The organism is Promicromonospora sp. NPDC052451 (genome assembly GCF_044547525.1).
Classification (GTDB): Bacteria; Actinomycetota; Actinomycetes; order Actinomycetales; family Cellulomonadaceae; genus Promicromonospora.
In genome coordinates, this window is record NZ_JBIUAP010000001.1 from 1 (window position 1) to 57003 (window position 57003).

48 protein-coding genes and 4 tRNA genes (1 of these 52 only partly in view) are annotated in these 57003 nt (G+C 73.2%); 17 read left to right on the top strand and 35 right to left on the bottom strand.

All coding sequences use genetic code 11. The annotated features are described in order from the left end of the window. Positions 1-595 precede the first annotated feature (595 nt). The 3 genes from ACIG47_RS00005 to ACIG47_RS00015 form a co-directional block, all read right to left on the bottom strand. Positions 596-1333, bottom strand: a complete 738-nt coding sequence (locus ACIG47_RS00005; protein WP_397429108.1) for an HAD family hydrolase — start codon at positions 1331-1333, stop codon at positions 596-598. Between the two features lie 93 nt (positions 1334-1426). After that, a tRNA-Arg gene (locus ACIG47_RS00010) sits at positions 1427-1499 on the bottom strand. A 201-nt stretch (positions 1500-1700) separates the two neighbouring features. Next, positions 1701-1792: transfer RNA gene (locus ACIG47_RS00015), tRNA-Ser, on the bottom strand. A gap of 229 nt (positions 1793-2021) precedes the next feature. Here ACIG47_RS00015 and ACIG47_RS00020 point away from each other — a divergent pair. Continuing rightward, complete coding sequence (locus ACIG47_RS00020) at positions 2022-3734, top strand: GMC oxidoreductase (protein WP_397429109.1); 1713 nt, start codon at positions 2022-2024, stop codon at positions 3732-3734. A gap of 100 nt (positions 3735-3834) precedes the next feature. On the opposite strand, the gene ACIG47_RS00025 is transcribed toward ACIG47_RS00020, so the two are convergent. From ACIG47_RS00025 to ACIG47_RS00045, 5 genes are all read right to left on the bottom strand, one after another. Then, positions 3835-3919 (bottom strand) — tRNA-Ser (locus tag ACIG47_RS00025). A 127-nt stretch (positions 3920-4046) separates the two neighbouring features. Continuing rightward, positions 4047-4685: a GTP-binding protein gene (locus tag ACIG47_RS00030; RefSeq protein WP_397429516.1), complete on the bottom strand. Its 639-nt coding sequence runs from the start codon at positions 4683-4685 to the stop codon at positions 4047-4049. A gap of 172 nt (positions 4686-4857) precedes the next feature. Next, positions 4858-5268: a DUF742 domain-containing protein gene (locus ACIG47_RS00035; protein WP_119141442.1), complete on the bottom strand. Its 411-nt coding sequence runs from the start codon at positions 5266-5268 to the stop codon at positions 4858-4860. 10 nt (positions 5269-5278) lie between these two features. Then, a complete protein-coding gene (locus ACIG47_RS00040; RefSeq protein ID WP_020017525.1) occupies positions 5279-5728 on the bottom strand; it encodes a roadblock/LC7 domain-containing protein in 450 nt (149 codons plus the stop codon). 40 nt (positions 5729-5768) lie between these two features. Beyond that, a complete protein-coding gene (locus ACIG47_RS00045; RefSeq protein WP_397429110.1) occupies positions 5769-9866 on the bottom strand; it encodes an ATP-binding protein in 4098 nt (1365 codons plus the stop codon). A 143-nt stretch (positions 9867-10009) separates the two neighbouring features. Between ACIG47_RS00045 and ACIG47_RS00050 the strand changes: the two genes are divergently transcribed. Together ACIG47_RS00050 and ACIG47_RS00055 are read left to right on the top strand one after the other, a co-directional pair. Further along, positions 10010-10987 (top strand): NAD(P)H-quinone oxidoreductase, encoded by a 978-nt coding sequence (locus ACIG47_RS00050; RefSeq protein WP_397411843.1) that lies wholly within the window; start codon positions 10010-10012, stop codon positions 10985-10987. 94 nt (positions 10988-11081) lie between these two features. Continuing rightward, positions 11082-11720: a bacterial proteasome activator family protein gene (locus ACIG47_RS00055; protein WP_397411845.1), complete on the top strand. Its 639-nt coding sequence runs from the start codon at positions 11082-11084 to the stop codon at positions 11718-11720. Positions 11721-11757: 37 nt separating this feature from the next. On the opposite strand, the gene ACIG47_RS00060 is transcribed toward ACIG47_RS00055, so the two are convergent. The 3 genes from ACIG47_RS00060 to ACIG47_RS00070 form a co-directional block, all read right to left on the bottom strand. Next, on the bottom strand, positions 11758-12879 hold the full coding sequence (locus ACIG47_RS00060) for a hypothetical protein (RefSeq protein WP_397429111.1): 1122 nt from the start codon (positions 12877-12879) through the stop codon (positions 11758-11760). Positions 12880-12979: 100 nt separating this feature from the next. After that, positions 12980-13555, bottom strand: coding sequence for a dCTP deaminase (dcd, locus tag ACIG47_RS00065; RefSeq protein ID WP_397411849.1), 576 nt, complete (start codon positions 13553-13555; stop codon positions 12980-12982). Between the two features lie 76 nt (positions 13556-13631). After that, positions 13632-14069, bottom strand: a complete 438-nt coding sequence (locus ACIG47_RS00070) for a TM2 domain-containing protein (protein ID WP_397429112.1) — start codon at positions 14067-14069, stop codon at positions 13632-13634. Between the two features lie 156 nt (positions 14070-14225). Here ACIG47_RS00070 and ACIG47_RS00075 point away from each other — a divergent pair. Beyond that, a tRNA-Gly gene (locus tag ACIG47_RS00075) sits at positions 14226-14299 on the top strand. Positions 14300-14543: 244 nt separating this feature from the next. On the opposite strand, the gene ACIG47_RS00080 is transcribed toward ACIG47_RS00075, so the two are convergent. Further along, the gene (locus ACIG47_RS00080) at positions 14544-14906 is read right to left on the bottom strand and encodes a hypothetical protein (protein ID WP_397411857.1); all 363 of its coding nucleotides are present in this window, start codon (positions 14904-14906) and stop codon (positions 14544-14546) included. Further along, a complete protein-coding gene (locus tag ACIG47_RS00085; protein ID WP_397411859.1) occupies positions 14894-15193 on the bottom strand; it encodes a hypothetical protein in 300 nt (99 codons plus the stop codon). Before ACIG47_RS00085 ends, ACIG47_RS00080 begins: the two co-directional genes overlap by 13 nt. Before the next feature lie 165 nt (positions 15194-15358). Between ACIG47_RS00085 and ACIG47_RS00090 the strand changes: the two genes are divergently transcribed. Continuing rightward, entirely contained in the window at positions 15359-16075 is a 717-nt protein-coding gene (locus ACIG47_RS00090) for a GntR family transcriptional regulator (protein ID WP_397429113.1), read from the top strand. 14 nt (positions 16076-16089) lie between these two features. On the opposite strand, the gene ACIG47_RS00095 is transcribed toward ACIG47_RS00090, so the two are convergent. Both ACIG47_RS00095 and ACIG47_RS00100 read right to left on the bottom strand, forming a co-directional pair. Further along, positions 16090-17124 (bottom strand): pirin family protein, encoded by a 1035-nt coding sequence (locus ACIG47_RS00095; protein WP_397429114.1) that lies wholly within the window; start codon positions 17122-17124, stop codon positions 16090-16092. A 492-nt stretch (positions 17125-17616) separates the two neighbouring features. Beyond that, the gene (locus ACIG47_RS00100) at positions 17617-18627 is read right to left on the bottom strand and encodes a hypothetical protein (protein WP_397429115.1); all 1011 of its coding nucleotides are present in this window, start codon (positions 18625-18627) and stop codon (positions 17617-17619) included. A gap of 269 nt (positions 18628-18896) precedes the next feature. Here ACIG47_RS00100 and ACIG47_RS00105 point away from each other — a divergent pair, with 269 nt between their 5' ends. Next, entirely contained in the window at positions 18897-19508 is a 612-nt protein-coding gene (locus ACIG47_RS00105; protein ID WP_397429116.1) for a TetR/AcrR family transcriptional regulator, read from the top strand. A gap of 99 nt (positions 19509-19607) precedes the next feature. Beyond that, on the top strand, positions 19608-20906 hold the full coding sequence (locus ACIG47_RS00110; protein ID WP_397429117.1) for an MFS transporter: 1299 nt from the start codon (positions 19608-19610) through the stop codon (positions 20904-20906). 19 nt (positions 20907-20925) lie between these two features. Here the strand turns inward: ACIG47_RS00110 and ACIG47_RS00115 are convergent, their stop codons facing one another. From ACIG47_RS00115 to ptsP, 3 genes are all read right to left on the bottom strand, one after another. Further along, positions 20926-22074, bottom strand: coding sequence for a magnesium and cobalt transport protein CorA (locus ACIG47_RS00115; protein ID WP_397429118.1), 1149 nt, complete (start codon positions 22072-22074; stop codon positions 20926-20928). A 306-nt stretch (positions 22075-22380) separates the two neighbouring features. After that, a complete protein-coding gene (locus ACIG47_RS00120) occupies positions 22381-23259 on the bottom strand; it encodes a sugar phosphate isomerase/epimerase family protein (RefSeq protein ID WP_397411873.1) in 879 nt (292 codons plus the stop codon). 58 nt (positions 23260-23317) lie between these two features. Further along, positions 23318-24967: a phosphoenolpyruvate--protein phosphotransferase gene (gene ptsP / locus ACIG47_RS00125; protein WP_397429119.1), complete on the bottom strand. Its 1650-nt coding sequence runs from the start codon at positions 24965-24967 to the stop codon at positions 23318-23320. 164 nt (positions 24968-25131) lie between these two features. Here ptsP and ACIG47_RS00130 point away from each other — a divergent pair, with 164 nt between their 5' ends. Both ACIG47_RS00130 and ACIG47_RS00135 read left to right on the top strand, forming a co-directional pair. Continuing rightward, positions 25132-25653 carry a PTS glucose transporter subunit IIA gene (locus ACIG47_RS00130; protein ID WP_397429120.1) on the top strand — a complete coding sequence of 174 codons (522 nt, stop codon included), beginning with the start codon at positions 25132-25134 and terminating at the stop codon, positions 25651-25653. A 195-nt stretch (positions 25654-25848) separates the two neighbouring features. Next, on the top strand, positions 25849-26493 hold the full coding sequence (locus tag ACIG47_RS00135) for an HAD family hydrolase (RefSeq protein WP_397429121.1): 645 nt from the start codon (positions 25849-25851) through the stop codon (positions 26491-26493). Positions 26494-26558: 65 nt separating this feature from the next. On the opposite strand, the gene ACIG47_RS00140 is transcribed toward ACIG47_RS00135, so the two are convergent. After that, positions 26559-28493, bottom strand: coding sequence for an NHL domain-containing thioredoxin family protein (locus ACIG47_RS00140; RefSeq protein WP_397429122.1), 1935 nt, complete (start codon positions 28491-28493; stop codon positions 26559-26561). A 10-nt stretch (positions 28494-28503) separates the two neighbouring features. Beyond that, on the bottom strand, positions 28504-28719 hold the full coding sequence (locus tag ACIG47_RS00145) for a hypothetical protein (protein WP_397411883.1): 216 nt from the start codon (positions 28717-28719) through the stop codon (positions 28504-28506). Between the two features lie 258 nt (positions 28720-28977). On the opposite strand from ACIG47_RS00145, the gene ACIG47_RS00150 reads away from it, so the two are divergent. Then, positions 28978-30048, top strand: coding sequence for a hypothetical protein (locus ACIG47_RS00150; RefSeq protein WP_397429123.1), 1071 nt, complete (start codon positions 28978-28980; stop codon positions 30046-30048). A gap of 210 nt (positions 30049-30258) precedes the next feature. After that, on the top strand, positions 30259-30594 hold the full coding sequence (locus ACIG47_RS00155; protein ID WP_397429124.1) for a hypothetical protein: 336 nt from the start codon (positions 30259-30261) through the stop codon (positions 30592-30594). A gap of 52 nt (positions 30595-30646) precedes the next feature. On the opposite strand, the gene ACIG47_RS00160 is transcribed toward ACIG47_RS00155, so the two are convergent. Further along, a complete protein-coding gene (locus tag ACIG47_RS00160; RefSeq protein WP_397429125.1) occupies positions 30647-32824 on the bottom strand; it encodes a S9 family peptidase in 2178 nt (725 codons plus the stop codon). 46 nt (positions 32825-32870) lie between these two features. Beyond that, on the bottom strand, positions 32871-34913 hold the full coding sequence (locus ACIG47_RS00165) for a cytochrome c oxidase assembly protein (protein ID WP_397429126.1): 2043 nt from the start codon (positions 34911-34913) through the stop codon (positions 32871-32873). A gap of 167 nt (positions 34914-35080) precedes the next feature. On the opposite strand from ACIG47_RS00165, the gene ACIG47_RS00170 reads away from it, so the two are divergent. Then, positions 35081-35353, top strand: coding sequence for a WhiB family transcriptional regulator (locus ACIG47_RS00170; protein WP_397412677.1), 273 nt, complete (start codon positions 35081-35083; stop codon positions 35351-35353). 213 nt (positions 35354-35566) lie between these two features. Here ACIG47_RS00170 and ACIG47_RS00175 read toward each other — a convergent pair whose 3' ends face one another. From ACIG47_RS00175 to ACIG47_RS00190, 4 genes are all read right to left on the bottom strand, one after another. Further along, the gene (locus ACIG47_RS00175; RefSeq protein ID WP_397429127.1) at positions 35567-37033 is read right to left on the bottom strand and encodes a dihydrolipoamide acetyltransferase family protein; all 1467 of its coding nucleotides are present in this window, start codon (positions 37031-37033) and stop codon (positions 35567-35569) included. 18 nt (positions 37034-37051) lie between these two features. Then, complete coding sequence (locus ACIG47_RS00180) at positions 37052-38080, bottom strand: alpha-ketoacid dehydrogenase subunit beta (protein WP_397411895.1); 1029 nt, start codon at positions 38078-38080, stop codon at positions 37052-37054. Continuing rightward, positions 38077-39243, bottom strand: a complete 1167-nt coding sequence (gene pdhA, locus ACIG47_RS00185; RefSeq protein ID WP_397429128.1) for a pyruvate dehydrogenase (acetyl-transferring) E1 component subunit alpha — start codon at positions 39241-39243, stop codon at positions 38077-38079. Before pdhA ends, ACIG47_RS00180 begins: the two co-directional genes overlap by 4 nt. Before the next feature lie 488 nt (positions 39244-39731). Then, positions 39732-41246 carry an MFS transporter gene (locus ACIG47_RS00190; RefSeq protein WP_397429129.1) on the bottom strand — a complete coding sequence of 505 codons (1515 nt, stop codon included), beginning with the start codon at positions 41244-41246 and terminating at the stop codon, positions 39732-39734. 101 nt (positions 41247-41347) lie between these two features. On the opposite strand from ACIG47_RS00190, the gene ACIG47_RS00195 reads away from it, so the two are divergent. Next, the gene (locus ACIG47_RS00195) at positions 41348-42247 is read left to right on the top strand and encodes a helix-turn-helix transcriptional regulator (protein WP_397429130.1); all 900 of its coding nucleotides are present in this window, start codon (positions 41348-41350) and stop codon (positions 42245-42247) included. A gap of 46 nt (positions 42248-42293) precedes the next feature. Here ACIG47_RS00195 and hisC read toward each other — a convergent pair whose 3' ends face one another. Next, complete coding sequence (gene hisC, locus ACIG47_RS00200; protein ID WP_397429131.1) at positions 42294-43382, bottom strand: histidinol-phosphate transaminase; 1089 nt, start codon at positions 43380-43382, stop codon at positions 42294-42296. Between the two features lie 14 nt (positions 43383-43396). Here hisC and ACIG47_RS00205 point away from each other — a divergent pair, with 14 nt between their 5' ends. After that, positions 43397-43804 carry a phage holin family protein gene (locus tag ACIG47_RS00205; protein ID WP_397411905.1) on the top strand — a complete coding sequence of 136 codons (408 nt, stop codon included), beginning with the start codon at positions 43397-43399 and terminating at the stop codon, positions 43802-43804. A gap of 21 nt (positions 43805-43825) precedes the next feature. On the opposite strand, the gene ACIG47_RS00210 is transcribed toward ACIG47_RS00205, so the two are convergent. The 7 genes from ACIG47_RS00210 to ACIG47_RS00240 all read right to left on the bottom strand — a co-directional run bounded on the left by ACIG47_RS00210 (position 43826) and on the right by ACIG47_RS00240 (position 51041). Further along, complete coding sequence (locus tag ACIG47_RS00210) at positions 43826-45322, bottom strand: hypothetical protein (RefSeq protein WP_397429132.1); 1497 nt, start codon at positions 45320-45322, stop codon at positions 43826-43828. Then, on the bottom strand, positions 45319-45627 hold the full coding sequence (locus ACIG47_RS00215; RefSeq protein WP_397429133.1) for a hypothetical protein: 309 nt from the start codon (positions 45625-45627) through the stop codon (positions 45319-45321). Before ACIG47_RS00215 ends, ACIG47_RS00210 begins: the two co-directional genes overlap by 4 nt. 236 nt (positions 45628-45863) lie before the next feature. Continuing rightward, the gene (locus ACIG47_RS00220) at positions 45864-46667 is read right to left on the bottom strand and encodes an ABC transporter ATP-binding protein (protein ID WP_397429134.1); all 804 of its coding nucleotides are present in this window, start codon (positions 46665-46667) and stop codon (positions 45864-45866) included. 25 nt (positions 46668-46692) lie between these two features. Then, positions 46693-47514 (bottom strand): ABC transporter permease, encoded by an 822-nt coding sequence (locus ACIG47_RS00225; protein WP_397429135.1) that lies wholly within the window; start codon positions 47512-47514, stop codon positions 46693-46695. Beyond that, a complete protein-coding gene (locus tag ACIG47_RS00230; RefSeq protein WP_397429136.1) occupies positions 47511-48473 on the bottom strand; it encodes an ABC transporter substrate-binding protein in 963 nt (320 codons plus the stop codon). Before ACIG47_RS00230 ends, ACIG47_RS00225 begins: the two co-directional genes overlap by 4 nt. A gap of 24 nt (positions 48474-48497) precedes the next feature. Continuing rightward, positions 48498-50237, bottom strand: coding sequence for an allophanate hydrolase (atzF, locus tag ACIG47_RS00235; RefSeq protein ID WP_397429137.1), 1740 nt, complete (start codon positions 50235-50237; stop codon positions 48498-48500). Positions 50238-50318: 81 nt separating this feature from the next. Next, on the bottom strand, positions 50319-51041 hold the full coding sequence (locus tag ACIG47_RS00240; protein WP_397429138.1) for a GntR family transcriptional regulator: 723 nt from the start codon (positions 51039-51041) through the stop codon (positions 50319-50321). Positions 51042-51202: 161 nt separating this feature from the next. Between ACIG47_RS00240 and purB the strand changes: the two genes are divergently transcribed. Further along, the gene (gene purB, locus ACIG47_RS00245; protein ID WP_397429139.1) at positions 51203-52684 is read left to right on the top strand and encodes an adenylosuccinate lyase; all 1482 of its coding nucleotides are present in this window, start codon (positions 51203-51205) and stop codon (positions 52682-52684) included. A 45-nt stretch (positions 52685-52729) separates the two neighbouring features. Here purB and ACIG47_RS00250 read toward each other — a convergent pair whose 3' ends face one another. Continuing rightward, positions 52730-54322 (bottom strand): AbgT family transporter, encoded by a 1593-nt coding sequence (locus tag ACIG47_RS00250; protein ID WP_397429140.1) that lies wholly within the window; start codon positions 54320-54322, stop codon positions 52730-52732. 88 nt (positions 54323-54410) lie between these two features. Between ACIG47_RS00250 and ACIG47_RS00255 the strand changes: the two genes are divergently transcribed. Both ACIG47_RS00255 and ACIG47_RS00260 read left to right on the top strand, forming a co-directional pair. Next, positions 54411-55784: a M20 family metallopeptidase gene (locus tag ACIG47_RS00255; RefSeq protein WP_397429141.1), complete on the top strand. Its 1374-nt coding sequence runs from the start codon at positions 54411-54413 to the stop codon at positions 55782-55784. Positions 55785-56074: 290 nt separating this feature from the next. Then, on the top strand, positions 56075-57003 hold the 5' portion of the coding sequence (locus ACIG47_RS00260) for an acetamidase/formamidase family protein (RefSeq protein ID WP_397429142.1). It continues 436 nt past the right edge of the window; 929 of the gene's 1365 nt are visible here — the first part of the coding sequence; it begins with the start codon at positions 56075-56077; the stop codon falls past the right edge of the window.

The following is a 57003-nucleotide window of genomic DNA, read 5'->3' on the forward strand; positions in this document are numbered from 1 at the left end:
CCATTATGGCGATGCGACCTGAAACAAGAGAGTCAAATAATTGGCATTGACTATCAAGCACACTGTTGAGTTCTCAAACAACCGACGCACACCGTTGCAGTCATCATCCTGTGGATGCTGACCCCATCCGGGGCAACCTCTTCAACTTACCAGGTCCGAATCCTTCTCGCAAACCCGCAGTTCCTGAGGAACTACTCGTTGCAGTAGGACCCGCATCTGATATCCCGCAGAGCAGTGTGAACTGCTCTGCATCAGAGATGGGATCCAGCCCCGGCGCGGCCACTCGGTCCGTTTCCGGCCCCTCGTGTCCGTCGGCCCGTCGGGCTGACATCCAGAACACTACGTCAGCCGCTGGGGTGCGTCAAAGCCAGGGCCCGTGACAGCGGACACAGAGGCGCTGCTCACCGGCTGTTTTTCCAAGAAGCTCTCAGGTCGGGGCGGTCCAGAGGCCTACCGAACCGCCGTCGGCGCGCTCCGGTGCGACTCGTCGGCCTGTGATCGACCAAGAACCCTCTCGCTCGGCCATGTCTTCGTAATCTTTGATTCAGATTTCGCCAGACTCGCCCCTGAACGTCGGCTCGCACCGCAGGGGCACTCACCGGGAGCCCCTGAACACGCCGGCGATGCCTCGGCGATCACCCACCGCTCGCCCTCGCTGCGCCGATCCCCCCGGGACCAGCGCACCGATGTCGTCCGTGACGGCATCGGCACCCGCTCGCCGCAGCTCGATCCCGCGTCGTCGCGTCGTGGCGTAGCCGATGGAGCGGACGCCCGTTGCCCTGGCGACCTCGATGTCGGACACCGAGTCACCGATCAGGACCGCTCGCCGCGCGCCGGCCCCGGCAATCGTCAGCGCGCGCTCGACCGTGTGCGGATGCGGCTTCATCAGGTCCGGCCGCCCGGCAGGCCGGCCGACGACGTCGCGCACCCACGAGGTCAGGCCATGCCGTTCGAGGTAGGCGTGGATCGCCGCCGCGGCGTTGTTGCTGACGACGACCACCGGGACACCGACACCGTCGAGCGCCGCGAGGAGTGCGTTCGCCCCCGACGTCGGTACGCACGTCCGGGCCGAAGCCGTCTCCGCGGTCGCGCACGCATCGTCCACGGCGCCGAGCGCCTCACGCGCGTGCTTCCCTGTCCAGCGGATCACAGCGAGGTGGTCGGACGTCGTCGCGACGGCGGCGGGTACCGCGACACCGCAGGCCTGGAGGGCGCGGCGACCGGCATCGGCGACGTGCAGGTTGACCGGCCTGGGCAGGAGTGCGGTGACCGGGCCGTCGAAGTCGAGCAGGACGGCGGCCGAGTCGTCGAGGAGCTGGGCGGCATCGATCACCGAGACACTGTGTCACCCGCTCGTCCGGCGAACCGTCGGACAACGACGAGGCCCCGGCCAGCGTCTCCGCCGGCCGGGGCCTCGTTCCTGATGTGCGCCCGGAGGGATTCGAACCCCCAACCTTCTGATCCGTAGTCAGATGCTCTATCCGTTGAGCTACGGGCGCCTGCTGTACTGCACGACTGCCGGTTCGCCGCTCGTGCGGCCGACCGACGAGAACACTACCGCCTGTTCGGCGCGGGCCCAAACTCAAACCGCGCTTCCCGGAGAGAACTCCGTCACAGACCGTCCGGAACCACCGCCCGACGAGTCGCACGAGAGTTCCGACAGAAAAGGCCCCGGGCGTCACGCGCGGCCGGGACCTTCCTGGCGGAGACGGAGGGATTTGAACCCTCGAACGGGTTGCCCCGTTACCACCTTAGCAGGGTGGCGCACTAGACCTGACTATGCGACGTCTCCTCGCGACACCCCACGCCCAGACAGGGCGATGCCGCGCGGCCCAGGGTACCTGCCGCACGGCGGCCTGAGCAAAGCGGAGGGCCGATCAGTACTGCTGCGCGCTCTGGAACCGCGTCATCCTGCGGTTCCTCGGCCGCGCGCACGCCGGGGTGACTGACCCACGGAGGCCGTGCGAGAACTCCCACCCGGCATATTTCACCTGGCGTCAATAGCGGGTACATTCGCGGACATGGACTACGACGTCTTGGTCATCGGCTCCGGTTTCGGCGGCAGCGTCGCCGCCCTCCGGCTCACGGAGAAGGGCTACCGCGTCGGCGTGCTCGAGGCCGGCCGCCGGTTCGAGGACCACGAGTTCGCGAAGAACTCCTGGCACCTCAAGCAGTTCCTGTGGGCTCCCGCGCTCGGCTGCTACGGGATCCAGCGGGTCCGCCTGCTGCGCAACGTCCTGTGCCTCACGGGCGCAGGCGTCGGCGGTGGGTCGCTGGTGTACGCCAACACGCTCTACCGGCCCCTGGACCCGTTCTACGCCGACACCGCGTGGTCCCACATCACCGACTGGAAGTCCGAGCTCGCGCCGTACTACGACCAGGCGGAGCGCATGCTCGGCGTGGTGCAGTACCACGGGCGGTCCCCGGCCGACGAGATCGTCCGCGGCGTGGCCGACGACATGGGCGTGGGGCACACCTTCCGGCCCACCCGCGTCGGCGTCTACTTCGGGCCCGGCGGGGCCGAGGCACCGACACCGGGACGCCGGGACCCCGATCCGTTCTTCGGCGGCGTGGGTCCCGAACGGTCCGGCTGCACGGAGTGCGGCGAGTGCATGACCGGCTGCCGCCACGGCGCCAAGAACACCCTGGTGAAGAACTATCTCTATCTCGCGGAACGCGCGGGCGCCACGGTGCATCCGCTGACCACGGCCGACGTCGTGCGGCCGCTGGACGGCGGCGGGTACGAGGTGCGCACGCACCGCACCGGGAGGCGGTGGGCCGGCGGACGGCGGTTCACCGCACGGCAGGTGGTCTTCGCGGCCGGCACGCTCGGGACGCAGCGGCTGCTGCACGCCATGAAGGACGCCGGCACGCTGCCGCGGCTGTCGGCCCGGCTGGGGCATCTCACGCGCACGAACTCCGAGGCACTGCTGGGGGCGATGACGCACAAGGTCGGCTCGACCGACTACTCCCGCGGGGTGGCCATCACGTCGTCGTTCTACCCGAACGAGAGCACGCACATCGAGCCCGTGCGGTACGGGCACGGGTCCAACGTCATGGCGGCCCTCCAGCACATCCTCGTGGACGGCGGACCGCACCGCTTCGTGCGCTGGCTCGGCGAGATGGGCAAGAACCTGAGATGGCTGCCGGTGCTGCTGGACTGGCGCCGCTGGTCGGAGCGGACCGTCATCGCCCTGGTCATGCAGGCCCAGGACAACTCGCTCGTCACCCTGACCAGGCGGTCACCCTTCGGACGTTTCATGACGTCGCGGCAGGGCACCGGGGCGCCGAACCCGAGCTGGATCCCGGAGGGGCACGAGGCGGTACGGCGGATGGCCGACAAGCTGGGTGACGACGGTGTCGAGGGCATCGCGGGCGGCACGATCGGCGACCCGTTCAACATCCCGCTCACCGCGCACATCCTCGGTGGCTGCGCCATCGGGTCGGACGCGGAGAGCGGCGTCGTCGACCCGTACCTGCGGGTGTTCGGGCACGAGGGGCTGCACGTGATGGACGGTTCGGCGGTGACGGCGAACCTCGGGGTGAACCCTTCGCTGACCATCACGGCGCAGGCGGAGCGCGCGTGCGCGCTGTGGCCCAACGCCGGTGAGCCGGACGCCCGGCCCGCACCGGGCGGCGCGTACGTGCCCGTCCGGCCGGTGCGACCGGCGGCGCCCGTGGTGCCCGAGGCGGCACCGGCCGCGCTGCGGCTCCCCATCGTCGGGATCAGCTAGATCGTCGGGACCAGCCCGCAGGAGCGGTCTGGACGACAGAGGGCGCCGGCCTGGAGGCGGGTCCCCCTGGCCGGCGCCCCGTGACGTCGACGTTCCTGAGCGGAGGGCGAGGGATTCGAACCCCCGGTGCGTTGCCGCACAACGGTTTTCAAGACCGTCACATTAGGCCGCTCTGTCAGCCCTCCTCGCGCGCCCGGCGTCCGCCGTGCAGACGACAGGAGCGCGCGGCCACACAGTCTAGCGCCAGCACGGACGGCGACGGCGGGCCGCCTCGGAAGGTGGCCCGCCGTCCGCGAAGTGCTGGAGAGTGACTCAGCCCTGCGCCTGTGCGCCGGACCGGAGCTGACGCATCGCGAGCTGGACCAGCGCGATGAGCGTCTGCTTGGTGGCCGCGCGCGAACGTGCGTCGGTGTACAGCATCGGCACGTGGGAGGGGATCTGGAGCGCCTCGCGCACGTCCTCGAGCCGGTGCTTGGCCACGCCGTCGAAGCAGTTCACGCCCACGACGAACGGGATGTTGCGGGACTCGAAGTAGTCGATCGCCGGGAAGCACTGCTCCAGGCGGTCCGTGTCCACCAGGACGACGGCGCCGATCGCGCCGCGCACCAGGTCGTCCCACATGAACAGGAAGCGGTCCTGACCCGGCGTGCCGAACAGGTACAGCCACAGGTTGCCCGGCAGCTCCACACGCCCGAAGTCCATGGCTACGGTGGTGGTGGTCTTGCGGTCGGTGACACCACCGGCGTCGTCCACGCCGACCGAGTGCTCGGTCATGGCGGCCTCGGTGTTCAGCGGCTCGACGTCGGAGATGGAACCGATGAACGTCGTCTTGCCCACGGCGAAGCCACCGGCGACGACGATCTTGACGACCGTCGGGGCCGTGCGCTCGGACGCGGGCTGCGCGCCGGGAGCGGGCTGCGCGCCCGCGGTGCCGGCAGGTGCCTGCTGCATCACCGGCGGCGCGGGCTGGGTCTGCGCAGGCCGGGATGCCTGCGCGGTGGGCGCCGGGGCGCCGCCGCCGCCACCGAGCACGCTCTGGCGCGCAGGCGTGTTCGAGGAGGCCGTCGCGGTGCCGGCGTTACCCGAGACCGGGGCCCAGTTGGGGCCGCTGCGGGCCCCGCCGTCAGAGGGCGGAAATGCCATTCAGAACACTCTCCAAGACGCTCAGCGACAGGCCCGAGTTCGAGCTGCCGTGGCCTGTGTGGACGTTAACCGGTGTCGAGGTGTGCACGGTGACGTGCCCTTCCTCCTGCATGTCCGCCACCAGGATCCGGACGACCCCCAGGGGCAGCCGCAGGAGGGCCGACAGCTCGGCGATCGACACGTACGTGTGCGCGGCGTGCTGGAGGATCGCGCGCTTCTCGGGCGGCAGGCCGTAGCTGCTGACCGCGCCGGGAAGAACCTCCACGAGGGCCTCGAGCGGCAGGTCGGACAGCTCCGACCGCACCCGGCCTCCGGTGACCGCGTAGGGACGCACGGTGGACGTCTCACGGACGTCCCCCTGCCCCTGGGAACCGAAAGGTGCGTACGTCATGGTCGAGTCCTCATCCCACGCTGGCTGCTCGGGTCTGCCCATCGACCGGGAGGCTGCCCCGCATCTCCGAGATGAGCTGCGGCGTGAGCGTGGCCTCGGTGCGGGACACCAGGAGGGCCATCTCGTAGCCGATGAGGCCGATGTCGCAGGTGGCCTCCGCGACCACGCCGAGCACGGACCCGTTCGAGACGTTCATCAGGAAAAGGAACCCGTTGTCCATCTCGATGATCGCCTGACGGACATTACCGCCGTTGAGCTGCCGGGAAGCTCCACGCGTAAGACTTGACATACCCGAGACGATTGCCGCGAGCTGATCGCCGCTGGTGCGGTCGAGCTGGTCGGACATCGCCATGAGCAGGCCGTCTGCCGATACCACGAGCGTGTGCCGGCTGCCGGGAACGGTACGCACGAAGTTGTCGAGCAGCCACCCGAAATTCGTTGCTTCGGTGCTGAGGGTCACTCTCTGTTCCTCCTAGTCAGAATCCACAGACGCGTCTTGGTCACCGCGACTGCGGCGCTGAGTCAGGGACATGATTCACGGTCGAGGGTGCCCACGTCGAGTCCCCATCGCCGTTCTTGCCGTTCTCGTGCTCCGACTTGCCCTCGTCCACCGACTCCGACCGGCCACGCGCGGTGGCCGACTGGAACGCCGAGAGACGCGAGCGAAGCTGCTCGGGATCACGATCGATGCGAGCTGAGAGGCGCTCGACAGTCGGGTCCGCCCCGGTGCCGGAGGCACCACGCGTACGACGGGTCAGACCGCCGCCCACGCTCTCGGCGCTGACCGATGCCGGGCGGTACGAGTCGTTCTCCTTCACGTCATCTTCCTGGAATGCCCCCCGCCGAAGCAGGCTCGTCATCTCCTCGTAGAGAACCGCCGAGGCCGTCCACTCCGAGCGAGCCTCCACCGAGTCCCGCACGTACTCCGGGTCGAGTGGGTCCTTGCCGTCACCGTCCGTACCGGCGGCACGCTTGGCGAGCGGTGCCGGCGAACCGTACGTCGGGTCGTACACAGCGCCGGTCGGGTACGGCTCGCTGAACTCGCGGACCGGGGACTGGACGGGCTGCTGCGCGGTCGCCATCGGCACGGCCTGGGTGGCCGGCGCCGACGCGAACGAGGTGGGCGCCTGCTGGGGCGCCGGGGCCGGAGCGGCCGCGGCACGCGGGGCCGCGTCGACGAACGGGTTCGTCCCCTGCGCCGGCGCCGCGGTCTGCGCGGTCGGCACGGGCACCGTGCCGCCCGCCGGTGCGCTGGGCACCGACGGCATCGCCGACGTCATCGACTCCTGGACCGCCCGCTGGTAGCCCTCCTGGTAGCCCCGCTGGTAGGTCGGGTCCTCCAGGGGCGGCTGAGGTGCGGCTGGGGTCTGGGCCGGGAAGGCGCCGGTCCTCGGGCCGCTCGCCTGCGGGGCGGGGGTGCCCTGCGGCTGGATCAGCGACTGGAAGTCCTGCGGCTGGTTCGGGACGTAGACGTCCTGCGCCTGGTTCGGGACGTAGAAGTCCTGCTGCTCCGGCGCCTGGAAACCCTGCGCCGGGAAGCTCTGCGTCTCCACGCCCGGGGCGCCGAAGCTCGGCACGCCGGCCACCGGACCGCTCACGGCCTGGACCGGACGCGACGCCGGACGCTCCTGCGGCTGGTAGGCACGCAGCTCGCCGGTGGCGGGCTGACCCGGCCGGCGGCCGAACAGCCCACGCTTCTGGGCGGGCTTGCCGCCCTGCGGGGACGCACCCGTCGAGCGACGGCTCGGGAGGTCCGCCATGAGCTCCTCGAACGCGGGCAGCGCCTCGAAGGACGAGTCGGGCCCTTCCGGAGCCTCGGCCCCGAAGCCCTGCGACAGCCCTCGGTCGCCCTGGTCCTGCCGGCCGAAGCTCTGGGCCGGGGCCGGCGCCTGCGGGCCGTTCGCGGCCGGGAAGCGCATCACGTCGGTGTCGGACATCCCCGGCAGCGCGGCCGGGTCCTGGGTGACCGGGTCGAGCTGCAGCGACTGGGTGCCGCCGCCGTCCGCCGGGTCGATGGTGCTCAGCGAGCGGAAGCTCGAGAAGAGGGCGCTGCGCTGGTCCACGTCCACCGCGGCGGGCGTGGTGTCCTCGAAGACCGGCGCCACCGGCTCCGCCGGCTGCGGCGCACGCTGCCGGCTGGGGAGCGAGCTGCCTTCGGAGACGTTCGACGGCGGGGCCCAGGCGTTGTCGTCACCCTGGTACTCCTGCGGGAGCGACGGCGTCTGGATCTCCGGGAGGACGATCGATCCGGTCGGTGTGGTCTCCGCGACCGGCTGCGCCGCCGTCGAGCTGCGGCGCCGGGCCAGGCCGAGCGCCGTCGTGCCGTCCGTGAGGGACTCGATGTCCACCTGCTGGGCGACGGGTGCCGGCTGGGCCGCGAACGCGGCGGCCGCGATCTGCGACGTGCCGGTCGGGACGGGCAGACCCTGCTGGGGTACGGACGTCGTGGCCGGGCCGGCCGACGTCACGGCGGGCGAGCCGAAGCCGCTCGTCGGCGCCCCCGCGCCACGCATCGCGCCCGTGCCGGGGCCGGTGGCGACCGGGCCGTTGAACTGCGAGGCGGCCTGCTGGGTGTTGGCCTCCAGCGGGTCCGTGGGCATCGGCAGCGGCATGGCGTTGTCCGGCATGAACAGCACCGCCGGGAAACGGACGGTCACCTCGGTGCCGGTACCGCCCTCGCCCGCGCCGAACGCCACCTGGGCGCCGAGACGGTCGGACAGGCGGCCCACCACGTAGAGGCCGAGCCGCTGGGCGCCGACGGCGTCGGACGCGGAGTGGCTGAGCACCTTGCGGTTCGCCTCGGCGATCTCCTCGGGGTTCATCCCGAGGCCGTGGTCGCGGACCACGACGGTGACGTACTGCTCGTCACGCGCCGTGGTGACCTCGACCGGCGTGTGCGGCTCCGAGAACATCGTCGCGTTCTCGAGGAGCTCGGCCAGCAGGTGCGCGGCGTTCAGCGCGTTGTGGCCCAGCATCATCGGGTCGACGACGAGGTTGAGTCGCACGCGGTCGTACAGCTCGATCTCGGAGGACGCGGTACGGATCACGTCGGAGACCGGCATCGGCTGGCGCACGCGACGACCGGAGTCGATGCCGGCGAGGACGAGCAGCGACTCCGCGTTGCGGCGCATCCGGGTCGCGAGGTGGTCGAGGCGGAACAGGTTCGACAGCGTCGACGGGTCCTCCTCCGACCGCTCGAGGTCGTCGAGGAAGGCGAGCTGCCGGTTCAGCAGCACCTGGTCACGGCGGGCCACGTTGACGAACATCTCGGCGATGGAGCCACGCAGGGCGGCCTGCTCGCGGGCGACGTCGATCGTGGTGCGGTTGACGTCGTTGAACGCCGCGGCGAGCTGACCGATCTCGTCCGACGACTCGACGGTGATCGGGTCGAGGTCGATGCTCGGGCCCTGGCCCGGCACCGACACCTGCTCCACCAGGGTGGGGAGGCGGTCACGGACCACGCCGGCGGCCTGCGTGAGGCGGCGCAGCGGGGAGACGAGGCGACGGGCGATGACGAGGGCCATGATGACCGAGAAGCCGAGGGCCGCGATCGCGACGCCACCGGTGAGGTACGCGCGGTTCGCGGCGACGTCGGCGCGCTCCTGGGCGAAGGCCGCCGTGTCCTCACGGACGGCGTCGCGGACGATGCGGCCCTCCTCGACCCACTTGGCGGACTCGTCCTGGAACGCCTGCACCTGGGCCGGCTGGATGGAGGCGAGGTCGCCGCGCGCGACGTACCCGCGCACGGTGCCGTAGACGCCGTCCATCCCCGGCACCTGGTAGTCGCCGGGGATGCGGTCGAAGAGGTCCTGCGTGCTGTCCCACTCGCGGTCACCCAGGTTGACCAGGTCCGCGGCGCGCAGCGCGAGCGAACGGGAGGCGGCCTCGGCCTGGTCGTCGGGGTAGGCGTTGAAGATGCCCAGGGCCAGCGAGACGATCGGCCGCTCGTACGTGTTGGTCAGCATGAGCTGGTCGATCGCGTAGTAGGCCTCGAGGCGGGTACCCAGGTCGCGGTCCTCGGAGGTGTCCGCGATGGCGTCCATCACCTCGAGCGCACCGTCGATGTACGTGCCGTAGGCGTCGGTCGCGACCTGCTCCGTGAGCCGGCCCTCGGCGACCTTCTTCTGCACGTCGGTGATGGCGGCGCGGTCCTCGATGGTCTGCGTGACGGCGTCCTTGACGCGCTGGTCGAGCATCGAGATGTCGATGTCCAGCAGCTCGTCGTCGCGGGCGTCGAGCGCCGTGATCGTCTGGGCCTGGGCCGCCGGGGCGGCCCACACCGGGTTGCCGTCCTTGTCCGTGACCGGCTTGCCGTCCTCCCCGATCTCCGGGGTTCCCTGCAGCAGGGCGAGGCGGGCACCGTCACCGGACTCGGAGTCGTCGATCATCGCGACGATGTTGTACGCGCGCTCCTGCGCGAACGCCGTGCCTGCCTGGTCCTGGTACTCGAGCGCGGCGACGAGATCAGCTGTCTGCTGCGCGCGCATCGCGTCGGCCACCGAGAGGCCGATGATGTACGCCGCTGCGATGACCAGGACGACGGCAGGCGTGACCAGAGTCGCAAGAACTTTCCCGCGCACTCCCAACCTGCGGAACATGCGTACCTCTCTCCATCACTGATCCGGAAGGGTGTGGCGTGCGTGGTGCCCGCCGCGCATCCCTCGGTGCTGCGTACAAGTTACCGGCACCCGGTTCCCGCTGACGACCCTCGTGAGGCCACGCGGAAGTAGGCTTCATCGATGTGCGAGCCGTCACGATATCCGGACCGGGGCCCTCAGGGAAACTCTCCCTCTCCTCGCTGAATCACCCGAATACTGGCCAAAGCGACGTGCTGATCGAGGTCGCCGCTGCTGGCGTCAATCGCGCTGACCTGCTCCAACGGGCCGGATACTACCCCCCTCCGCCGAATGCCCCGGACTGGCCGGGTCTGGAGATATCCGGAACAGTCAAGCGTGTCGGGCGCGGCGTGTCGCGCTGGCGGGTCGGAGACCAGGTGGTCGCGCTCCTCGAAGGGGGCGGGTACGCGGAGCTGGCGGTGGTCCGCGAGACGCAGGTGCTCCCGGTGCCCGACGGCATCGACCTGGTGGACGCCGCGGCTCTCCCCGAGGCGGCCTGCACCGTCTGGAACAACCTCGTGGACGTCGGCCGGCTGCGCGCCGGCGAGTGGGTGCTGGTCCACGGCGGGTCCGGGGGCATCGGCACCATCGCGATCCAGGTCGCCAAGGCACTGGGCGCACACGTGGTCACCACGGCGGGCGGACCCGAGCGCACGGCCCGGTGCGCGGAGCTCGGTGCCGACGTCGTCGTCGACCACCGGACGCAGGACTTCACGCAGGAGGTGCTGCGCGCGACGGACGGGCGCGGCGCCGACGTCGTGCTCGACCTGCTCGGCGGGGGCGCCCTGGACGCCAACGTCCGCACGCTGGCCCGCGGCGGCCGCCTCGTCGTCATCGGGATGCAGCAGGGGCGGCGCGGGGAGCTCGACCTCAGCGCACTGCTGGCCCGGCGCGGCACCGTCACCGGCACGCTGCTGCGCTCGCGCCCGCCCGAGGAGAAGGCCCGCATCGTCGCCGACACCGAACAGCACGTGTGGCCGCTGTTCGCCGACGGACGCGTCCGGCCGGTGGTGCACGCGCGCATCCCGTTCGCCGAGGCGCAGTCGGCCCACGACCTCCTGGAGTCGGGAGAGGCCTTCGGCAAAGTGCTCCTGACTCCGTGATCAACCGATGCCTATATATAGGCATGGCCGGTAATTTCGTTCCGGCGCACAGAATGCCGTGCGGGTGTCAGCCGAATGAGGCAAGACTGGGTCCATGACCGACGAGCGAGCAAACCCCGAGACCGACGAGCGATCTGCCGGCACGCCCGGCCGCCCCGGCGGCCCGACGCCGGTGCACCCCCAGGTGGTGACCCCCGACGGCGCGGCCGTCCCGCCGGACCGTGCGGCCGAGCACGCCGAGGAGGAGAAGGTGGACGAGGCGGAGGCCGTGGTGGGCCAGGTGGAGGAGCCCGCCAAGGTCATGCGGATCGGCGGCATGATCAAGCGGCTCCTCGACGAGGTCCGCGACGCTCCGCTGGACGAGGCGGCACGCACCCGGCTCGCCGAGATCCACGAGCGCTCCATCCACGAGCTGGAGGACGGCCTCTCGCCGGACCTGGTCGACGAGCTGCACCGCATCACGCTGCCGTTCACCGACGACTCCGCGCCGTCGGACGCCGAGCTCCGCGTGGCCCAGGCACAGCTCGTGGGCTGGCTGGAGGGTCTGTTCCACGGCATCCAGACGGCCCTCGTGGCCCAGCAGATGGCCGCCCAGGCACAGCTCTCGCAGATGCGGCGCGCACTGCCGCCCGGTACGGCCGCGTTCGGCCCCGGAGGGCCGGGCGGCCCCACCCTGCCGGGTGCCCAGGACGACGAGGGCGGCGAGCGCCGGACCCCCGGTCAGTACCTCTGAACCCGTACTTCTGGACCGCTACCGCTGGACGGGGCGGTCAGAGGTCGGTGGGGTCGACGAGAAAGCCGTCCTCGTCGGCGATCTCGCCGCCGGCTGCGCCGTGGATCGCCGCGGCCAGCCGGGCCACCAGCTCGGCCGCGCGCTTGCGCGCGACGCGCAGCTCCATGGCGGGGAACTCGCGCTGCGACTCGACGAGGTCGTGCGGTGCCCAGTGCACCCAGTAGCGCACCGCGCCCTGCTCCGCCCACGGCAGGCCGCGCAGCAGGCGCGGCAGCTTCTCCTCGCCGCTGATCTCGATCGACACGATGCCGTCGACGCCGAGCTCCACGACCAGGCCGTACCCGTCGAGCACGCGGGGGCCGGTCAGGGCCTTGATGTCGTAGTCGTCGGCGGCGTCGTGCAGCCGCTTGCGCAGGTCCGGGTCCAGCGGGTCGCCCGGGTACAGCGGCTTGTCGGCGATGCCCTTCGGCGGGCCGCCCCATTCCTGGCCCTCCATGTGGAGGCGGGCCCGCGGGTGCACCTGCTGCAGGATCGTGTGGGCGGCCTGCGGGTCCAGCCAGACGTCGGAGTACACGGTCATGTCGATGGCGGCGCCGGCGTCCGGGGTGAGGACCACGCCCGCGCCGGGCTGCGCCGTCGGGCCGCCCGGGCCGTCCCACAGGCCGCCGACGTCCAGCCGGAGCGAACCGCCCAGCCGACGCGCCACGGCGACGAGCCACTCGACCAGGCGGCGCTCCTCACGTTCGGGCATGCCGCCGGCAAAGGCCCGCCCGACGCCGTCGCGGTCGCCACCGCCCGGGAAGGGAACCTCGCCACGCTCGCGGTGGCAGACGATGTCGAAGGCCATGGCGGCGCCCGGCGGGACGCCGAGGTCGAAGCCGTCGCCGACCGGCTGGTACGGGCCGTTGATCACCGCGTGCCGCGAGACCCGCAGCACGCCGACCTCCTTGCCCTGTGCCCGGCGGCCCTGCGGGGCGCCGGCCACGTTGCCCGGCAGGATGCCGGCCGGGACCACGTCCCAGCGGGTGGCAGAGAACCGGGAGAGCGCGAGGACCTCGATCTCGTCCAGCTCCACGTCACCCGGCACGGTCAGGACGTGCCGTGCCTGGTGTGCCTGCGCGGCCGTGCGCGGCAGGAGCGGGAGCTGGGGAGAGGCCATCGGGGTCCCTTCTGACGTCCGGATCGCCCGGTCCGTGCCGGGCACCCGGAGCCTACCTCCCGGCGCGGGCCTTCCGGACGCCCCGCCCGGCCCGCGGCCGTCACACCGCCGTGCGGTGGAAGTTCTGCGCGGAGCGGGACGCCGTCGGGCCGCGCTGGCCCTGGTAGCGGGACCCGTAGAGGTCCGAACCGTAGGGGTGCTCCGAGGCCGAGGAGAGCCGGAAGAAGCAGAGCTGGCCGATCTTCATCCCGGGCCAGAGCTTGATCGGCAGCGTCGCGACGTTGCTCAGCTCCAGGGTCACGTGCCCGCTGAAGCCGGGGTCGATGAACCCGGCCGTGGAGTGCGTGAGCAGGCCGAGCCGGCCGAGGGACGACTTGCCCTCCAGGCGGGCGGCGACGTCGTCGGGCAGGGTGACCGTCTCGTAGGTGCTGCCCAGCACGAACTCGCCCGGGTGCAGCACGAACGCCTCGCCGTTGTCCGCCTCCACGAGGCGCGTCAGCTCGGGCTGGTCCGCGGCGGGGTCGATGAACGGGTACTTGTGGTTGTCGAAGAGCCGGAAGAACTTGTCGAGGCGCACGTCGATGCTCGACGGCTGCAGCATCGACTCGTCGTACGGGTCGAGGACCACACGGTCGGCCTTGAGCTCGGCGAGGATGTCACGGTCGGAGAGGAGCACCCGGCTACGGTACTGGGCGTCCCCGGGCGGCGCCGCCCCGTCCCGGGGAGGCGCCGCCGGCGTCACCGGGCGCCGGTCACCACTGGAGCGGCCGGTGCTTCGCGTCGACCGACCAGTAGCCCTTGCGCATCACGAGGAACAGGACGCCCTCGATGGCACCCCAGATGGCGGGCACGAACCACGCGTTCCCGAGGGACACGGCGGTGATCAGCAGCATGACCCAGCCCAGTCCCTTGTAGCCCAGGTAGAACCGGTGCGCGCCCACCACGCCGAGCAGGATCCCGAGCAACCCTGCGGTGAGCCGGGACTTGCGCCCCGGGACGTGCGCCGGGGGCGGGGTGGGGCGGTCGTAGTCGTACTGCTGCTGGTAGTTCGCCGGGGGCTTCGAGGGCCGCATGGCACGCGTCTCGCGTGCGGGCCGCGGGGGTTCCGGCGGCTGCGGCGGCCGCGGGGGGAGGGGCTTGGTCTCCTGGTAGATCGGCTCGGTCGGCTTCTCGCTGGGGTGCTCGCTCACTGCTGCTCCGGCTGCTCGGCGACACTCGCACGGGAACCGGTTCGGGCATCCGGGCGAGGTTGGGTATGATCAGGTCGCGCGCCAGGTTCACGGGGCGCTGTTGCGGAACCCTAGCGGGATTCGCAAACAGCAGATACCCGGGCAGAACCGGACGATGCGGGTGTAGTTCAATGGTAGAACTTCAGCTTCCCAAGCTGACAGCGCGGGTTCGATTCCCGTCACCCGCTCCACAGGCTTCGCCCCAGGTCAGGATGCAGATCCGGACCTGGGGCGGAGTTGTTTCCAGAGGGTTCGGACCGAGCGGCGTGCCAACGGGCCGGGTCAGGCGGCCGGTTCCGCTGCCCTCACCGGCGGCACACGCGTACGGCGTCAGCCATCTGTCCCTCACCTCTCGCGGTCGGACGGGGCCCGGACGTCCCGTGGGCCCCCCTCACGACCTCGACCGGTGAGGGATGTCGCGTGTGACAGGCCGCCTCATCCCTGGCGCGGCGCGGTCACGTGCAACGAGACCGGCATCCCGCGGTCCGCCGCCGGGACCCAGCCGCACCAGCACCGCCACGCCGACCCGCCGTCGTGATGCTCCAGGCGCTCGCCCAGGTGCAGCAGGCCGGCCAGCTTCACGGCGTCCGGCACGCGCGCGGCGACGACGTCGACCGTCAGCACCCGCACCATGTCGTCCTCGAGGTCGAGGTGGTCCACGCCGGCCCGGACGTCCAGGGTCCGGATGTCGAAGACGTGCGCGATTAGCGCCGTGACCCCGACGAGCTCCGCGAGGTGCGCCCCCGGCACGACTCCGGTGACGGCGTCGTCGTGCGCGCCGCCCGTCACGTCGGCCATGCCCGGAGCGGGCGTGCGGTTCTGCGGAGCTCGCCGTAGACGAACGTCTCCATCCCCCGCCAGTAGCCGGTCCAGATCGTGAACCCCGGCCGGGTCGCGGGATAGTCGGTCGCCGACGTGATCTCGAGCTGGGCCGCGATGGCCGCTCCCTCGCTCAGCTGCTCCGGGTGCACGACCAGGTGGTCCCGGAACACCTCGACCCACTTGACGCGCGCGTCCCCGATCTCCTCCAGCAGCGCGCTCGCGCCTGCCGCCGACGCGGTCAGGCTGGCTGCGGTCGCCCCCATCTCCCCCACCTCTCTGTGCCTGCCTCTGTACCTGCCTCCGCGCCCTACCTCTAGGCGCATAGACAGCCTCTGGGGCGCCGGAAGACGGCCGCAACCCGTACGCCGAAAAGTTGCGTATACGCACTGGCTGCGGGTTAGGTGGGTTCCGTGTCTAGAGAGGGACGTGTGACTGCCGCAAGCATCGCCAAGGATCTTCGTGCCGCGATCCGCTCCGGGACCTACAAACCGGGCGACCGCCTTCCGAGCGAAGCCGCGCTCATGTCGAACTACGGCGTGGCGCGCATGACCGCGCGCCACGGGCTGTCGATGCTGAAGGACGAGGGGCTCACCGTGACCCGGCACGGCTCCGGCGTCTTCGTACGGTCCTTCGAGCCGATCGTCCGCGACACCACCGGCGCCCCGGCCGACGCGTCCACCGTGACCGCCGAGACGGACGAGACCGGGGCCGGGCTCGTCGTCCGCACGCTCGCGGTCACTGCCGAGGCCGAACCGCCCGAGAAGGTGCGCGCGACGCTCGGGCTCGCCGAGGGCGACAAGGTGACCGTCCGTGAGCGCCTGCACCTGCGGGAGCGCAAGCCGGTCCTGTTCGCCACGTCGTACCTGCCGGCCTCGATCGCCGCGGGGACGCCGATCGCCGCCCAGGAGGTCGGGCCGGGTGGCACGCACGCGCGCCTGAGCGAGGCCGGGTACGCGCCGGTGCGGTTCCGCGAGGACGTGGTGGCCCGCATGCCCTCGATCGAGGAGATCGAGGAGCTGCGGATCGAACCCGGCACCCCGGTGCTGTCGGTCACGCGGACGGCGTTCGCGAAGGACGACACGCCCGTCGAGGTGAGCTACGTGGTGCTCGACGCGGGCGAGTTCATGCTCCGCTACGACATCTAGCCGGCCCGGGCCCGCTAGGCGGGCCGCGTCCGCGGCTTGAGGCGCAGGTCCGGCAGCGCGGGCGCCCGCAGCGGCCCGCTCGGGTAGCCGAGCACCTGACCGAACCGGCGGCCGGCCGCGCCGTCCGCGTACCCGGTCGACCCGTCGTCGAGCTCGGCGACCTGGGCCATCCAGTCGTCGCGGGCGCGGACGACGTCCTCGTGCGTGCGGCCCATGAAGTTCCACCACATGATGACGTCCTCGGCGAACGGCTCCCCGCCGATCAGGACGGCGCGCGCACCCGACCCCGCACCGGCCCGCACCGCGAGCCGGGCGCGGCCCGGAGCCACGTAGCCCAGGGCCGACGGCGGTACCGCACTGCCCTCGAACGTCACCTCGCCGGCGTCCACGAGCAGGGCGTGCTCATGCCCCGGGTCGACGTCGAGCCACACCTCGGCACCCGGCTCCAGGTCGATCTGCGCGCCCACCAGCGGCGTGTACGTCGTCGCGGGCGAGGCCAGCTCCTCGCCCCCCGCCCGGAGCCTCCCGACGAAGACCTGCACGACGACGCCGTCGTGCCGGACCGCGGGAAGGTCGCCGTGGTGCTCGAAGTGCGGGTCGACGCCGAGCGCCGAGCCGGGGAGCGCCGTCCAGAGCTGCACCCCGTGCAGGCGGGGCGGGCGGCCCTCGGCGGGCGACTCCTCGGAGTGCGAGATGCCCGCGCCCGCCGTCATCAGGTTGAGCTCGCCCGGGCGGACCGTCTGGAGCGAGCCCACGGAGTCGCGGTGCAGGATCTCACCCTCGAAGAGCCAGCTCACCGTCTGCAGGCCCGTGTGCGGGTGCGGCGGCACCTGCATGCCCTCGCTGGTGGAGACGTCGTCGGGGCCGTAGTGGTCGCTGAAGCACCAGGCGCCGACGAGCGACCGGGCGCGCTGGGGGATGGTGCGGCGCACGTTCATGGCGCGGGGGCCGCCCAGGGGGACGTCGCGGGGTGTGAGGAGCTCGACGCCGTCGCCCCGCTCGCCCGCGGCGCAGACCTGCTCGGCCGGCCGGGTCTCCAGGTTGCTCATGCCCTGAGCCTAGGGCCCGGGAACGGGCCAGGGCCCCCGGGGCAGGCCGGGGGCCCTGGCATCACCGCGCACCCGTGGACCGCCGGAGCGGGACAGGGCGTCGTGTCGACGTCACGACCCCGAGGTGCCCGTCAGACCCGGGCCGCCGGGTCTGCGTCTGGGTGAGCACCTCGGACGCGGGTGGTCTTCCGGCCCCGTACAGGCACCTGTGGCGTCATCCACAGCCCGCACCGCGGTACGGGACGTCCTGTCGTTCTCCGGTTGACCATGTATCCGATGTTCGGAACCGGTCGGTACTGCTGCAGCGCACCGCGTCGATTCCGAATCGTCGAACCATTGCCACGTTTCTATCCGCGTGTCGTGCACCCGGCAACCGCTCCACGGTTGTAATTTTCACCCTTTTCTTGCCCACAGTTCTGTCCACAGGGAGAAGCCCGAGTTTCCCGCGCCACACACAGGGCTGTGGACAAAATCTGTGGATAACATTGCGGATCAGACCCAGGCCCGTGCGCCCGGTGCACCGCCCGACGTCGGGTCGTTGCGGCCCTCGAGCTCGTCCGGGCCGGCGATGAAGCCGCCGTCGTCCACGATGATTCCCGCGATGCGGCTCTGGAGGCTGACCGCGAGACGCGCCAGCGAGACCCGCATGCGCGCCCGTGCGATGACGTGCAGCCCGGACGGCTGCGCCAGCTCGAGCTCGTACGGGTCCGCGGGCAGCCAGGACATGCGGTAGGCGAACGGTCCGTAGCTGCGCCAGTCGAGCGTGCCCAGCGCGCGCGGCACGCGGTCGACCCGTTCGACGTCGATCACGATCGACCCGTCGTACGCGGTGCTGCCCATGAGCGTGTAGCGGGGCGACCCGTCGGGCGTGGGCTGGTCGGCGGTGACGTCGGCGGTGGCGATGAGCGACCGCAGCATCGGCAGCAGGTCGCCGGGCTGCAGCGGATGCGCGGAGTAGAGGCCCAGGTCGACCGAGGCGGCGGGATCCGGCACCAGGGGCTGCCGGCCGTCGGCGAGCACCCCGCCGCCGGTCTTGCGGGCGGCCGCGACCATCCACTGCACGAGGCGCAGCTCCTCCCCCTGCGGGAGCGCGTGGGCGAAGGCCCGCGCGATGCCGTCCCGGTCGTCGTAGGACGTGGGGGCCGCGCCGCGGACGTCGCGCAGGCCGTCGTCACGCGTGATCGAGTACGCCTCGGCCTTCGCCGCGGGGATCTCCAGCTCGGCGAGGTGGGCCTCGCCCACCTCGAAGGGTCCGGTGGCGACATACCCCGGCCCGAGACGCAGGACACCGGGAACCAGCGAGTCGGGCTGCGCCATGCCGCGGAACCGGGCCCCCGCCATCCGGCGTGCCCCCGCGGCCCGGGAAGGTTCTCGGAGCCACTCGACCTCCGGGAACCACGCGGCGGCGAGCTCGCTGACGGCCACGGGGCCGTGGGTGCTCGGCAGGATCAGAATGTGACCCGAGACGTGTTCCGCTGGAATCACGCCCGCCAGAAATGTCATGCGGGAACTTTACTGCCGGTCACTTTCCACGATGATGCAAGCATGTTACAGATCGGAAACACGCAGGTGACAGTGGGCACACACGGCTGCGCTTTCCGGTCGGCCTGTTTCTTTGCGCACCACAAATGTATGTCTATGGATATTCATGGCGACTGAGTCTCAGCACAAGAGGCGTGAGCCCGACGGCGGATGCCCGCAAAGACGGCGGGCGGCGCGGGTGCCCGATCCCGGGTTCCAGTTACCTGACGGCAAGAGCATATGATGTCAGCATGCCCAAGATCATCGGCAAGAGCCTGCACGAGCACCGCCAGATGACGAGGCACAAGCTGTTCACCGCTCTGTCCACCCTCATGGCGGAGCGCGGGTTCGACACCATCACCCTGGCCGACATCGCCGCGGCGGCGAACGTCGGCCGGACCGCTGTCTACAACCACTTCCACGACAAGGAGGCGCTGCTCCTCGGGTTCATCACCCACGAGACGGAGCAGTACGCCCACACGCTGGAGCGGGCCCTCGACGGTGTGGACGACCCGGTGGAACAGCTCCGTACCTACATCCGCCAGCAGGCCCAGCTCACCCGTGTCTTCCACCTCGCCCCCGGCCCGGACCTGCGCACGGTCCTGTCCCGCGCCACGCAGCAGCGCCTGCGCGAGCACGCCGACATCGTGGAGGCGATCCTGCGCCGGATCCTGACGGCCGGGATCGAGGCCGGGACGTTCCCGCCCCAGGACATCGAACCGACCGTACACCTCGTCAACGCGTGCCTGTCCGGTCGCCTCATCCCCGACGAACCCGTCGCCCGCGAGCGCACCATCCGTGCGGCGGAGGCGTTCGTGCTGCGCGCGGTGGGCGCCCGCGTGCCGGACCCGGTGCCGGTCTGAGCCGAGGCCGGGGCCCGGGCCCCGGCCTGGACCTGGAGCTGGACCTGGACCTGGACGGGGTCTGAAGGACCTCGCCGCCGAGGCGGTAGCCTCGGGCGCGTGTCTTCCGCCGCCGTGAGCCCTGGTTCCGCGCCGCTCGGGCGCGCGTTCGGCCGCGTGGTCGCCGCCAACCTGAGCTCCAGCCTGGGCGACGGCATCGCCCGGGTGGCGGCACCGCTGCTCGCCGCGCAGCTCACGGGCGACCCGCTGCTCGTGTCGCTCGTGGCGGTCGCCGCGCTGCTCCCCTGGTTGCTGTTCGCGATTCCCGCGGGCGTGCTGGTGGACCGCGTCGACCGGCGCGTCGCCCTCTCCCTGGCCGGCGGCGTCCGGGCGCTCGTGGCCGGCGGCCTGCTCGCCCTGCACCTGACGGGTGCGCTCACGATCTGGTGGCTCCTGCTGGTGGTGCTCCTGTACGGCGCGCTGGAGACGGTGTACGACGGCGCCATCCGCGCCGTGGTCCCGTCGATCGTCGGCAAGGGCGACCTGCCGCGGGCGAACTCCCGCATCGAGGCCACGGAGATCGTGGTGCAGCAGTTCCTGTCCCAGCCGCTGACGTCCTGGCTGCTGGCCTTCTCGGCGTTCTGGGCGCTCGGCCTGAACGCGGGGGCCTACGCCGTCGCGGGCGGGCTGGCACTCACCCTGCCAGCCGTCGCGTCGGGCGTCGCCGCGCGGCGTTCCGGCCGGCGGCCTGCCGAACCGGTTCCCACACCGGAGGCCGCCCGCGCGGCAGGACACCGCGCCGAGCTCGCCGCCGGCTTCCACTTCATCTGGTCCAGCCCGATGCTGCGCCCGCTGTGGATCGTCAGCGTGCTGATCGGCATCTGCCACGCCGCGATCACGTCCACGCTGGTGCTGTTCGTGCTGGAGCGGCTCGACGTGCCGGAGGCCTGGTACGGCACCTTCATGCTGGCGGGAGCCGTGGGGGCCCTGACGGCGGCGGCCGTCACGAACCGGCTCAAGACGCGCTTCGGCACGGGGCCCGTCATGGCGGCCGTGAACGCCGCCGGGCTCGGCGCCTGGTTCCTCGCCGGTGCGTTCCCGCTGGTGTGGGTGGGGGCCGTCGCGATCTTCGTGTCGTTCGGCTGCACGACCACCTGGAACGTGCTCGTCATGTCGCTGCGGCAGGCCGCGGTGCCGAACCACCTGCTCGGCCGGGTGCACGGGACGTGGCGCACCGCGCTGTGGGGCGCGATGCCGCTGGGGTCGCTGGCCGGCGGGCTCCTGGCCCGGACCGGCTACAGCACCCCGCTGCTCGTCGGCGCCGTCGCCGGCCTGGTGGTCGCCCTCGTGGGGCACCAGTACATCGCATCGCTGCCCGACCCCGAGACGCTCGACCCGGAGCCCGGCGGCCCCGCCTGACGCGGTGCCGCCACCGGGCTCAGATCCAGCGCTTGAACCGGAAGACGCCGAAGAGCCCCACGCTCACGGCGAGCATCGCGACCAGGGCGGCCGGGTAGCCGTAGGCCCAGTCGAGCTCCGGCATGACCTCGAAGTTCATGCCGTAGACCGTGCCGACGAGGGTCGGGGCGAAGAGGATCGCCGCCCAGCCGGAGATCTTCTTGACCTCCTCGCCCTGCCGGATGCTGACCTCCGACAGGTGCTTCATCTCCTCGTTCTGCCGCTGCGCGACGAGGGTGGCGGCCACCGTCAGGATGTCCCGCAGCGCGGCGCGGAACACCTCGATGCGGTCGGCCGCCTCGGTGAGGTGGTCGGCGACGTCGCGCAGGTAGGCCTGCAGCTCCGGGTCCACGCCGTACTTGTCGGCGCCCTTGGCGAGCGAGGCGCACACTGCCTGCTCGGGGCGAACTGCGCGCTGGAAGTCGATGACCTCACGGGACAGCTCGTAGATGCGCCGGGAGACGTCCGGGGCACCGCCCCAGACGTCGGACTCGATCTCGTCGATGTCGTGATCCAGGCCGGCGACGACGGGCGCGTACCCGTCCACGACGCTGTCGAGGATCGCGTACAGCACGGCCTCCGGGCCACGGGCGAGCATCTCGCGGTCGGCCTCCAGCCGGGTGCGGACCGCGGCCAGGTCGGGCGAGGCACCGTGCCGCACGGTGACGACGAAGTCGGGGCCGACGAAGACGTGGAGCTCGCCGAACTCGACCTCCTCCGCGGCGTCCAGGTAACGGGCGGCGCGCAGCACCACGAACAGCGTGTCGCCGTACCGCTCGATCTTCGGGCGCTGGTGCGCCTGGATCGCGTCCTCGATCGCGAGGGGGTGCAGGTCGAACTCGCGGGCCAGGGACGTCAGCTCGGCCTCCTCCGGCCGCTCCAGCCCGATCCAGGCCATGCCGCCCGGCCGCGAGCGCAGCGCGCTGAAGGTCTCGGCGAGGTTGTCGTAGCCGGCGGTGCGCACGCCGTCGTCGTAGATGGCGGCGGCGACCACGGACGAGCGAGGTTCGGGGGCGGCGACGGGGCGCGGGGCGGCCTCGGGCGCGGGGCCGACGGCGCGCCGCTGGCGCAGGGCACCGAGCAGCGGCCGGACCGGACGAGCGGGACGGGAGGGCAGGAAGGTAGCCATGGGGAAACTCCTGGGGTCGAGCGCAGGGAAAGGACTGCGAACGGACACCGCAGCAGGGACGGCCGACCGACCGGTGGATCTCACGCCCTGGACGACGGGCGGAGCGCACCGGTGCGCGAGAACCCGCGGGCACGCGGGTGGGGAACCGTCAGCTCAGCTGCGGTTCGGACTACTCGGAGGCTCGCTACGGGTCATGCGCGCCACCTCCCTGGTCCGTGCGGCGGATCGCCGCTGCCGTTTCTCGACGGGGTCCAGTCTAGACCCGCCGACGGGGCCGATCGAAACCGTTCGAGACCAGGATCACACTCACCAGGCGTCGTGCGGCCGGTGGTGCGCGCCCGGCGGCGTGTGGAACTCGTGCGGGGCCGGGGACAGGTAGGCCCGCGCGAACTGGAGGGAGGCCGCCAGGTCGTCGTGCCGCTCGGCGGCGGTACGGGCCGCGCGCGTCGAGATCTCCACGCAGACGTCACCGCTCCAGCGCCGGGCGACGAGCTCCTGGAGCACCTTCTCGGCCTGCATGCTGCCGCGCCCGGGCACCAGGTGCTCGTCCCGCGCGCCGTGGTTGCCGTCCGCCAGGTGCACGTGGCGCAGGCGGTCGCCGAAGGTGTGCAGCAGCACCAGTGCGTCCTGCTGCGCCACGCTCGCGTGCGACAGGTCGAGGGTCACGGCGTCGTAGTCGTGCTCCGCCGGGTCCCAGCCGGGCAGGTAGGCCTGGAACTCGCGCCGCCCGCCGCGCCACGGGTACATGTTCTCGACGGCGATGGTCACGCCCGTGGCCTCGCTCAGCGAGCGCACCTGGTCCTGGAACTGGCGCGCGTACTTGTACTGCCAGCGGAACGGCGGGTGCACCACCACGGTGCCCGCGCCGAGCTCGAGGGCCATGTCCGCCGTCCGCTCCAGCTTCGCGACCGGGGACCGGCCCCAGACCCGCTGGCTCACCAGCAGGGTCGGCGCGTGCACCGACCGCACCGGCACGCCGGTGTCGGCGGACAGCTTCGCCAGGGACCGGGGGTTCTGGGTGACCTCCTCGGACCACACCATGACCTCGACGCCGTCGTAACCGAGCTCGGCCGCCGACTCGAACGCGAGCGGCACACGGCGGGGGAAGACCGACGCCGTCGACAGCGTCACCCGCACGTCGGGTGCTGCGGGTTCCTGCGGATCGGTCCGGATCGGTTCGGGCATGCGGGCCACCTTAGAGCGCCGACGTGACTGGGATGTGACTGGTGGGTTCAGATGACGTTCAGGGAAGAAGTCTTTCCCGTGCCACGTCGCGTGCGGCCTGCGCCGTCGGACACCCGAGGACCACGCGTGCCAGCTCCGCGCACTCGTCGCGGGACACGCGCGCCAGGGTGTCTGCGACCTCGGCCAGCGCACGCGGCGTCATGGACAGCGAGGTGACCCCGAGACCCACCAGGACGGGCGCGAGGAGCGGGTCGGCCGCCGCCTCCCCGCACACGCCCACCGGAGCACCATGCACCGCACCACCTTCGCACGCCACCCGGACGAGCTCCAGCACGGCGGGCTGCCAGGGGGTGGACAGGGCTGCCACACCAGCCAGGTCGCGGTCGGCGGCCATCGTGTACTGCGTGAGGTCGTTGGTGCCGAGGCTCGCGAACCTGACCTCGGCCAGCACGTGCCGTGCCTGGAGCGCGGCCGCGGGCGTCTCGATCATCACCCCGGGGTGGTCCAGGCCGTGCGCGGCGCACGCGGCGGCGAAGTCACGGGCCTCGTCGACGGTCGCGACCATCGGAGCCATCACCCACACCTCCGCCGTCTCGGCCGCGGCGGCCCGGGCGATCGCGTCGAGCTGGCGGTCGAGCACGTCCGGGTGCGCGACGGCGGTCCGCAGCCCGCGCACGCCCAGCGCGGGGTTGTCCTCGTGGTCCGGCGTGAGGAACCGCAAGGGCTTGTCGGCGCCGGCGTCGAGCGTGCGGACCACCACCCGGCGTCCCGGGAAGTGGGACAGCACCGCCCGGTAGGCAGTCACCTGCTCCTCCACGCTGGGCTCCTCGCCCCGGCCGAGAAAGCAGAACTCGGTGCGGAACAGACCCACCCCGCGTGCGCCCGCCGCAGCCGCGGCCTCGGCCGCCGCCGGGTCGGCGACGTTCGCCACGAGCTCCACCTCGAACCCGTCGCGCGTCGCGCCGCGGCCGTCGAAGGTGGCGGCGGCGACCCGCCGCCGGGCGCGTTCGACGTCCGCCGGGGTGGGCGAGCGCAGGACGGTGCCGCCCGTCCCGTCCACCACGAGCTCCTCGCCGTCGACGAGGTCGTTCGCCTCGGGCAGCGCGACGACCGCCGGGATGCCGAGGGCGCGCGCCAGGATCGCCATGTGCGACGTCGGCCCGCCGCGGGCCGTGACGACGGCGACGACCACGGCCGGGTCGAGCATCGCGGTGTCCGCCGGGGCGAGGTCGCTCGCGACCAGCACGAACGGATGCCCCGGATCCGGTACGCCGGGCGGGGCGGCACCCGTGAGGGCGGCGACGATACGGTCCCGGACGTCCCGGACGTCCCGGGCGCGCTCCGACATGGGCGGGCCGAGCGACTCGAGCTGGGACGCCACCGAGCCCGCGGCGTCCCACACCGCGCGCTCGGGGGTGAGCCGGTCCTCGCGGACCCGCCGTGCGGCACCGGCGGCGAGCGTCGGGTCGGCGGCCATCGCGGCCGTCACCGCGAGCACGTCGGCGGCAGTGCCCGACGCGCGCCGCGCCCGCTCGGCCAGGTCGGCCTCCACCTGGGCCGCGGCCTCCTCGACGGCGTGGACGGCGGCGTCGGCGTCCCCGGTCAGGCGGCTCGTCCGTGGTTCGGGGACCCGGGCCGGCATCCGCACCACGATCCCGGCCGCCCGCCCCGGGCTCGCCGGGACCCCCGTGAGCCTCTCGCTCGTCATCCGTACGCTCCCCACCGGCTCGTCGTCGAGTGCGCTGGGAACGTTACACGCGAGCGCCTCAGGGGGCGAGACCCCGGGGCGGCGCCCCCTGCCCGCTGCGGGCGGTGCCACCGGACGGGTCGTCCCATCCCGTGGCCCGGCAGGCGGTCTGACAAGATGACGTCATGGCCGAGGCCCTGTTGGTCGGATCGCCCGTGGCGGGACGCGTGGTGGCGATGCGCGACGTGCCCGACCCGGTCTTCGCCGAGAGCATCGTCGGCCCGGGGCTGGCCGTCGACCCCGACCCGGAGACCGGTGGCCGCGTGGTCGCGCCGTGCGCCGGCGTCGTGGTGAAGCTGCACCCGCACGCGTTCGTCCTGCTGGCGCCGTCGGCGCCGGGCGCTCCCGACGGAGCCGCGGGATCGCCCGGTGCACCGGCTCTCGCCACCGGGCGGGGTGTGCTGGTGCACCTCGGCATCGACACGGTCCAGCTCCGGGGCGAAGGGTTCACGCTGCTGGTCGCCGAGGGCGACGCCGTCGAGGCGGGTCAGGAGCTCGTGCTCTGGAGCCCTGCCGCGGTCGCCGACGGCGGTCGCTCGCCCCTGGTGCCGGTCGTCGCGCTGGACCTGAGGCCCGGGGACCTGGTCGAGCTGGCCCGGCCGGGCGACCGGGTGCAGGTCGGTGACGGTCTGCTCAGCCTCCCCTGACGTGACGCGCGGGTCTTGTGCCGTCCAGGCTCGGTCGGATCCCATCAAGTACGGATGCTGTTCGGCCAAGCACGGATGCTGTTCGGTCGCTTGCCTCGAGATCGGTCCGGTGCTGGACCGATCTCGAGGCAAGCGACCGAACCCATCATTTCCTGCGGTGCGATGGACCGAATCTGGAGGCATAGGGTCGGGGCCATGGTGCGCACGGTGGTGTTCGACGTCGGGGAGACGCTGGTCGACGAGTCCCGGATCTGGCTCCGGTGGGCCGAGCGGCTCGGCGTCCCTCCGCTGACGTTCCTGGGTGTGCTCGGCGGTTGTGCGGCCCTCGACCTGTCCCACCGGGAGGCGTTCGAGCTCGTGCGGCCCGGCGTGGACGTCGAGGCGGAGATCGCCCGCTGGGCCGTGGACGACCCCGACGGCCTGCGCAACGGGTTCGACGCCGACGACCTCTACCCCGACGTGCGGCCGGCCCTGGGTGCGCTGCGCGCGGCAGGGTTCGACGTCGTCGTCGCGGGGAACCAGCCGCCCGAGGCGCGCGCCGCGCTGGAGGCGATGGACCTGCCGGTGAGCGCGATCCGCACCTCCGACGAGTGGGGCGTGCAGAAGCCCGAGCCGGAGTTCTTCGCCCGCGTGGCGCAGCTCTCGGGCGTCGCACCCGAGGAGATCGCCTACGTGGGCGACCGGCTGGACAACGACGTGCTCCCCGCCGCCGACGCCGGGATGCGACCGATCCTGCTCCGCCGCGGACCGTGGGGATACCTGCACGCCCGCCGCCCCGAGGCCGCCCGCACCACTGTCATCGACGCGCTGACCGAGCTGCCGGCGGTGCTGGCGGGCTGACCTGTCGGACTCGCGCCAAGGCGTCAGACGCACAGGTCACCAGAGGGGCCTGTGCGTCCGACACGTCAGCCGCGCAGCGGCAGCGTGAGGCCCGCCTCGCCGTCCGGCACCACGCGGACCGGCACGCCCCAGTCCTGCTGCGCCAGGTGGCAGGCCGGGAAGACGTCGGGGTCGGGCTCGCCGTTCGGCAGCAGCGGCACCTCGTCGCACGACGCCGCCTTCGCGGTCACGTGCAGCACGCCCTCGGCCACGTCCGGGTTGATCACCAGGTCGCGGAACAGGTCGGTCCCGGTCCCCGCACCCGACAGCAGCAGCTCCGGCGGGGTGGCACTGACCTGGAGCGACGTCGACGGTCCCCAGCGGTCGTCGAGCTTCTGGCCGGGCGCCGGTGCGAACGGCACGTCGAGGCGCAGCGCGCCGGAGCCCACGTCCGTGGCGGGCCGGGCGACCTTGTGCGCGCCGCCGTCGAGCACCTCGCCCGCGAGGGTGGCCGGGAGCGCCACCCGCGTGAGCCGGTGCGCGGCGGACTCGACCACGAGCAGGTGCACGGCGTCGTCCGCGACCTCGACGAGCACGTCCGACGGTTCCGCGAGGTCCTTGGCCAGGGTGGTCACCTCGCCGGAGGTGGGGTCGTACCGGCGCAGCGCGCCGTTGTAGGTGTCGGCGACGACGACGCTGTCGTCCGGCAGCACGGCGACGCCCAACGGGTGCTGGAGCAGCGCCTGACCGGCGGCGCCGTCCCGGTGCCCGAAGTCGAACAGCCCCTGCCCGACAACCGTCTCGACGGTCACGTCGGTCTCGTCCACCGGCGCGAGGCGGCGCAGCGCCGAGGTCTCGGCGTCGGCGAGCCAGAGCGCGCCGTCGGCCGCCGTGGCCAGGCCGGAGGGCTGGGCGAACCAGGCGCCCGCGCCCGGGCCGTCCTCCAGGCCCTCGTTCATGGTGCCCGCGAGCAGCGAGACCACGGGCAGGTGCGGGCCGGGGTGGAAGTCCCACAGCGTGTGGTTCCCGGCCATCGCCACGACGAAGGCGCCGAGCTCGGCGGACCACTCGACGTCCCACGGCGAGGAGAGCCGCACGCTCAGCGAGTCGTAGGACTCGCCGGCCTCGAACGCGCCGACCGTGCCCGTCACGTTCTCCTGGCCGCCCACCATGAACTGCTCGCCGGTGCCGGCCAGCGTCGTGACCGCGCCGTCCGAGAGCCGCACGCCGCGCAGGGCGTGGTTGACCGTGTCGGCGACCACGACGTCGTACCCGAGGCTCGCCGTCAGGTCGGAGGGCACCAGGCACAGCCCGTTCGGCTCGGAGAACCGCGCCTCGCCCGGCCCGCCGTCGACGAGCCCGCGCTCGCCCGAGCCGATGCGCCGCACCAGCGTCTCGCCGTCCGGCTCCAGCTCCGCCAGGGAGTGGTGCCCGGCGTCCGCGACCAGAAGGTTCCCGTTCGGCAGCGCGAGGGCCTTGGCCGGGAACCGCAGCGTGCCGGAGGCGGGGGCGGGCGGTACGTACGGCCCCGAGCCGCGGTGGAGCGTGCCCTTGGCCCCGTGCTCGGCGATCAGGTCGGACACGAGCGCGGCGATCGCGGAGCCGTGCCCCTCCCCCGCCATCTGCGCCACGATGTAGCCCTCGGGGTCGATGACCACGAGCGTGGGCCAGGCCCGCGCGGTGTACGCGCCCCAGGTCACGAGCTCGGGGTCGTCGAGCACGGGGTGGCGCACCTCGTACCGTTCGACGGCGGCCGCGAGCGCGTCGGGGTCGGCCTCGTGCTCGAACTTGGGCGAGTGCACCCCGATCATCACGAGCTCGTCGCGGTGCTGCTCCTCGACCTCGCGCAGCTCGTCCAGGACGTGCAGGCAGTTGATGCAGCAGAACGTCCAGAAGTCGAGGACGACGACCTTGCCGCGCAGGTCGGCGAGGGTGACATCCTGCCCGCCGGTGTTCAGCCAGCCGCGCCCGACGAGCTCGGAGGCGCGGACGCGGGGAAGGTTCTGGACTCCAGTGCTCACCGGCCCATTGTCACTCGCGCGTCGCGGTGTCCTGCTCCGTGTCCGGCTTGCGGGCACGCCACTGCTCGACCAGCGCCTTGTCGGCGCGGCGACGGGTCAGGTCGCTCTTGCTGGAGTGCACGGCCGCCCGGTGCGCGAGCAGGGCGTCGCGGTCCCGCTCGAGGGCCCACATGAGGGCCTCACGCACGTCCGCACGCGTCACCCGCGTGCTCCGCGTCTCGTCCATCGTCCCGATCATTCTCGCCGTTCCGTGATCACCGGCGCCCAGGTCGGACGCCGCCATCGATTCAGGAGGCAGCCTGGAGATGTTTGTGACATCCCAGGTCTTCCTGGCTTTCACCCGGCCATGGTTGGGTGTAGCAGAGGAACGTACCGCGCAAACCTGGCAGGGTGATATCCGTCTTTCGGATGACTTTGTGGGACAGACCGGCGTGTCGGTAGGGGTGTGCCGTGTCGTGTCGGTGGGTGAGGAGAGGATCAGGGCATGGACCGCGACCAGGCCAGGAAGATGAAGGAGCAGCTCGCAGCGTTCGCCCGGGAGCTCGCCGAGCGCCACGGGGTCGTGGCGACACCGCGGTCCCTGGAGGGGCACACGACCGGAGAACGGGTGTCGGAGGCGGCCGACGTCGTGCGGGCGCCCACCCTCGCGCTCGGCCTGGTGCCGCAGGGCGAGGGCGGTTTCGGCATCGCGGTCCGCTACCGGCTCGGGGTTCCCCGCGCCCGTTCGATCGTGCGCAAGGTCACGGCGGAGATCGGGCCCGACGCCGACGTCCGCCGCACCGGCCGCATCCGCCCCGTCAGCGAGCTGGGCCCGCGCCCGCCCGCACCGACGTCGCTGGCGTCCGGTGACACCGACCGCCGGCGGCCGATCCGGCCCGGCGTCTCCATCGGCCACGTCGCCGTCACGGCGGGCACCCTCGGCGCCTTCGTCACGCGCACGGCACCCGGCAGCGACGGCGCGCTGTACGCCCTGTCGAACTACCACGTGCTGGCCGGGTCCCCCGAGGCCCGCCCGGGCGACGTCGTGCTCCAGCCCGGGCCCGCCGACGGCGGGCTGGCGCCCGGCGACCGGATCGGGGAGCTCACGCAGGTGGTGGACCTGGACGCGCTCGAACCGGCAGCGACGGACGCCGCGATCGCGCGCCTGGACCGGGTCCCCGTCGACTTCGAGTACCCCGTGGGCCGGGTGGTGAAGACGGCCCGTGCCCTCGGCGGTGAGATCGTCGGCAAGGTCGGCCGCACGACGGCGATCACCCGGGGCCGGGTCACGGCCATCGAGCTGGACGACGTCATCGTGGGGTACGAGGACCTCGGCGCGCTGAGCTTCGACGACCAGATCGAGATCGAGAGCCTGGACGACGGCCCGTTCTCCCGGGGCGGCGACTCCGGGGCGCTCGTGTACCGGGAGGACGGCGTGGCGCTCGGCCTCCTGTTCGCCGGTTCCGAGTCCGGCGGGCGCAGCGGGAAGGGCCTCACCTACGCGAACCCGATCGACCAGGTGCTGGAGATCCTGGGGATCGAGCTGGCGCGAGAGGCGACGCACCCGTTCGGGTGACGTCCGGTGCGCGCACCAGCGTTTCCCCCGCCCGGGCGTGTCGCGGGACGCGGGGAACCTCGTGGGCGTGTCCGCACGGCGTGTCAGGCGCCGTCACCCCGCTGACCTGCGGTGCCGCGTGGCGGTCGGCGACGTGCTCCAGGACACGTCCCGGCCCGCTGGAAGGGGGTAGACACGGGGGACACAATGGATGACCAGGAGGTGATCGGGATGGCAACACTCGACGAGGCTCGGTCCGCAAAAGCCGCATTGCGGGAAAAAGTGACCGGACTGGACGGTGTCATCGGCGTCGGCGTCGCCCCTGAGTTCACGACGTCCCTCGACCAGCCACTTCGCGAGCACCGTGCGCGCAAGCACGCGGAACCCGGCACGTCGCCGGTGGAGGTGCTCACCGAGGAGGTCTCCGTGGAGCAGGTGACCGGCCCCGGCGGCAGCTGGGTGCTCCAGGTCAACGTGACAGACCCTCGCCTGGTGGACAAGGTCCCCGAGGAGATCGACGACGTGGCCGTGCGCGTCCGCGTCGTCGGCGCCGTCAAGGCAGGCTGAGCGCGACCTCCGCCGGGGTGGGGCGCGAACGTCCCGCCCCGGCGGACGCGTGTCAGCCCAGGGTCGCGGGCAGCTCCGGCGTCTCGCCCAGCACCCGCTCGGCCAGGAAGGCCGAGACCACCTGGTACCAGACCTTGGCGTTCTGCGGCGTGAGCACCCAGTGGTTCTCGTCCGGGAAGTACAGGAACCGGTGGTCCGTCTCGCCGTCGTCCGACGCCGGGAGCCCCGACTTCGTCAGCAGCTCGAACCAGAGGCGCAGGCCCTCCCCGACCGGGACGCGGTAGTCCTTGTCGCCGTGGATCACGAGCATCGGCGTGCGGATCTCCCCCACCGACAGGTGCGGGCTGTTCTCCAGCGCCATCTCCGGCGTCATCTCGCGCGCCCAGTAGTAGCCCGCGTCCGTCGTGGGGCCGAACTGGTCCAGCGCCCACAGGCTCGCGTGCGTCACGACCGCCTGGAAGCGGTCCGTGTGGCCCGCCACCCAGTTCGCCATGTAGCCGCCGAACGAGCCGCCCATCGCCGCGGTGCGCGTCCCGTCGATCTCCGGCAGCGCCTCGGCGGCGTCGGTGATCGCCATGAGATCGGTGAACGGCGCCTTGCCCCACGCACCCCAGCCGCGCTGGACGAACTCCTGCCCGTACCCGGTGGACAGCGCGGGGTCCGGCAGGAGGACCGCGTAACCCTGGGCGACCATCAGCCACGGGTTCCAGCGCCAGCTCCACGCGTTCCAGGAGCCGAGCGGGCCGCCGTGGATCCACAGCAGGAGGGGGGCGGGGGCGTCCGGGCCGGCGTCGGGCGGCAGCGCGAGCCAGGCGCGCACGCGTGAGCCGTCCTCGGCCGTGGTCTCGATCTCGGTGAGGGTGCCCGGCAGCGCCGGGGCCGGGACGGGCGAGCGCAGCAGCGTCGCCGCGACCGGCGTCCGCTCCCCCGGCGCGCCCGAGGCGACGAAGCCCGCCAGGTCGATCCGCACGGGTTCGGCCGGGGCCGCGTAGGAGGACCGCAGCGCGAGCACGGCGGCCCCGTCCGGCGTCACCGACAGGTCGGAGAAGACGGCGTCGTCCGAGGTCACCTTCTCGACCACCACGTCGGTGCCCGGCAGGGTGCCGGTGAACGTGAGGAGGAAGACCGGGCCGCGCCCGTCGTCGTCCGCCTGGACCAGCAGGCCGCTGCCGTCCGGGAGCCACGTGGGCCGACCGGGCCAGCGGTCCCAGTCGTCGGCGAGGACCACGGGCTCGGCGGAGCCGTCGGCCGGCACCAGAGCCAGGCGGATCACCGGGGCCTCGTGCGGAGTCGAGATCGACTCGGTCACGTACGCGACCCAGGCGCCGTCGGGCGAGACGCGGGGCGCCGTCGCGTCGGCGTCCGGGTCGTCGACCAGCACCCGGCGGTCGCCGGTGGCGGTGTCGACGGCAACGAGCGTGCTGCGGGTGGCCGCCCCGGCGTCCGGCACCGCCCAGGTCAGCACGAGCGTGGTGCCGTCCGCGGACAGGTCGGCCGCGTGCTCCTCCAGGTGGCGGCCGGGGCCCGTGAGGTCGCGCAGGTCGAGGTGCCGGCCGTCGGCGGGCTCCGTGGTCGACGGCGTGGCAGCCGGCTCCGTGCCCGACGGCGTCGCGGACGGCAGCGGCGAGGCCGGCTCGTCGGTGAGCGCGGCGAGGTCGCCCACGAGGCGCCGGTCCTGGTCAGGGCCCAGGTCGTGGTCCCAGAACCGGACCGGGTAGCCCGTGTGCAGGATCGCCGACACCTTCTGGTCCTTGCGGGCCTTGCGCAGCCCGGCGTCCTGCGTCAGGTCCTTCGCGGACGGCAGCAGGCTCGCGGCGACGCTCACGACGTCGGCGCTGCGGGCCGCGAGCGCCCCGGACACGCCGCCCGGCGCCGTCGCGACGACGCGGGCCTCGCCCCCGTGCGCGGGCAGGAGCCAGAGGGCGGGCACCGGGTCGTCGCCGTCCTTGCCGTCGGGGTCGGGCCGGGCGGAGGTGAACAGGAGGTCGCCCGACCGCGTGAAGACGGCGGACGACTCCCCCTTCGCGGACCGGGTGAGCCGGCGGGCGGGGGCCGCACCGGTCGGGTCCACCTCCCACAGGGCCGTGCGGTAGGCGGTGCGCTCGCCGTCGAGCGTCTGGACGGTGGCGACGAGGCGGGTGCCGTCCTGGCTGGCCGCGAGGCCGGTCAGGCGCGGGACGGCGACGTAGTGGTCGAGGTCGTGGAACGGGGTCTGCGCGGTTTCGCTCACCGCTCACGTCTACCACGCCCGGGGCCCGTCGTGGGCCTGATTTTGGTCAGCGCTCCGTGCGCCTGGCCTGTTCCGCCTTCTCGGCCAGCATGGCGTTGTACGCCTCCAGCTCGGCGTCGCCGTCCCGCTCCGCCTTGCGGTCGGTGCGCCGCGCCTCCCGGGCGTCGGACCGCGTCCAGGAGATCGCCACGCCGACGGCGAGCAGCAGCGTCGGCAGCTCCCCGATCCCCCAGGCGACGGCGCCGCCCTTCTGCTGGTCCACGATGGCGGACGGCCCCCAGGGCCGGCCCATGAGCCCGAACCAGTCGGGGACCAGCAGCGCGGTGCCCGAGGTGAGTGCGACACCGAAGAACGCGTGGAACGCCATGGTGGCGAACAGGAGCACCAGGCGCAGCGGGTACCCGGGACGGGAGGGACCGGGGTCGACGCCGATCAGGGCGTTCGCGAAGAGGTACCCGACGAGGGTGAAGTGGGCGACCATCCACAGGTGGCCCGCGTAGGTGGTCAGGGCGAGCTCGAACAGGGGCGTGAAGTAGAAGACGATCATGCCGCCCGCGAACAGGACGGCGGCCACCACCGGGTTGGCCATGAACCGGCCCCAGGGCGAGTGCACCAGCGCGAGCACCCATTCGCGGGGACCCCACGAGTCGTCCTTGCGCGCCGGGACCGCCCGGACGAGCAGCGTGACCGGCGCGGCCAGCACGAGGAACAGCGGCACCACCATCGCGAGGATCATGTGCTGCACCATGTGCGCGCTGAACAGGACGTGCCCGTAGGTGGCGGCGCCGCCGTTCGTGGCCCAGAACAGGACCAGGATGCCGAGGCACCAGGAGATGGTGCGGCCCACGGGCCAGGCGTCGCCGCGGCGGCGCAGCCGCAGGGTCCACCGCACGTAGACGAACAGCGCGGCCGCGCAGGCGAAGGCGAGGACGACGTCCCACTGGAACTCGGTGAACCAGCGCACGAGCGTGGGCTCGGGCGGCAGCGGGTGACCGGTCACGAGCTCGGCCGGGGTGGGGTCGGTGATGGGCTCGTCGGGCACGGGCGGCGCCGTGGAGCCGAGGGCGACCGCCACGCCGGACACCGCGCCCATCACGCCGACCTCGACGGCGGTGAGCCGCCAGAACAGGCCGATCGCCGCCTTCCGGGTGGTGCCGGCGGAGAGCCGGGAGACGACGGTGCTGCGGTGCAGGTAGCCCAGGCTGCCGAGGACCACCAGCAGCGCGACCTTGACCACCAGGAGGATCCCGTAGTCGGTGCTCAGCCCGTCGAGGGAGCCGATGCGGATCCAGGCGCTGACCAGCCCCGAGACCGCGACCGCGACGAAGCACCAGAACGCGATCTCCGAGTAGCGCCGGATCACGTCGGGCGTCGCGGCGTACCGCAGGCCGACGAGCGCGACGGCCGCGAGGCCACCGATCCACAGGGCCGCGCCACCGAGGTGCAGGAACAGGGCCGAGATGGCCAGGTCGTGGCTCGCGGCCCCGGCCGCGTGCCCGGTGGAGGACTGCATGCCGAGCGCGACCACCGGCAGCGCCAGGGTGCACAGGGCCCCCACCGGGCCGCGCACCAGCAGGGCGACGGCCGCCGTCAGCGCGGCGACGATGACGATGCCCAGGTAGGTGCGGCCCACGGTGATGGTCGAGACGTACTCCATCAGCGCCGGACCGAACCCGCCGGCGTCCAGCGGCAGGTAGGTGGACCACGAGAAGCGCAGGACGAGCTGGACCAGGGCGGCGAGCGTCCACAGGCCCGCGGCCACACCGGCCACGCCGAGCGCGCGGTCCACGAGCGGACCGCGCGGCAGCACGAAGGCCGCCAGCGCGAGCGCGCCCACGGTCACGGCCAGCGCGAGCTCGGTGACCACCGTCGCGACGGGCGCCCCCCAGCGCACGAGCGCGCCCGGGTCGGTGAAGTTCGTGAACGCCGTGAAGGCGCCGGAGAAGGCGCCGGCCGCGACGAGGGCCGCGAGCGCCACGAGGGCCGCCGCCGGCAGGGCGACGGCGAGCCAGGACGGGCTGGCCGGGCCGCTCGCGGTGCTCGTCCGTGCGGTTCTGCTGGTCCTGTTCCGGGCGTCGGTCGGGGTCACGCGGTCCAGCCTAGGCGTGCCACGGCGCGGTTCTGACCGTCCGCGGGTGTCCGGTTGACCACGGCGTGGGCAGGCCCGAACCGGGCATTTCGACGAAGTTCAGGAAAAGTTCGGCCGGATTATGCACCAAACCCAACCCTTTAGCCCTCTTCTGCGTTGTGACCAGTGTGGACCTCGCGAACATCATCACCGAGACCGACGACTCCGTGCCGTGCTCGGAACAGCCCGAGCTCTGGTTCGCGGAGCATCCGGCGGACCTGGAGGCGGCCAAGCGCGCCTGCGCCGAGTGCCCGCTGAAGGCGCAGTGCCTCGCGGGCGCTCTCGCCCGCCGCGAGCCCTGGGGCGTCTGGGGCGGCGAGATCGTCGTCGACGGCACCGTGCGCAGCCGCAAGCGCCGGCGCGGCCGGCCGCGGTCGATCGGCGGTATGCGCGTGGCATGACGCCACGCGGCCCGGGTGGCGGACCGCCACCGGGCACCGGACCTTGCCCGGGGCACGGCGATCGAGTCCAGTCGCCGTGAGCTGCCGGGACCGCACGCCCTTCGCACCGGGATCTCCCAGACGGATCCGGGGGGCGCACGGCCCCGGTCGCACGACACGTCAGGCCCTCAGGTCGGTGACCTGAGGGCCTGACGTGTGCGGTCGTCCGGCGGATCAGCCCCAGACGAGGCCGCGGGCCGGGTCCTCCAGCACGCGCGCGACGTCGGACAGGAACCGGGCGCCGAGCTCGCCGTCGGCCAGCCGGTGGTCGAAGCTGAAGCTGAGCGTCGTCACCCAGCGCGGCTTGACCTTGCCCTTGTGCACCCAGGGCTGCTGGCGGATCGCGCCGAAGGCGAGTATCCCCGACTCCCCCGGGTTGAGGATGGGCGTACCGGTGTCGATGCCGAAGACGCCCAGGTTGGTGATGGTGATGGTGCCGTCGGACATGTCGGTGACCGAGGTGCGCCCCGCTCGTGCGGTCGCCGTCAGCCCGGCCAGCGCCTTCGCGATGCCGAGCAGGTCGAGCGTGTGCGCGTCCTTGATGTTCGGCACCACGAGACCCCGGGGCGTCGCCGCGGCGATGCCCAGGTTCACGTAGTGCTTGTAGACGATCTCCTGGGCCGCGTCGTCCCAGGAGGCGTTGATCTGCGGGTGGCGCTTGACGGCGAGCAGCACCGCCTTGGCCGCCACCAGCAGCGGTGTCACCTTGACGTCCGTGAAGTCGCGGTCCTCCTTGAGCGCCGCCACGAGCTTCATCGTCTTCGTGACGTCGACCGTGTGCAGGACCGTGACGTGCGGTGCGGTGAACGCGCTGGCGACCATGGCCTCCGCGGTGCGCTTGCGCACCGAGCGGACCGGCACGCGCGTCTGACGCCCGTCCGGCGAGACCACGCCGGAGGCGAGCCAGGGCTCGTCGTCCGGGTAGTGCGTCAGGGTCGTCACCGTGGAACGCTCGGCGTGGGCCACCACGTCCTCACGCGTCACGATGCCGCCGGGACCCGTCGCGTGGACGCCCGCCAGGTCGACCCCGAGGTCCTTGGCGAGCTTGCGGACGGGCGGCTTGGCCAGCACGCGCGCACGGGCGGCCGTGGTCACCCCGTTGTCGGACGGCGGGGTGGCCGCCCTGGACGGTGCGGGTGCGACGGGCGGTGCCGCGGGTGCGGGGGCCGCCGGGGCGGGGGGCGCCGGCGCCGGTGCGACGGCGACCGGGGCCGGGGCTGCCGGGGCCGGGGCTGCCGGGGCGGAGGCCACCTGGTGGCGGCGACGCCGACCGGTCGCCTTCGCCTCGGCCGTGCCGTACCCGACGAGCACCGACCCGGAACCCTCGTCCTGCGCGCCCTCGGCCGGCACCGCGGCGCCCTCGGGGGACGCACCTGCGGGCGCACCGCCGGCGTCGGGCACCGCGATCTCGATGATCGGGGTGCCGACGTCGACCGTGGTGCCCGCCTCGACGAGCAGGGCGGCCACGGTCCCGGTCCACGGCGACGGCAGGTCGACGAGCGACTTCGCCGTCTCGATCTCGACGATCGTCTGGTTCACCTCGACGGAGTCGCCGACGGCGACGCGCCACTCGACGATCTCCGCCTCGGTGAGGCCCTCGCCGACGTCGGGGAGCGGGAACCTCTGGTTCTTCGAGCTCACTCTCGGTTCACTCCTGGCTCAGTGCGCGAAGGCACGGTCGACGGCGTCCAGCACACGGTCCACGCTCGGCAGGTACTCGTGCTCGTGCTTCGCCACGGGATACGGGGTGTGGAAGCCGCCCACGCGGAGCACCGGCGCCTCCAGGGCGTAGAAGCACTCCTCGGTGACGCGGGCCGCGATCTCGGCGCCGGCGCCGAAGAACACGGGGGCCTCGTGGATCACGACGCAGCGCCCCGTCTTGCGGACGCTGGCCACGACGGCCCCGGTGTCGAGCGGCGAGATGGCGCGCAGGTCGACCACCTCGGCCGAGCGGCCCTCCTCCGCGAGCGCGGCCGCGGTCTTCAGCGCCGTCTCGACGGACGGCCCGTAGGCCACGAGCGTCACGTCGGTGCCGGACCGGACCACCTGGGCCGCGTTCAGCGTGGCCGAGCCCACCGTGACGTCGAGGTCGACCTCGCCCTTGGCCCAGTAACGGCCCTTGGGCTCGAAGAAGATCACCGGGTCCGGGGAGGCGATCGCCTCCTGGATCATCGTGTAGGCGTCCTGCGGGCTGCTCGGGGAGACCACGCGCAGGCCCGCCGTGTGCGCGAACAGCGCCTCCGGGCTCTCGCTGTGGTGCTCGACGGCGCCGATGCCGCCACCGTACGGGATGCGGATGACGACGGGCATGTCGATCGCTCCGCGCGTGCGGTTGTGGATCTTGGCGAGCTGGGTGGTGATCTGGTTGAACGCCGGGAAGACGAACCCGTCGAACTGGATCTCGCAGACCGGCCGGTAGCCGCGCATGGCCAGGCCGATGGCGGTGCCGACGATGCCGGACTCCGCCAGCGGCGTGTCCACGACCCGCTGCTCGCCGAACTCCGCCTGCAGGCCGTCGGTCACGCGGAAGACACCGCCCAGCGGGCCGATGTCCTCACCCATGAGCATGACCTTGTCGTCGTGCCGCATAGCGGCACGCAGACCTTCGTTGACCGCCTTGCCGAGCGTCAGGGTCTTCGTGCCGGACGCACCGGACGTGGTGTGCGTACGTTCCGCCATGGTTGTCATCGTGCGCCTCCCTGGGCCGTCTCCGCGATCGCGTACTGCTCGGCCGGCGGGTCGCCGGCCTCGTATGCCTCGTACCAGGCCCGCTCGGAGGCGACGATGCCGTGCGGGGTGGCGTAGACGTCGTCGAAGGTCGAGACGGGCGCACCGCCGTCCAGGGCCCGGACGCCGGAGCGCAGGCGGACGCCGAGCTCGTCGGCGGCCGTCTGGACCTCGGCCACGAACTCGTCGTCGAGCTCGCCCTCGGCTCGCAGGAGCGCGACGAGACGGTCGATCGGGTCGCGCCGGCGCCACACCTCCTCCTGGTCGGTGGTGCGGTAGCGCGTCGGGTCGTCCGACGTCGTGTGGGCGCCCATGCGGTAGGTGAACGCCTCGATGAAGCTGGGGCCCTCGCCCGCGCGGGCCCGCTCCAGCGCCTCCTGCGTCGCGGCGTAGACGGCGAGCACGTCGTTGCCGTCGACCCGCAGGCTCGGCATGCCGAAGCCCTCGCCGCGGCGGTAGAGCGGGGTCCGCGTCTGCCGGGTGGTCGGCTCGGAGATCGCCCACTGGTTGTTCTGCAGGAAGAACACGACGGGCGCCTGGTTGACCGCGGCGTACACCATGGCCTCGTTGACGTCGCCCTGCGAGGTGGCGCCGTCGCCGAAGTAGGTGACCACGGCGGTGCCGTCGTGCTTGTCGAGCGGGGTGCCGTCGCGCTGGACGCCCATGGCGTAGCCGGTGGCGTGCAGGGTGTGCGCGCCGATGACCACGGTGTAGACGTTCGCGTTGTGCTCGTTCGGGTCCCAGCCGCCGTGGTCGGACCCGCGGAAGAACCGCAGCCGGTCGACGGTGTCCACGCCGCGGACCTGCAGCACGCCGTGCTCCCGGTACGACGGGAACACGTAGTCCTGCGGCCGCAGGGCGTAGGCGCTGCCGACCTGCGCGGCCTCCTGGCCACGAGAGGGTGCGTACAGGGCGAGCTCGCCCTGGCGCTGGAGCGACGTCGCCTCTTCGTCGAAGCGGCGGGTCAGGACCATGTCGCGGTACATGCCACGGAGGTCTTCCGCGGTCAGGTCCGCTGCGCGGTCGCGGTACCCCTTGGTGCCGCGTGTCGTGACGCGGTGCCCTTCGGGATCGAGTAGCTGCAACGTCGGGATCGCCTCGTTGGAGCCGTTGGTCGTAGTCACGCTTTCCTCCTTCGACTGCGGACGCGAGCGCCCGCAGTTGCGGAGACGCCCGGCCCGTTCCGGGGACCTTTCCATCCTGGCACGGGTCCAGCCGGAAATATGGCCGATCCGCAACCTACGCTCTCGTAGCCTACGCAAGCGTAGGCTACGGCTCCGTAGGTTGGTCTGCCGCGATCCCGCCCAATCTCTCGCCGACGCGTTTGTCGGGTTCCGCCAACACCCGCGACGCAGTCTCGGCGCGCTGACCGGAGTCTCGCGCGGGGCTGACCCTCCCAGGGCGAGTGGTGGGGGGGGGGGGGGGGGGGGGGGCCCCCCCGGGGGGGGGCCCCCCCCCGCGGCGCGCGCCCCCGCCGGGCGCGGGGGGGCCGGGGGGGCCCCCCCCCCCCGGGGGGCGGGGGCGCCCGCCCCCGCCCCCCCCCCCCCCCCGCGCCCCCCCCCCCCCCCCCCCCCCCCCCCCCCCCACGCTGCCGGTCACGGGACGCGATGCCTCACGCAGTCGTGTGGCGCACCACCCGGGAGGCCAGCAGCGCGAAGACGACGGCGCAGGCCGCCTGCGCGGTCACCGCCGTGACCAGGCCGACGGTGAGCCCCGAGCCCGATCCCGTGGCTGCTGCCAGCGGTGTGCCGTCCGCCGCACCCGCCACCGCGTGGAAGAGCCCGCCCAGGAGCGCCACGCCCAGGCCCAGGCCCAGCTGCTGCAGCGTGGTGAGCAGTCCGCCCGCGACACCGGCCGCCCAGGTCGGCGTGCGGGAGAGCACGGTCTGCAGCGCGGGGCCGTACATCATCGCCTGGGCCGCACCCAGCGCGACCAGCAGCGGCTGCAGCACGACCGGGGCGGTCCCGCCGCCGTCGCGCCCCACCACCAGAGCGATGCCGAGCAGCACCACGGCCTGCCCCGAGGCGGCGTACACCATGATCCGCGGCCCGACCCGCCGCAGGATCCGGGGCAGGGCGAGCGCCGTGACCACGAACGCCCCGCCGAACGCGAGCAGGAGCACGGCGGCGCCCCATCCGTCGGCACCCCACACCGTCTGCGAGTACTCCGAGATCTCGTACAGGAACGCGCCGTAGGTGACGAAGAAGAGCATCGTCATCAGCAGTCCGATCCGGACCACCGGCACACGCAGCACGCGCGGCGGGACCACGGGCAGCAGGCCGCGGCGTTCGGCGCGGCGCTGGGTGAGCGCGAACAGGGTGAGCGTCACGGCCGCGACCACCAGCAGGCCGACCGCCCAGGCCGGCCAGCCCGCGCCGGGGCCGGTCGTGAGCGGCACGACCAGCGCCACCAGGCCACCGCCGAGCAGCGCGGCGCCCGGCAGGTCGAGCGCGAGGGGCGCCTCCGACCGGGACTCGGGCACCGCTCGCAGGCCGAGCAGGGCGCCGAGCGCGATGATCGCCGTGACGAGCTGGACGGCGCGCCAGCCGAGGTGCGCGGGCAGGGCGACCACGAGAGCTCCGGCGGCCACCTGCCCCACGATGGTCGCCACCGCCCCGGCCGCCGTGAACAGGATGATCCCCCGGGACCGCAGCGCGTCGGGCGCCGTCGCCTGGATGGTCGACAGCACCTGCGGTGTGAAGAGCCCGGCGGCCAGACCGAGGGCGGCGCGCAGCACCACGAGGTCCGTCAGGCCCTGGGCCAGTGCGGTGAGCACCGCCAGCACGCCGAAGCAGGCGAGACCGACGGCGAAGAGCCGCCGCCGGCCGTACCGGTCGCCCAGCCGGCCGGCGACGACCAGGCCGGCGGCGAACGTCGTCGTGTAGGCCGACAGCACGAGCGCGCCACCGGCCGGGCTGACCGCCAGGTCCGCGGCGATGGCCGGGACCAGCAGGTTCACGGCACCGAACGTGAAGTTGACGGGGACGAAGCCGAGCAGCAGCACAGCCAGCCCGCCGCCGGTCAGGGCGCGGGTGGTGTCCGGGGCGGGCGGTGTCGCACCGCCCGCCGGTGCGGCGACGGCCGGGCGCACGCGGGAGTCGACGGCCGTGGGGAGGGATGGCGTCATGCTCCGACCATGCGCCGTCGGTCATCCTGGTACCAGGAGCCTGTTCATACGGGTACTGGCACCACCTGGTTGTGCGGCCGCCGCGGGGTGACACTGGTCCGGTGACCACCACCGACCCCGACCACAAGGCGCTCGGTGCCTTCCTCCGGGAGCGCCGCGGTCGCGTCACCCCGGCCGACGTCGGGCTGCCGCAGTCCGGCCGCCGGCGGACGCCCGGGCTCCGCCGCGAGGAGGTGGCGCAGATCGCCGGCGTCGGCGTCACCTGGTACACGTGGCTCGAGCAGGGGCGCGCGCCCAACCCGTCCGACCAGGTGCTCGACGCCGTGGCCCGGGCACTGCGGCTGCGGCCCGAGGAGCGGCGGCACCTGATGATCCTCGCCGGGCGGGCGGCCGACACCGACGCCGGCGTGCCCAACCCGCTGATGCGAGTGCTGCCCGAGCACGTCCTGCTCCTGGAACGGCTGCTCCCGTACCCGGCGGCGATCCAGACCGCCGCCTACGACCTGGTCGCCGCCAACCGCACCTACCGGTTCCTGTTCGGCGACCTCGACGCCGTCGACCCCGCCGACCGGAACTGCGCGTGGCTGCTGTTCACGCACGACGACTGGCGTGACAGCCTCGTGGAGCCCGAGGTGGTGCTCCGCGACCTCGCCGGGCGGCTGCGTGCCCGCGAGGCCGAGTTCCGGCACCACCCGCGATGGGAGGGGCTGCTCGGCGGCCTGCGCGAGCGTTCGCCCGAGTTCGTGCGCTACTGGGGCGAGCACGAGGTGCGCGGCGACCGGCCGGGCCAGCTCCGGCGCTACCGGTCCTCCCGGGTGGGCCGGGTCAACGTCGTGTTCCAGAGCCTGTGGCTCGACCGGGACCGCGGTGAGCGCATCGTGGTGCTGACGCCGGCCGACGACATGGCCGCCCGCCGGATCGAACGGCTCGACTCGCTCGTGGGCGCGGCCCCGGCCTGGACCGCACGGGACGGCGTGCTGGCGGACGCGCTCATCGGCTGAACGGGCCCGGGCCCGGGCCGGCCCTCGGCGTCAGGTCGGCGTCAGGTCAGCGCCAGCCCGCCGCGATCCGCAGGAACGCGTCGTTCGCCGCGACCTCGCCGATGGTCACGCGGAGCCCGTCACCCGCGAACGGACGGACCAGGACGCCGCCGGCGGTCGCCTCGGCGGCGCGCTGGACGGTCTGCTCGCCCAGCCCGAACCAGACGAAGTTGGCCTGCGTCCCGGGCAGGTCCCAGCCCTGGTCGCGCAGGGCGTCGGTGACGCGCGTGCGCTCGGCGACCAGCGCGTCGACCCGCTCCAAGAGCTCGCTCTGCGCGGCGGGCGCCAGCGACGCGAGCGCGGCGACCTGCGCCAGGTGCGAGACGCCGAACGGCGTGGACACCGACCGGATACCCGCGGCCAGCCGGGGTTCGGCGACCGCGTAGCCGACGCGGAGACCCGCCAGCCCGTACGCCTTGGACAGGGTGCGCAGCAGCACGACGTTCGGGTGCCGGCGCAGCACGTCGACGCCGTCGGGTACCTCGGGGTCGCGCACGAACTCCAGGTAGGCCTCGTCCACGACCACGAGCACGTTCCGCGGCACCGCCGCGAGGAACGTCTCCAGCTCGTCCGCGTGCACCGCGGGACCGGTGGGGTTGTTGGGCGTGCAGACCAGCACCACGCGGGTGGCGGGCGTGACGGCGGCCGCCATCGCAGGCAGGTCGAGGCGGCCCGTGCGCTCCTGGACCGGGACGGTCACGGCCTTGCCGCCCGCGACCGCCACCGCGATCGGGTACGCCTCGAAGGACCGCCACGGGAAGACGACCTCGTCCCCGTGCTCGACGACGGCCTGGAGCACGTGCGAGAGCACGGCCACCGAACCGTTGCCGACCACCACGTTCTCGGCCGCCACGCCGGTGTGCGCCGCGAGCACCTCGACGAGCTCGCCGGCGTACATGTCCGGGTACCGGTTCACCTCGGCCGCGCCGCGCGCTATCGCCTCCAGCACGGACGGGAGCGGCGGATAGGGGTTCTCGTTCGACGAGAGCTTCCAGGCCGGCGACCCGGTGGCGACGCGGGCGCCGGGAACGTAGGCGGGCAGGGCCGACACGGCGGCCCGGAGCGGTACGGATGCTTCTTCCACGGGGGTCAGCATGCCACGATGGCCGGATGAAGCTCGTGGCGCGCATCCTCATCACCGCACTCGCGATCGGGCTGTCGGCTCTGATCCTCGGTTCGCACATGGACGTCGTGAGCGACGGCACGACCCTGGGCACGATCCTCGCCCTGGTGGTGGTGGCCGTCGTCTACGGCCTGGTCCACATGGTCGTGAAGCCGATCGTCCAGCTCATCTCGCTCCCCCTCTACATCCTGACGCTCGGCCTCGTGTCCGTGCTGGTCAACACCCTCATGCTGTGGATCACCACTCTCATCACGAACCAGTCCTGGTTCTCGGACCAGCCCAACTGGGGGCTCGAGGTGACGGGCGGCTTCTGGTGGTACGTGCTGGCCGCGCTCGTGATCTCGGTGGTGCAGACGATCCTGCTGGCCCTGCTGCCCAACCGGGTCTCGGACTGAACCCGCGGCCGGACGGGCCGGTCACGGGCCGGCCCGTTCGACCCGGTAGTAGGAGGTGGTCACGCTCTCCCCGGCCAGCCGTGGTCCGATCCGGCCGGTCACCTCGGCTACCCGCGGGTCACCCGACGCGAGGGCGAGGTCCAGCGTGCGGACGTGCGTGGCGACCGAGTGCGCCGCCGGCAGGCTGCCCGACGCCGCCCGGTCGCCCGGATCGGCCGAGTCCTGGAGCGACCGGACCACGGTGACCCGGTCGCGGGTGCGGGGATTCTCCGCGCCGGACCGGCCGTCGGTGTTCGAGACCAGCTCCTCCGGGGTCTCCAGGTGCAGCACCGGGACGCCGGGCGGCACCGGGATCAGCCCGGTCGGGGCACCGGCGGTGACCAGGCCGCCCACGCGGTAGCGCGCCGCGAAACCCGCCCGGGACACCAGCGCCGCGGCGGCGATGCCGCCCAGGCTGTGGCCCACGAGGGTGACGGGCTCGTCGGGCCCGACGCCGCAGTCCGCGAGTGCGCGCTCGATCGCCGCCGTCGCACCGTCGGGCTGCCCGGCCATGAGCTCGACGTCGGTCCGCCCGTCCCAGGGGTGCCCCGCCGGCAGGGCCGACTGGGTGCCGGGCACCAGCACCGTCCAGGACACCGTGCCGTCCTGCCCGGTCACCCTCTGGACCGCGATCGTGGCCGGGGGCGCGCCACCCGGGCCCGGGTAGAGGTCGTCGACCCGGGCCAGTGCCTCACGGACGGAGCGCGCCCCGGTGGCGGACCAGGCGGGCACGGCGCCGGACGCGAAGTCCTCCGCGCCGAGCCGCGTGAGCCGGACCCCGGCGTCGTCGTCGCCCAGGAGGGGTACCTCGCGGGCCACGTGCGCGAGGACGCCGGCCCCGCCGGCAACCCCCGGCCGGCCCTGGGCCGGCCCCGGCTGCGCGAACGCGACGCCGCCGCCCAGCCCGGCGACCACCTCGTCCGACCACGGGGCCAGCCCGCGGGTCGCGGCACCGGCGACCGCTCCGGCCACGGGCATCAGCGCGCCGCCCGTCGCCCCGGCGCCGCCCAGCCGGCCGGCGGCCTCCGCCGCGCCCAGCACACCCACCCCTGCCAGGCCCAGCCACCCCAGGCTGCCGAGCGCCACCCCCGTGCCGAAGGTGCCCGCGGTCACGAGCCCGCCGACCAGCCGCTCGGCCGTCGACTCGGCCTCCTCGTACAGGCCGGCCGCACGCAGCAGCCGCCAGGCCAGGAGGTCGCAGGCCCGGGCACGCTCCGCGAGGCAGCGGGCGACGTCGCGCGCCAGCGATACCAGGCCCGACGCACCGATCCCGCCGGACCCTGCCCCGGCGTCGCCCGCCCCACCGACACCCGGCAGCGCGAGGTCCCCGCTGACACCCAGGCAGCGCACCGACGCGGCCCTCAGGTCGTCGGCGACGCGCGCCAGCCGCGCCGCGGCCCCGCGCACGGAGTCCGTCTCGGCCGATGACAGGCTCGTGCCCCCGTACACGGCCACGGTGTCCTCCGGCGCCAGGCTCACCGCGCCCACCCGCCGTAGGGCTCCCCCGGCACCGCCTGCACGCCCGGCATCGCCACCTGGGCCGCGGCCCGCACCGCCTCGTCCAGCAGCGTGCGGTCCCGGGCGAGGGCCCGGGCCTCCTCGGCCACTGCCGCGCGGTACAGGTCGGCCGCCCGCGCCCGCCACTCGACGTGGCCGGCCGCGCCCAGCTCCGCGGCCGACCGCTCCACCAGGGCCGCCACCTCTGCGAGCGCCGCGGGCGCCCCTCCCGTCAGCACGCGGCGCGGCCCGTCCGTCGTGCTGTCCCGTCCACGTCGGGTACGCACGTGCCACCTCTGCTCATCGGCTCCACTCCGTCCGGTCCTGTGGGTCAGGTCTGTCAGTCAGGCCTGTCAGTCAGGCCTGTCAGTCAGGCCCGTCGGTCAGGTCCTGGAGACCGTAGGCCGGGACGAGGTCCGGGCACCCGGCGGTGACAGGCTCCTGTGCACGAACGACCGTGGAGGCCACCTGTGGTCACCCTCGCGCCCGCAGGGTGCTGTCCCGAGAGGCCGTGACGCACCTGTCACAGGCGCACGGCGTGCCCCGCGTGGACCAGCCCGTCCACGTGCCGCTCGATCGCGTTGAACTCCGGCGACGACGCGTCGCGGTCCGCCGGCAGGTCCACGTCCACGATCTCGCGCACGTGGCCGGGCACGCCGTGCGCCGTCCCGCCCGCCATGACCAGCACGCGGTCGCCGAGGTAGACGGCCTCCTCGATGCTGTGCGTCACGAACAGCACCGTGATGCCGGCCGCACGCTGGATGCGCTGCAGCTCGTGCTGCATCTCCACGCGCGTGAGGGCGTCGAGGGCACCGAAGGGCTCGTCCATCAGCAGCACCGAGGGCTTGTTGGCCAGCACGCGGGCGATCGCCACGCGCTGCTGCATGCCGCCGGAGAGCTGATGGGGGAACGAGCCCGCCACCCGGGTCAGGCCCACGGCCTCCAGCGCCTGCTCGGTGCGCTCCGCGACGAGGGGACGCTGCAGCCACGCCTGCCGAGGACCGTAGGCGATGTTCTCGGCGACGGTGAGCCAGGGGAACAGGCCGTAGTCCTGGAACACGACGCCGCGATCGGGCCCGGGGCCGGCGACCGGCTCCGTCGCGACCGTCAGCGTGCCGGAGGTGACCTCCTCGAAGCCCGCCACCATGCGCAGCACAGTCGACTTGCCGCAGCCCGACGCCCCTACGATGCACAGCACCTCCCCCGCGGCGACCGTGACGTCCACGCCCTCCACGGCGGCGACGGCGGCACCCGGGTACTGCTTGCCGAGGCCCTTCATGACGATGTCCGCCGGGAGGTTCTCCCGGATCCGACCGATCTTCACCATGCTCCTGCCTCCTTCGGTCCAGCCATCACTTGAGGATCGGACGCCGGCCGAACGCCACGCGGAAGACCAGCCCGAGCAGGCGGTCCGCGACGAAGCCGGCCAGGCCGATGACGATCATGCCGACGATGATCAGGTCGGTGCGGGACTGCTCCCTGGCCTGCGTGATCATGGCGCCGAGACCCGTGTCGATGCCCACCGTCTCGCCGACCACGAGGATCACCCAGGCCAGGCCCATCGCGATCCGCATGCCGCCGACGATGCTCGGCGTCGCCGCGGGGATGACCACCTTGTACAGCGCCTGCGCCGGCGGGGTGCCGAGCATCGCGGCCGCCTCCAGGAGCCGCCCGGACACCTGCCGCACGCCGCTGATGGTGTTCAGCAGGATCGGGAACACCGCGGCCAGGAACACCAGGAAGACCGTCGAGCGGTCGCCGAAGCCGATGATCAGCAGCGTGAGCGGCGCCCAGGCCGTGACCGGGACCGGCCGCACGAGGTTGACGGTCGGGTCGAGCATCCGGAACACCAGCCGCGACCGGCCCATGAGCACGCCCAGCGGCACCGCGACGGCCACCGCCAGCAGGAATCCCTGGAGCACCCGCGCGGCCGACGCCCCCAGGTGCGTCCACAGCGTGCCGCTGAACGAGTCGTCGTACACACCCCCGACGGCGAGGTCCACCAGCCGCAGGCCGACGTCCGCCGGAAGGGGCAGGAAGGTCATCTGGATGCCGAACGGGAGCACCCACGCGCCCTGGACGCCCACGTGCCACAGGAGCAGGCTCAGGACCGGCACCGGCAGCGCGAGGAGCCAGGCGCTCCAGGCGAAGCGGCCGCGCGTCCGCGCGCTCACGGGGTGTCCACGGCGTCGACGAACGTGGTGTCCGTCAGCGCCTCGGCGTCGGCGGGCTCCGCGACCTGGTCGAAGGCGACCATCTCGTCGTTCATCGCCCGGAGCGTCTGCTCGTAGTCGGCGTCGATCTCCCAGCGCGGCCACGTGTTCTCGATCGCCGTGGCGACCACGGCACGGTCCACCGCGAACTCCTCGACCATGCGGTCGGCCCACTCGTCCGGGTGGGCGGCCAGGTGCTCGGTGGCCTGGGCGTGGGTGTCGACCACGTCCTGCACGAGCTCGGGGTCGTCCTGTACCAGGGAGGCCGTGGTGGCGAGCACGATGTTCGTGCGGCCGATCCCGGCCTCGTACGGGGACGTCAGCTCGTGCGCGTCCTCCTGCATGGCGATCGACGGCCCCACCTCGGCCGAGATGAACGCGTCGATCTGACCGGACGAGTAGGCACCGGCCATCTCGGCGAACGGAAGGTTGACGAGCTCGACGTCCTCCTCGGGGTCGATGCCCAGGGACGCGAGGGTCTCCTTGAGCAGGATCTCCTGGGTCGCGCCCATCGGGTAGCCCACCGTGGCACCCACCAGGTCCTCGGGGGTCGCGATGTCCGGCGAGGCGACGATGCGGGTGCCGCCGTCGGCGGACGACGCGACGACGGTCACGTCCTGCTGCTGCGAGACGCCGGTGATCACCGACGCCGCGCCGGTGACGCCGAAGTCGACCGATCCGGAGACGATCGCGTTCTTGATGTCCGAGGAGGTGTCGAACAGGACGATCTCGAACTCGACGCCCTCGGGGGCGAAGTCGTCGTAGAAGTAGGGCGTGAACAGGTGCGGCTGACCGCGCAGCGTCCCGATCGTCACGGTGCCGTCGTCCGCACCGTCGGCGGCGGCCCCGGTGCAGGCGGTGAGGCCGAGGGCGAGTGCGGCGGCGCCGACGGCGGCCAGGGCAGGCTTGAGCAGGGTCATCAGGGTCTCCTCGTTCGATGGGGGTCAGGCAGGGGTGGCGGCAGCGGTCCGGTAGGCGCGCCACCCGCCCAGGTGGGTGATGTCGGGTTCGGTGCCCGTCGGCGCCCCGGTGAAACCGACGACGGTCGACCCGTCGGACAGCTCGACGGGGCCGAGGGCCAGGGGCGCGGCGATCGAGGTCAGGAGACGCGCGAGCGACGCGGGCGAGAGCCGCCACAGCTCGCCCGGCACCGAGCCCTCGCCCCCGCGGACGACGGCGGGACGGTCGACGGCCCCCTCGACCAGCAGCATGCGGAACGCCGGGGCCGTGGCGACGTCGCGCAGGTACCGGCCGCCGAGCGCGTCGAGCTGGGCGTTCAGGGGCTCGCCCCGCAGGTGCGCCCCGAAGACCGCGACGTCGACCCCCGGGGCCCCGAGGAGGGGCGCCTCCTCCCCCTCGCCCAGGAACCGCGCCGCGAGGTCGGCGGCCACCTGGTCGTGGAACGCCGGGACGACGAACGTCACGCCGAACTGCCCCTCGCCGTCGACCCGGCCCGCGGGGACGGCCACGGCGGCCAGGTCCATGAGGTTCACGAAGTTCGTGAAGGTGCCCACCGTCGAGTTCACGCCGATCGGGTCGGCGGCGACCTGCGCGAACGTCGGGTGGATCGGCGCGGTGGGCACGAGCAGCGCGTCGGTGCCGTCCAGGAGCCTGCGGCCCTGCCGCGTGAGCCCGGCGAGACGCTGCTGGTCGGCGACCACCCGCGTGCCCTCGACGCCGCTCGCCGCCGCGGCGATGGCGGCGACCGCCGGGTCGGCCTGCACGGGGTGGCCCGCGAGGAACTCGCCGTAGGACCAGGCGCGCTCGGCGACGAGGCCGCCGTCGTACAGCAGACGTCCGGCCGCGAGGAACGGTGTGAGGTCGATGCGCCGCACCGTGGCACCGGTGCCCTCGAGCCGGCCGACGGCGGCGGCGAAGGCCGCGCGGACGGCCGGGGAGAGCGTGCCCAGGTCCTCGTCGCGCGGCACCGCCACGACCGGGTGCGCGGGCGCGCCCTGCGGCGCGTCCGCGGGCCAGGCCCGCGCGTCCGGCGCCCGGGTCGCCCCGGCGTCCTGAGGGTCTGTCGCGTCGCCGGTGGTGGGTGCCTGGCAGACGGTCAGCACGCGGGCCGCGAGCGTCACGTCCGCGGCGAAGACCGACACCGTGTCGTAGGAGGGACAGGCCGGGACCACGCCGTCGGCGGGCAGGAGCCCGACCGTCGGCTTGAGCCCGACGACGCCGTTGAACGCGGCCGGCACCCGCCCCGACCCCGCGGTGTCCGTGCCGAGCGCGAAGTCGACCAGGCCCAGCCCGACCGCGGCACCCGAGCCGGAGCTGGAGCCGCCTGCCACCCGGTCCGGGTCGACCGCGCTCGCGACGGGACCGTAGGGGCTGCGGGTGCCGACCAGGCCGGTCGCGAACTGGTCCAGGTTGGTCTTGCCCACCAGCACCGCACCGGCGGCCCGCAGGCGCTCGACGACGGGGGCGCTCGTGGCCGGTACGAAGGCGAACTCCGGGTGTGCCGCCGTGGTCGGCAGGCCGGCCACGTCGATGTTGTCCTTGACCGCGAACACGAGACCCGCGAGCGGGAGGTCCGCGCCGGCCGCCGTGCGCGCCGCGACGTCCCGGGCGTCCGCCAGGGCGCCCTCCTCGGCACGCAGGTGGATCCAGACGTGGCCGGGCTCGGCGGACCGGATCCGGGCGTAGGCGGCCCGGACCGCGTCCGGTGGGCTCGTTCGGGTCATGCGGGGTCTCCTCCTGGTCGGGGGGGCGGGACGGGGTGAGGGGCGGGGCGGGCTCCCGGGCCGGGCGGGACGGCCGCGTGGTCAGGGGGCGAGCTGCATGAGGTGCATGGCCCGGGCCGCCCGCGCGCGGACGATCGACTGTGACTGCCCCACGTGCGTGCGCAGCGCGTCGCGGGCCTCGCGCAGGCGGCCGGACAGGACCAGCTCGCCGATGGCGATGTGCTCGCTGATCGTCGCGTCGACCCGGTCCTGGGTGAGGTAGTCGTGCATGCGCACCGGCCGGATGCGGCGGTTGACCCGCTGCAGCGCCCCGACCAGCTCGGCGTTGCCCGCGGCGCCCAGGAGCACGGTGTGGAACTGCTCGTCGGCCGTGACGAAGCCGGCGTCGGGCTGGATCCCGGAGTCGGCGCGCTCCTGCCACACGACCAGCTCGGCCTCGATGGCGCCTGCGTCGTGGCGGATCGTCGGGTCGTCGATGGCCCGGTCCAGCCCGCACGTCTCCAGGAGCACGCGCAGCTCGTAGAGGTCGGTGAACTCGGTGACGGTCGGGGTGTAGCGGAAGAGACCGCCGTCCCGCTTGACCAGGAGCCCGTCGGCCTCCAGCCGCGCCAGCGCGTCGCGGACCGGGGTGCGGGAGACCCCGAACCGCTCGGCGACGTTCTCCTCCGTGTAGCGGGCGAACGGCGACACCGCCGTGGAGAGGAGCTCACCCCGGAGCGCCTCGTACACCCGCACGCGTGCCGTCGTGCGGCGGCCGCGCTGCGTCCCGGGCTCCTGCAGCACCGGATCCTGCGTTGTATCCATGGTTGGACATCGTTCTGGATCCCCTGTGACAGCCGTGTTGCGTGGACGCCTCCGCTGTTTCCACGGCGTCACCCCCGGTGAAATGTGCGTGTCGTCCGCCTTGCTCGCCGACCGGAGGCCCTGTGGACAACCAGCCGGGGGCAGGACGCGCCCGTGGGAGAATGGAGCACGTGCCAGAGACCACCACGCCCAGCCCCGCCGCCCGCGTCACGCTCGCGGACGTGAGCCCCGCCATCGCGCTCGGCCCCCTGGACGGCCGGTACCGCAAGGCCGTCGCACCGCTCGTGGACCACCTGAGCGAGGCCGCGCTGAACCGCGAGCGCATCCACGTCGAGGTGGAGTGGCTCATCACGCTGTGCAACGGCGCGGACAGCGTCGCGGCGCCCGTCGTCCCCGGCGCGCCCACGCTGACGCAGGCCGAGATCGAGTACCTGCGCGCGATCCCCGCGACGTTCGGCGCGGCCGAGATCGCCGAGCTGGCCGAGATCGAGCGCGAGACCGTGCACGACGTCAAGGCGGTCGAGTACTTCATCAAGCGGCGCATCGCGGCCGCCCCCGAGGCGCTGGGCGAGACGAGCCTGCCCGCCGCGAGCGAGCTGGTGCACTTCGCCTGCACCAGCGAGGACATCAACAACCTGTCCTACGCGCTGATGGTGCGGGGCGCGGTGCGCGAGGTGTGGCTGCCGGCCGCGACCACCGTCGTCGACCAGCTCGCGGGCATGGCGCGCGAGCACGCCGCGGCGCCGCTGCTGTCACGCACGCACGGCCAGCCCGCGACGCCGTCCACCCTGGGCAAGGAGCTCGCCGTGCTGGCGCACCGGCTGCGCCGTCAGCTCCGCCGCGTGGACGGCGCGGAGTACCTGGGCAAGCTGAACGGCGCCACGGGCACCTACGGCGCGCACACGGTCGCCGTCCCGTCGGCCGACTGGCCCGCCGTCTCCAAGGCGTTCGTCGAGGGCCTCGGGCTGGACTGGAACCCGCTGACCACGCAGATCGAGTCGCACGACTGGCAGGCCGAGGTGTACGCCGACGTCGCCCGGTTCAACCGGATCCTGCACAACCTCGCGACCGACGTGTGGACCTACATCTCGCTCGGCTTCTTCACGCAGATCCCGGTCGCGGGCGCCACGGGCTCGTCCACGATGCCGCACAAGGTGAACCCGATCCGGTTCGAGAACGCCGAGGCCAACCTCGAGATCTCGTGCTCGCTGCTGGACACGCTCTCGGCCACGCTCGTGACCTCGCGCCTGCAGCGCGACCTGACCGACTCGACCACGCAGCGGAACATCGGCCCCGCGTTCGGGCACAGCCTGCTCGCCATCGACAACGTGGCGCGCGGCCTGGACCGCCTGGCCGTCAACGAGACGCTGCTGCGCGAGGACCTCGACGCCAACTGGGAGGTGCTGGGCGAACCGGTCCAGTCGGCGATGCGTGCCGCATCGGTCGCGGGCGTGCCCGGTATGGAGAACCCGTACGAGCGCCTCAAGGACCTGACACGCGGGCAGCGGGTGGACGGCGCGCGCATGCGCGAGTTCGTGGCGGGCCTGGGCCTGCCCGACGACGTCGCCGCGCGCCTCGCCGCCCTGACCCCGGCCACGTACACCGGGCTGGCCGAGCAGCTCGTGAAGGACTACCTCGACTGACCGGGGCAGCCGCGGCGCACCGCACCCGGTGCGCCGCGGCACCGGTCACTCCAGGAAGATGCCGTTCCCGGGGCCGACCGGCAGGTCGAGGAAGAAGAACACCGACAGCACCGCCGCCCACACCAGCCAGAACGCGATCGTGAAGGGCAGCAGCCGAGCCATCACCGTGCCCAGGCCCGCCTTCGGCTCCCAGCGCCGCAGGAACGTGAGCAGCACGATCATGTAGGGGTTCAGCGGCGTGATGATCTGGGTCGCCGAGTCGCCCACGCGGAACGCGGCCTGCACGAAGCCGGGCTCGTACCCGATGAGCGCGAACATCGGCACGAACACCGCCGCCATGATGGTCCACAGCGACGAGCCCGAGATGATGAACAGGTTCAGCAGCGACGCGAGCACGAGGAAGCCCAGGATCGCCCCGTAGCCGGTCAGCCCGGCCGACTCGAGCCCCTCGGCGCCCGCGACGGCGATCCACTGGCCCACGCCGGACCAGTTGAAGACCGCGATGAACTGGCCCAGCACGAACGCCAGCACCAGGAATCCCGCCATGTCGCGGATGGACTGCTCCAGCAGCCGCGGCACGTCCTTCATCGAGGTCACCGACCGCGTCACCACGCCGTAGACGATCCCGGGCACCAGGAACAGCACGAAGACGACGAACGTGATCGAGCTGAGCAGCGGCGACTCCGGGAGGAACCCGCCGTCGGCGTTGCGCCAGGGCGAGCCCGGCACCACGAAGGCGACCGTCAGGACGACCGCCACCAGCAGCAGGGAGCCGACGGCGAACGCCAGTCCGCGCCGCTCGGTCCGCGAGAGGGTGGCATCCCCGGCGTGCTCGTCGATGCCCGCCGGGCCGGTGCCGGGCACCACCGTGCCCGCCAGTCGCGCCTGGTCGACCGGGACGCCCTGCCGGACCAGGCGCGGCTCCAGCACCTTGTCGATGAGGAACCCGGCGAGCACGGACAGCAGCACGGCCGAGACCACGTTGAAGTACCAGTTCGACAGCGGGTTCACGGGATCGCCCGGGTTGGGCAGGATCTCCGTCACCGCCGTGGTGATCCCGGAGAACAGTGCGTCGAGGCTGGTCACGGCGATGTTCGTGGAGTATCCGGCGCCCGCCGCGGCGAACCCGCCGAGCAGACCCGCCACCGGGTGCCGGCCGGCGGCCTGGAACACCAGCGCCGCCAGCGGCGGGATGACCACGAAGGCGCTGTCCGACATCACGCTGCCCATCACGCCGACGAACCCCACGGCATACGGCAGCGCCCAGCGCGGCGCGGAGCCGAAGACGGCGCGGATGCCCGCGGCGAGCAGACCCGTCTTCTCGGCCACGCCCACGGCGAGCCAGATGGTCAGCACCGTGACCAGCGGCGGGAACCCGATGTAGTTCACCCCGATGTTCTGGGTGAACCACGTGAGCCCCTCGGGCGTGAACAGCCCCTGGATCCGGGTGACCTCCTCGGCGCCCGGGATCTGTACCGTCACGTCGGCGAGCGCCATGAACGTCGACACGAGCGCGACGGCGAGGAACAGGATCAGGAAGAGGGTGAACGGCTCGGGCAGCCGGTTGCCGACGCGCTCGACGGCGCCCAGGAACCGGTCGGCGCGGGACGGGCGAACAGGTGGTGCTGCGGTGCTCATGCGGTCTCCCTCGGCCGGGCGGTGATCGAGCGACGTCGGGCCGTAATCTAAGGGGTGAATTTTCCGGTCGTGTTACGGCTTCCATACGATGGACCGCATGAACCGCCCCACCCCGCCCAGCACCGCCTATCTCGACCATCTGGTCGCCGAGACCGCCGTGCGGCGGGAGGCGCTGACCGGCCCGTCCACGGGTGAGGACGCCGCCGGGCCGACGGGGACGGCCGGGTCCGGGGCCGGCGCCCCGGTCGCGCTGGTCGCCGCCGCCGAGCGCGCCGCGGCCCGGTTGGCGCCGGAGCTCGCGGAGATCGTGCACCGCCTGCACGAGCACCCCGAGCCGGCGTTCGAGGAGCACCGCAGCGCGGCGACCCTGGTCGAGGTCCTCGCACGGCACGGCATCGAGGCCGAGCTGGGCGCGTACGGGGTGGACACCGCGTTCCGCGCCGAGGCCGGCGATCCGGCCGGGCCGACGATCGCGATCTGCGCGGAGTACGACGCGCTGCCCGGCATCGGCCACGCGTGCGGCCACAACGTGATCGCCGCGTCCGGCGTCGGTGCCTTCCTCGCCGCGCGCGAGGCCATGGCCTCCGGCGGCGCACCCGCCGGGCGGATCGTCCTCCTGGGGACGCCCGCCGAGGAGGGGCACTCGGGCAAGGAGGTGCTGGCCCGCAACGGGGCGCTGGAGGGCGTCGACGCCGCGATCATGGTGCACCCCTACGGGCTCGACGTCGCCGACCAGGTGTGGCTCGGGCGCCGCCTGCTGACCTGGACGTTCACGGGCCGTCCCGCGCACGCGTCCGCCCAGCCGTACATGGGGCGCAACGCCCTGGACGCGGCGACCCTGGCGTACCAGGGCATCGGCCTGCTGCGCCAGCAGATGCCCCCGGTGGACCGCGTGCACGCCACCATCGCGGAGGGCGGCACGCGGCCGAGCATCATCACCGAACGCGCCGTCGTGCACCTGTACGCGCGCTCCAAGTACCCGGACACCCTGCGCGACCTGTCCCGGCGCCTCGACGACATCGCGCGGGGCGCGGCCCTCATGACCGGCACGGACGTCGAGATCACCTGGGACGACGGCGCCCACCCGAGCCTCCCCGTCCGGACCAACCGGGTCCTCACCGACCGCTGGGTCGCGGCGCAGCGTCGTCTGGGACGCGACCCGCTGCCGGCGGGGGTGCTGTCGGAGACGCTGGCGGCGTCCACCGACTTCGGCAACGTGTCGTTCCGCGTGCCGGGCATCCACCCGCTCGTGCAGGTCGCGGACCCGGACATCGCGCTGCACACCGCGGAGTTCGCCGCCGCGGCCGCGACCCCGGCGGCGGTGTCGGCCGCCGTCGACAGTGCCGCCGGTCTCGCGGCGACCGCCCTGGACTACCTGTACGACGCCGGGCTGCGCGCCGCCGTCCACGAGGAGTTCGCCGAGGAGGGCGGACCGGTGGACGTGGAGCACTACTTCGACTGATCGCCCCCGGAGGGGGCGGCTGGCGGAGGACCGGGCTACCTACGGAGGGCAAGGCCGCCGATGGCGGCGGACCAGGGGCCCCGGGGGCGGCGGGCGAGGCCTGGGGCGGCGGGCGAGGCCTGGGGCGGCGGGCGCGTCGACCATGCGGTTGCTGCCACGTCCGGGCACGCCCTGGCAGCAGCCGCATGGTCGCTGTCGTAACGACCCGCACATCCGGGCGAAATCTCCGCTCCCTAGCGTCGGTCTGGCGCGGTGCCGGGCCGCGCGCGATCTCGAAGGAGCGTGGTCCTGTGACTCATGGCGGACACCGAGACGGACGTACGGCCGCCGAGACCCTGGTCTCCGCCCTCGGCCGGCGACGGTTCCTGCAGGCGGCGCTCGGCGTCGGGGCCGGGTCCGCGCTGGCGGCGGGGCCTGCGGCGGCGGCCTCGGCCGCATCCGGGACGAGCCGGGGCGGTGGCGGGGCCGGACGGTACTCCGGCGTGCTGCAACCGGGCCGTGGCCGGATCCCCGGCGACGTCTACCTGGGATCGGACGTCGACGACGTGCTGTGGGGCTACGTCCCCTCCGTGCACGCCCGGGGCGTCGCGCGGGTGCGGTCCGGCCAGACGATCACCATCGACTCCGTCTCGCACGAGGGCATCCTGGAGGACCAGGGCCGCGACCCGGTGGCGTACTTCGCGGAGCACGGCGTACGACGCCGGGAGGTGCTCGACGACGCCGTGGCCATCGCCGCCGGGTACTCCCGGACGGTGCGCAACTTCGACGTCGACGGTCCGCACGTGGTGACCGGCCCCGTCTTCGTCGAGGGCGCCGAGCCCGGTGACGTGCTCAAGATCGAGACGCTCGCAGCCACCCCGCGGGTGCCCTACGGCGTGGTCTCGTCCCGGCACGGCAAGGGCGCACTGGGCGTCACGGCGGCGGGCGCGCCCGCCGGGATCAGCCTCGACGAGGTGATGCCGCCCGTCGGCACCGACGGGCGGGGGTCCGGCATCCCCACCGAGTACGGCAACGTGTCCGTGTTCGCCGGGGTGCGCGGAGACCACGCCGTGATGGGCTCGGGCGCGGGCCGGGTGCGGTTCCCGCTGCGGGCCTTCTTCGGGATGATGGGCGTCGCGTTCGCGGGCTCGACGGACCTGACCGCCCCGGAGGCCAACTCGATCCCGCCCACGCTCGGCGGCGGCAACATCGACATCCGGCACCTGGGCGCCGGGTCCAC

What these genes read in the sequence shown, in the direction of transcription:
- ACIG47_RS00020 (WP_397429109.1), top strand. Translation starts at nt 2,022, where the DNA reads ATGGACTACGACGTCTTGGTCATCGGCTCCGGTTTCGGCGGCAGCGTC.
- ACIG47_RS00030 (WP_397429516.1), bottom strand. Translation starts at nt 4,685, where the DNA reads ATGCAGCAGGCACCTGCCGGCACCGCGGGCGCGCAGCCCGCTCCCGGC.
- ACIG47_RS00035 (WP_119141442.1), bottom strand. Translation starts at nt 5,268, where the DNA reads ATGACGTACGCACCTTTCGGTTCCCAGGGGCAGGGGGACGTCCGTGAG.
- ACIG47_RS00045 (WP_397429110.1), bottom strand. Translation starts at nt 9,866, where the DNA reads ATGTTCCGCAGGTTGGGAGTGCGCGGGAAAGTTCTTGCGACTCTGGTC.
- ACIG47_RS00055 (WP_397411845.1), top strand. Translation starts at nt 11,082, where the DNA reads ATGACCGACGAGCGAGCAAACCCCGAGACCGACGAGCGATCTGCCGGC.
- ACIG47_RS00060 (WP_397429111.1), bottom strand. Translation starts at nt 12,879, where the DNA reads ATGGCCTCTCCCCAGCTCCCGCTCCTGCCGCGCACGGCCGCGCAGGCA.
- ACIG47_RS00080 (WP_397411857.1), bottom strand. Translation starts at nt 14,906, where the DNA reads ATGGCCGACGTGACGGGCGGCGCGCACGACGACGCCGTCACCGGAGTC.
- ACIG47_RS00085 (WP_397411859.1), bottom strand. Translation starts at nt 15,193, where the DNA reads ATGGGGGCGACCGCAGCCAGCCTGACCGCGTCGGCGGCAGGCGCGAGC.
- ACIG47_RS00095 (WP_397429114.1), bottom strand. Translation starts at nt 17,124, where the DNA reads ATGAGCAACCTGGAGACCCGGCCGGCCGAGCAGGTCTGCGCCGCGGGC.
- ACIG47_RS00100 (WP_397429115.1), bottom strand. Translation starts at nt 18,627, where the DNA reads ATGACATTTCTGGCGGGCGTGATTCCAGCGGAACACGTCTCGGGTCAC.
- ACIG47_RS00105 (WP_397429116.1), top strand. Translation starts at nt 18,897, where the DNA reads ATGCCCAAGATCATCGGCAAGAGCCTGCACGAGCACCGCCAGATGACG.
- ACIG47_RS00115 (WP_397429118.1), bottom strand. Translation starts at nt 22,074, where the DNA reads ATGGCTACCTTCCTGCCCTCCCGTCCCGCTCGTCCGGTCCGGCCGCTG.
- ACIG47_RS00120 (WP_397411873.1), bottom strand. Translation starts at nt 23,259, where the DNA reads ATGCCCGAACCGATCCGGACCGATCCGCAGGAACCCGCAGCACCCGAC.
- ptsP (WP_397429119.1), bottom strand. Translation starts at nt 24,967, where the DNA reads ATGACGAGCGAGAGGCTCACGGGGGTCCCGGCGAGCCCGGGGCGGGCG.
- ACIG47_RS00130 (WP_397429120.1), top strand. Translation starts at nt 25,132, where the DNA reads ATGGCCGAGGCCCTGTTGGTCGGATCGCCCGTGGCGGGACGCGTGGTG.
- ACIG47_RS00135 (WP_397429121.1), top strand. Translation starts at nt 25,849, where the DNA reads ATGGTGCGCACGGTGGTGTTCGACGTCGGGGAGACGCTGGTCGACGAG.
- ACIG47_RS00145 (WP_397411883.1), bottom strand. Translation starts at nt 28,719, where the DNA reads ATGGACGAGACGCGGAGCACGCGGGTGACGCGTGCGGACGTGCGTGAG.
- ACIG47_RS00150 (WP_397429123.1), top strand. Translation starts at nt 28,978, where the DNA reads ATGGACCGCGACCAGGCCAGGAAGATGAAGGAGCAGCTCGCAGCGTTC.
- ACIG47_RS00155 (WP_397429124.1), top strand. Translation starts at nt 30,259, where the DNA reads ATGGCAACACTCGACGAGGCTCGGTCCGCAAAAGCCGCATTGCGGGAA.
- ACIG47_RS00180 (WP_397411895.1), bottom strand. Translation starts at nt 38,080, where the DNA reads ATGACAACCATGGCGGAACGTACGCACACCACGTCCGGTGCGTCCGGC.
- ACIG47_RS00190 (WP_397429129.1), bottom strand. Translation starts at nt 41,246, where the DNA reads ATGACGCCATCCCTCCCCACGGCCGTCGACTCCCGCGTGCGCCCGGCC.
- hisC (WP_397429131.1), bottom strand. Translation starts at nt 43,382, where the DNA reads ATGCTGACCCCCGTGGAAGAAGCATCCGTACCGCTCCGGGCCGCCGTG.
- ACIG47_RS00205 (WP_397411905.1), top strand. Translation starts at nt 43,397, where the DNA reads ATGAAGCTCGTGGCGCGCATCCTCATCACCGCACTCGCGATCGGGCTG.
- ACIG47_RS00220 (WP_397429134.1), bottom strand. Translation starts at nt 46,667, where the DNA reads ATGGTGAAGATCGGTCGGATCCGGGAGAACCTCCCGGCGGACATCGTC.
- ACIG47_RS00230 (WP_397429136.1), bottom strand. Translation starts at nt 48,473, where the DNA reads ATGACCCTGCTCAAGCCTGCCCTGGCCGCCGTCGGCGCCGCCGCACTC.
- atzF (WP_397429137.1), bottom strand. Translation starts at nt 50,237, where the DNA reads ATGACCCGAACGAGCCCACCGGACGCGGTCCGGGCCGCCTACGCCCGG.
- ACIG47_RS00240 (WP_397429138.1), bottom strand. Translation starts at nt 51,041, where the DNA reads ATGGATACAACGCAGGATCCGGTGCTGCAGGAGCCCGGGACGCAGCGC.
- purB (WP_397429139.1), top strand. Translation starts at nt 51,203, where the DNA reads ATGGAGCACGTGCCAGAGACCACCACGCCCAGCCCCGCCGCCCGCGTC.
- ACIG47_RS00250 (WP_397429140.1), bottom strand. Translation starts at nt 54,322, where the DNA reads ATGAGCACCGCAGCACCACCTGTTCGCCCGTCCCGCGCCGACCGGTTC.
- ACIG47_RS00255 (WP_397429141.1), top strand. Translation starts at nt 54,411, where the DNA reads ATGGACCGCATGAACCGCCCCACCCCGCCCAGCACCGCCTATCTCGAC.